At 40.8% G+C, this 55,452-nt stretch carries 45 protein-coding genes and 1 tRNA gene; 25 read left to right on the top strand and 21 right to left on the bottom strand.

What is annotated here, in order from left to right:
* Nucleotides 1–459 precede the first annotated feature (459 nt).
* Nucleotides 460–831, top strand: coding sequence for a hypothetical protein (locus tag ABLA33_RS03515; protein WP_347719259.1), 372 nt, complete (start codon nt 460–462; stop codon nt 829–831).
* Between the two features lie 141 nt (nt 832–972).
* On the opposite strand, the gene ABLA33_RS03510 is transcribed toward ABLA33_RS03515, so the two are convergent.
* Both ABLA33_RS03510 and ABLA33_RS03505 read right to left on the bottom strand, forming a co-directional pair.
* On the bottom strand, nt 973–1,908 hold the full coding sequence (locus ABLA33_RS03510) for a ribose-phosphate pyrophosphokinase (protein WP_311490326.1): 936 nt from the start codon (nt 1,906–1,908) through the stop codon (nt 973–975).
* Between the two features lie 140 nt (nt 1,909–2,048).
* Entirely contained in the window at nt 2,049–2,645 is a 597-nt protein-coding gene (locus tag ABLA33_RS03505; RefSeq protein WP_311490325.1) for a thiamine phosphate synthase, read from the bottom strand.
* Between the two features lie 1,177 nt (nt 2,646–3,822).
* Here ABLA33_RS03505 and lysS point away from each other — a divergent pair.
* Together lysS and ABLA33_RS03495 are read left to right on the top strand one after the other, a co-directional pair.
* Nucleotides 3,823–5,559: a lysine--tRNA ligase gene (gene lysS / locus ABLA33_RS03500; protein WP_347719258.1), complete on the top strand. Its 1,737-nt coding sequence runs from the start codon at nt 3,823–3,825 to the stop codon at nt 5,557–5,559.
* A gap of 131 nt (nt 5,560–5,690) precedes the next feature.
* Nucleotides 5,691–6,683, top strand: a complete 993-nt coding sequence (locus tag ABLA33_RS03495) for an NAD(P)H-dependent glycerol-3-phosphate dehydrogenase (protein WP_311490331.1) — start codon at nt 5,691–5,693, stop codon at nt 6,681–6,683.
* 168 nt (nt 6,684–6,851) lie between these two features.
* Here the strand turns inward: ABLA33_RS03495 and ABLA33_RS03490 are convergent, their stop codons facing one another.
* The gene (locus tag ABLA33_RS03490) at nt 6,852–9,179 is read right to left on the bottom strand and encodes an OmpA family protein (protein WP_347719257.1); all 2,328 of its coding nucleotides are present in this window, start codon (nt 9,177–9,179) and stop codon (nt 6,852–6,854) included.
* A 161-nt stretch (nt 9,180–9,340) separates the two neighbouring features.
* Between ABLA33_RS03490 and nagA the strand changes: the two genes are divergently transcribed.
* The 5 genes from nagA to ABLA33_RS03465 all read left to right on the top strand — a co-directional run bounded on the left by nagA (nt 9,341) and on the right by ABLA33_RS03465 (nt 13,129).
* Nucleotides 9,341–10,495, top strand: coding sequence for an N-acetylglucosamine-6-phosphate deacetylase (gene nagA / locus ABLA33_RS03485; RefSeq protein ID WP_347719256.1), 1,155 nt, complete (start codon nt 9,341–9,343; stop codon nt 10,493–10,495).
* Between the two features lie 63 nt (nt 10,496–10,558).
* A complete protein-coding gene (locus tag ABLA33_RS03480) occupies nt 10,559–11,074 on the top strand; it encodes a DUF5063 domain-containing protein (protein WP_347719255.1) in 516 nt (171 codons plus the stop codon).
* A complete protein-coding gene (locus ABLA33_RS03475) occupies nt 11,071–11,703 on the top strand; it encodes a 3'-5' exonuclease (RefSeq protein WP_347719254.1) in 633 nt (210 codons plus the stop codon). The genes ABLA33_RS03480 and ABLA33_RS03475 overlap by 4 nt, the downstream gene beginning before the upstream one ends.
* An 80-nt stretch (nt 11,704–11,783) precedes the next feature.
* Entirely contained in the window at nt 11,784–12,965 is a 1,182-nt protein-coding gene (locus ABLA33_RS03470) for a class I SAM-dependent rRNA methyltransferase (RefSeq protein ID WP_347719253.1), read from the top strand.
* Between the two features lie 91 nt (nt 12,966–13,056).
* Nucleotides 13,057–13,129 (top strand) — tRNA-Met (locus ABLA33_RS03465).
* Between the two features lie 550 nt (nt 13,130–13,679).
* Here the strand turns inward: ABLA33_RS03465 and ABLA33_RS03460 are convergent.
* Nucleotides 13,680–13,811, bottom strand: a complete 132-nt coding sequence (locus tag ABLA33_RS03460) for a hypothetical protein (protein WP_347719252.1) — start codon at nt 13,809–13,811, stop codon at nt 13,680–13,682.
* A gap of 269 nt (nt 13,812–14,080) precedes the next feature.
* Here ABLA33_RS03460 and cdd point away from each other — a divergent pair, with 269 nt between their 5' ends.
* A complete protein-coding gene (gene cdd / locus ABLA33_RS03455; protein WP_347719251.1) occupies nt 14,081–14,557 on the top strand; it encodes a cytidine deaminase in 477 nt (158 codons plus the stop codon).
* A gap of 29 nt (nt 14,558–14,586) precedes the next feature.
* Here cdd and mtgA read toward each other — a convergent pair whose 3' ends face one another.
* Nucleotides 14,587–15,273, bottom strand: a complete 687-nt coding sequence (mtgA, locus tag ABLA33_RS03450; RefSeq protein WP_311490316.1) for a monofunctional biosynthetic peptidoglycan transglycosylase — start codon at nt 15,271–15,273, stop codon at nt 14,587–14,589.
* Nucleotides 15,274–15,349: 76 nt separating this feature from the next.
* The gene (locus tag ABLA33_RS03445) at nt 15,350–15,751 is read right to left on the bottom strand and encodes a DUF3127 domain-containing protein (RefSeq protein ID WP_311490315.1); all 402 of its coding nucleotides are present in this window, start codon (nt 15,749–15,751) and stop codon (nt 15,350–15,352) included.
* A gap of 158 nt (nt 15,752–15,909) precedes the next feature.
* Here ABLA33_RS03445 and dnaN point away from each other — a divergent pair, with 158 nt between their 5' ends.
* The 11 genes from dnaN (at nt 15,910) to ABLA33_RS03390 (ending at nt 26,535) form a co-directional block, all read left to right on the top strand.
* Nucleotides 15,910–17,031: a DNA polymerase III subunit beta gene (gene dnaN / locus ABLA33_RS03440; RefSeq protein ID WP_311490314.1), complete on the top strand. Its 1,122-nt coding sequence runs from the start codon at nt 15,910–15,912 to the stop codon at nt 17,029–17,031.
* Between the two features lie 76 nt (nt 17,032–17,107).
* A complete protein-coding gene (locus ABLA33_RS03435; RefSeq protein ID WP_347719250.1) occupies nt 17,108–17,878 on the top strand; it encodes a 3'-5' exonuclease in 771 nt (256 codons plus the stop codon).
* Nucleotides 17,875–19,068, top strand: a complete 1,194-nt coding sequence (gene coaBC / locus ABLA33_RS03430; protein WP_347719249.1) for a bifunctional phosphopantothenoylcysteine decarboxylase/phosphopantothenate--cysteine ligase CoaBC — start codon at nt 17,875–17,877, stop codon at nt 19,066–19,068. The genes ABLA33_RS03435 and coaBC overlap by 4 nt, the downstream gene beginning before the upstream one ends.
* Complete coding sequence (locus ABLA33_RS03425; RefSeq protein WP_347719248.1) at nt 19,050–19,946, top strand: DUF4835 family protein; 897 nt, start codon at nt 19,050–19,052, stop codon at nt 19,944–19,946. The genes coaBC and ABLA33_RS03425 overlap by 19 nt, the downstream gene beginning before the upstream one ends.
* 4 nt (nt 19,947–19,950) lie before the next feature.
* Entirely contained in the window at nt 19,951–21,612 is a 1,662-nt protein-coding gene (gene recN / locus ABLA33_RS03420; RefSeq protein ID WP_347719247.1) for a DNA repair protein RecN, read from the top strand.
* Between the two features lie 3 nt (nt 21,613–21,615).
* A complete protein-coding gene (locus tag ABLA33_RS03415; RefSeq protein WP_347719246.1) occupies nt 21,616–23,280 on the top strand; it encodes a tetratricopeptide repeat protein in 1,665 nt (554 codons plus the stop codon).
* Nucleotides 23,281–23,313: 33 nt separating this feature from the next.
* The gene (locus tag ABLA33_RS03410) at nt 23,314–24,171 is read left to right on the top strand and encodes an RNA polymerase sigma factor RpoD/SigA (protein WP_311490308.1); all 858 of its coding nucleotides are present in this window, start codon (nt 23,314–23,316) and stop codon (nt 24,169–24,171) included.
* Between the two features lie 227 nt (nt 24,172–24,398).
* Nucleotides 24,399–24,803 carry a hypothetical protein gene (locus ABLA33_RS03405; protein WP_347719245.1) on the top strand — a complete coding sequence of 135 codons (405 nt, stop codon included), beginning with the start codon at nt 24,399–24,401 and terminating at the stop codon, nt 24,801–24,803.
* Nucleotides 24,804–24,823: 20 nt separating this feature from the next.
* A complete protein-coding gene (locus tag ABLA33_RS03400) occupies nt 24,824–25,741 on the top strand; it encodes a hypothetical protein (protein WP_347719244.1) in 918 nt (305 codons plus the stop codon).
* The gene (locus ABLA33_RS03395) at nt 25,738–26,250 is read left to right on the top strand and encodes a peptidase S41 (RefSeq protein ID WP_347719243.1); all 513 of its coding nucleotides are present in this window, start codon (nt 25,738–25,740) and stop codon (nt 26,248–26,250) included. Before ABLA33_RS03400 ends, ABLA33_RS03395 begins: the two co-directional genes overlap by 4 nt.
* 15 nt (nt 26,251–26,265) lie before the next feature.
* Nucleotides 26,266–26,535: a PqqD family protein gene (locus ABLA33_RS03390; RefSeq protein WP_311490304.1), complete on the top strand. Its 270-nt coding sequence runs from the start codon at nt 26,266–26,268 to the stop codon at nt 26,533–26,535.
* Between the two features lie 151 nt (nt 26,536–26,686).
* Here the strand turns inward: ABLA33_RS03390 and ABLA33_RS03385 are convergent, their stop codons facing one another.
* The 10 genes from ABLA33_RS03385 to ABLA33_RS03340 form a co-directional block, all read right to left on the bottom strand.
* Nucleotides 26,687–27,955 carry a hypothetical protein gene (locus ABLA33_RS03385; RefSeq protein ID WP_347719242.1) on the bottom strand — a complete coding sequence of 423 codons (1,269 nt, stop codon included), beginning with the start codon at nt 27,953–27,955 and terminating at the stop codon, nt 26,687–26,689.
* 34 nt (nt 27,956–27,989) lie between these two features.
* A complete protein-coding gene (locus ABLA33_RS03380; RefSeq protein WP_347719241.1) occupies nt 27,990–30,257 on the bottom strand; it encodes a TonB-dependent receptor in 2,268 nt (755 codons plus the stop codon).
* A 913-nt stretch (nt 30,258–31,170) separates the two neighbouring features.
* Complete coding sequence (locus tag ABLA33_RS03375) at nt 31,171–32,319, bottom strand: DUF6057 family protein (protein WP_347719240.1); 1,149 nt, start codon at nt 32,317–32,319, stop codon at nt 31,171–31,173.
* Nucleotides 32,320–32,337: 18 nt separating this feature from the next.
* On the bottom strand, nt 32,338–34,395 hold the full coding sequence (locus ABLA33_RS03370; protein WP_347719239.1) for an alpha-amylase family glycosyl hydrolase: 2,058 nt from the start codon (nt 34,393–34,395) through the stop codon (nt 32,338–32,340).
* Nucleotides 34,396–34,533: 138 nt separating this feature from the next.
* Nucleotides 34,534–35,646 (bottom strand): phosphatidylinositol-4-phosphate 5-kinase, encoded by a 1,113-nt coding sequence (locus ABLA33_RS03365; RefSeq protein WP_315090131.1) that lies wholly within the window; start codon nt 35,644–35,646, stop codon nt 34,534–34,536.
* Nucleotides 35,647–35,649: 3 nt separating this feature from the next.
* Nucleotides 35,650–36,411, bottom strand: coding sequence for a 3-deoxy-manno-octulosonate cytidylyltransferase (gene kdsB / locus ABLA33_RS03360; RefSeq protein ID WP_311490298.1), 762 nt, complete (start codon nt 36,409–36,411; stop codon nt 35,650–35,652).
* A 3-nt stretch (nt 36,412–36,414) separates the two neighbouring features.
* A complete protein-coding gene (locus ABLA33_RS03355) occupies nt 36,415–38,802 on the bottom strand; it encodes a transglycosylase domain-containing protein (protein WP_347719238.1) in 2,388 nt (795 codons plus the stop codon).
* A 102-nt stretch (nt 38,803–38,904) separates the two neighbouring features.
* Nucleotides 38,905–39,741 (bottom strand): MBL fold metallo-hydrolase, encoded by an 837-nt coding sequence (locus ABLA33_RS03350; protein ID WP_347719237.1) that lies wholly within the window; start codon nt 39,739–39,741, stop codon nt 38,905–38,907.
* A gap of 17 nt (nt 39,742–39,758) precedes the next feature.
* Nucleotides 39,759–40,775 carry a UDP-N-acetylmuramate dehydrogenase gene (gene murB, locus ABLA33_RS03345; RefSeq protein WP_347719236.1) on the bottom strand — a complete coding sequence of 339 codons (1,017 nt, stop codon included), beginning with the start codon at nt 40,773–40,775 and terminating at the stop codon, nt 39,759–39,761.
* Nucleotides 40,776–40,777: 2 nt separating this feature from the next.
* Complete coding sequence (locus ABLA33_RS03340) at nt 40,778–41,605, bottom strand: DUF4348 domain-containing protein (protein ID WP_311490294.1); 828 nt, start codon at nt 41,603–41,605, stop codon at nt 40,778–40,780.
* Between the two features lie 104 nt (nt 41,606–41,709).
* Here ABLA33_RS03340 and pheS point away from each other — a divergent pair, with 104 nt between their 5' ends.
* From pheS to ABLA33_RS03325, 3 genes are all read left to right on the top strand, one after another.
* A complete protein-coding gene (gene pheS / locus ABLA33_RS03335) occupies nt 41,710–42,750 on the top strand; it encodes a phenylalanine--tRNA ligase subunit alpha (protein WP_347719235.1) in 1,041 nt (346 codons plus the stop codon).
* Nucleotides 42,751–43,265: 515 nt separating this feature from the next.
* Nucleotides 43,266–44,438 carry a hypothetical protein gene (locus ABLA33_RS03330; RefSeq protein WP_311490292.1) on the top strand — a complete coding sequence of 391 codons (1,173 nt, stop codon included), beginning with the start codon at nt 43,266–43,268 and terminating at the stop codon, nt 44,436–44,438.
* 85 nt (nt 44,439–44,523) lie between these two features.
* On the top strand, nt 44,524–46,281 hold the full coding sequence (locus ABLA33_RS03325; RefSeq protein WP_347719234.1) for a M64 family metallopeptidase: 1,758 nt from the start codon (nt 44,524–44,526) through the stop codon (nt 46,279–46,281).
* Between the two features lie 125 nt (nt 46,282–46,406).
* Here the strand turns inward: ABLA33_RS03325 and ABLA33_RS03320 are convergent, their stop codons facing one another.
* From ABLA33_RS03320 to ABLA33_RS03310, 3 genes are all read right to left on the bottom strand, one after another.
* Nucleotides 46,407–47,135 (bottom strand): nucleotidyltransferase family protein, encoded by a 729-nt coding sequence (locus tag ABLA33_RS03320; RefSeq protein ID WP_347719233.1) that lies wholly within the window; start codon nt 47,133–47,135, stop codon nt 46,407–46,409.
* Between the two features lie 43 nt (nt 47,136–47,178).
* A complete protein-coding gene (locus tag ABLA33_RS03315; RefSeq protein ID WP_347719232.1) occupies nt 47,179–48,645 on the bottom strand; it encodes a DUF4270 domain-containing protein in 1,467 nt (488 codons plus the stop codon).
* A 209-nt stretch (nt 48,646–48,854) separates the two neighbouring features.
* Nucleotides 48,855–49,658: a glycogen/starch synthase gene (locus ABLA33_RS03310; protein WP_311490288.1), complete on the bottom strand. Its 804-nt coding sequence runs from the start codon at nt 49,656–49,658 to the stop codon at nt 48,855–48,857.
* A gap of 253 nt (nt 49,659–49,911) precedes the next feature.
* Between ABLA33_RS03310 and panC the strand changes: the two genes are divergently transcribed.
* Together panC and panD are read left to right on the top strand one after the other, a co-directional pair.
* A complete protein-coding gene (panC, locus tag ABLA33_RS03305; RefSeq protein WP_347719231.1) occupies nt 49,912–50,763 on the top strand; it encodes a pantoate--beta-alanine ligase in 852 nt (283 codons plus the stop codon).
* 5 nt (nt 50,764–50,768) lie between these two features.
* Complete coding sequence (gene panD / locus ABLA33_RS03300; protein WP_311490286.1) at nt 50,769–51,119, top strand: aspartate 1-decarboxylase; 351 nt, start codon at nt 50,769–50,771, stop codon at nt 51,117–51,119.
* An 85-nt stretch (nt 51,120–51,204) separates the two neighbouring features.
* On the opposite strand, the gene ABLA33_RS03295 is transcribed toward panD, so the two are convergent.
* Together ABLA33_RS03295 and ABLA33_RS03290 are read right to left on the bottom strand one after the other, a co-directional pair.
* The gene (locus tag ABLA33_RS03295) at nt 51,205–52,464 is read right to left on the bottom strand and encodes a DNA recombination protein RmuC (protein ID WP_347719230.1); all 1,260 of its coding nucleotides are present in this window, start codon (nt 52,462–52,464) and stop codon (nt 51,205–51,207) included.
* A gap of 285 nt (nt 52,465–52,749) precedes the next feature.
* Nucleotides 52,750–55,374, bottom strand: a complete 2,625-nt coding sequence (locus tag ABLA33_RS03290; RefSeq protein WP_347719229.1) for a M60 family metallopeptidase — start codon at nt 55,372–55,374, stop codon at nt 52,750–52,752.
* Nucleotides 55,375–55,452: the final 78 nt, after the last annotated feature.

Raw genomic sequence — 55,452 nt, 5'->3', positions numbered from 1 at the left:
AACTCGACGGCGCGCCAGAACTGTGCCATCTCGTTGCCCGTGCCCGAGAGCGTGTAAGCTTTTAGGAACACTACCTAAATCTCGGAGTTTTTCCATTTACTCATCCTTTATGAAATATCAAAAAGAAAAAGAAAACAGCCTTTTAAGGAAAAAAGAAACTTCCTCTCATCTATAATCGACATTTTACTTAAAAAAACAAAAATAAAGTTGCACTTAAGTTTATTCGTACTTATATTTGCAATATTATAACATCCGCATATTCTAGAATGCGAAATTAAAGCAAAATCCGAAAAGCTTATAGAGTAGGAAACAATTCAACCTAAAAAACTTATGAAACATTATTTCATTCCCTTTACACTGCTGATACTCGTTCTGATTAGTGGAATAGGGTGCAGCCAAAATGATGAGAGAGACAGTTTTAAAGACTCTACTAAAGAAGTCCTCACAAAACGAATTTCTTTGGCATTAGACCAAATCATCCAAAATGAGAGCGAAGAGTATAATGATGGAGGCTATATTGCATACGATGCAGGATTAGATAGCATCGTTATTTGTGACGAATTTGCGTATAATATGGGCAACATCGTATACGACCATCTACAGAAATCTACAGAAGTCAAGAGCTACGCCATAGGCACTCAGCATAAAATATCCAAGCCTATTTGGATTTACATTGGACAATGCAAAACTAAATGGGGTGCTTATAAACTAGCTAATACTCTCATGTATAAAATACCCAATAATGCTGATTTTGAGATTCATGTAGAACATCAAAAAGATGGATCTTGGAAAGTATGGTATAGGATTCTTCCCACATCAAAGCCGAAATAATAGCATTTTTCCTGATCGGCTAAAAAGAACAAGCCGATAATAATTCATTAAGAACGGACTGCCTCATCTTCTCCTTAATAAAGGAAAAAGAGGCAGTCCGTTTTTAGTGATAAACTTATCAATAAGAAAGTAGCTCAGTTATTAGATAAGATACTGAGAAGAAATACTTTCGTTGTTTTCTACGCGACGAATAGTTTCAGCAAAAACTTCGCTCACGCTGAGCTGCTTCACTTTGGAACAAGTTCCGCGGTATGGAATACTATCCGTAAAGATGATTTCCTGCAATGGAGAATTAGCCACACGCTCATCAGCAGGACCAGACATAATACAGTGGCTTGCCATGGCACGGACAGAATGTGCTCCATTGTCGATCATCAGTTGAGCTGCTTTTGTGATAGTACCTGCTGTATCAACAATATCGTCAATTAGAATGACATCCATATCGCGCACATCACCAATAATCTGCATATCCGCTACCACATTAGCTTTCTTACGCGTTTTGTGGCAAAGAACGAGAGGCACATCAAGGAATTTAGCGTAAGCACTGGCACGCTTCGAACCACCAACATCAGGACTGGCCATGCAAAGGTTCTTCAAGTTCAAACTCTTAATGTAGGGCATGAACACCGTAGACGCATAGAGATGATCAACAGGAACATCGAAGAATCCCTGTTCTTGATCGGCATGGAGGTCCATTGTAAGCAAGCGGTCTATACCCGCTGCGCTGAGCATATCAGCTACAAGTTTTGCACCGATAGACACACGCGGCTTATCCTTGCGATCTTGTCGCGCCCAACCAAAGTAAGGGATCACTGCATTGATACTCTTAGCACTCGCGCGCTTTGCAGCATCAATCATCAGGAGCAGCTCCATCAGGTTGTCAGCACTGGGAAATGTGGACTGCACTAAGAAGACATCGCGGCCACGAATGGATTCCTCGAAGCTTACTACAAATTCGCCATCGGCGAAATACGTGATGACCAAATTGCCAAGCGGGCAGTTAAGGTCCTTACAGATTTTCTCGGCCAAATAGCGAGTCTTGGTGCCAGAGAATACCATGAATGAATCAGAGCTCATATTAGAAAGATATTTAACGAGTTACAAAGGGGCTACGGACAACTGCCTCAAAGGCCAGAACACAAAAGGAGTAGCATCGTTCTTTTTAAGTTGACTACCATAGTTCACGCCTTGTATATTTTTAGTCTTGTCCATAATTATCATTTCAGCAATTTACGAAAATGTAGGATTAACTCCTGATAGTCTTGCTGAGAGTAGATATTAAACCTGTTCCAAATGTCGCCATAAACCACAGCACCACCAAAGCCCAAACTGCGCAAGCGAGGCAGATCGTCCAGCGTGATGCCCCCCGAAACATAGACCTTCTTAAGTTCTTTTTCCGACATCTGATGTGCAGCATCCTCCCAGAGTTCCCATGAAGTTTCGCGGGACTCAGGAACATTAAAATCCGTGGATTGTAGAAAGACATAGTCCATCTTCCTACGGCGCGCTTCGATTTCTTCTACCGTATAGCAGGAACAACTAATCGTTCCTTTGAAGCCATCCGGCAACTCTAGATTACGATCATTTAAGTGTACACCACGCAGTCCATATTCATTCTTCAAATAAAAATGGTCGTGAGTAACAATGCGTCGATGATAAGATTCGGGGATAAGTGATAAAAGGCGTTCAGAAAAAACCGGCTCAGTATCCGGTTTACGAAGATGAAGCAACTCAAGCCCCTCATCGAAGAGTGCCGTTAGTATTTGGCTTTCCTCGACAAAGAAAAATGGCGTTGTCATCAATACGATTTTCATCGATTCGTAGAAGTTGTTGCTTTCTTCAAGTGCAAAGTTAAGACTATTTTTGCAGAATACAAAATAAGCTAAAGCTTGTAAAAGCTCACGAATGAAGGCAAATGAAGTACATGGACACTTTTTTCATTCCCTCTCTCTCTTTCTGAACGGTAAAATAGATTTGTAAAAAAATATCCTCTGGTATTCCTTCCTTCAGCCGTGACAACTGACAATCACAGTCTAGGTTTCAAAACAAGAATTTTCTTTACAACATGCTTCTCCAATCTAGAAGCAAAAATTATTGAGAAAAACTTAAAAAGGTTTGAAAGCAACGAAAAACGAATCTATCAGCTAAAAATGTCACTCCATAAATCGGTAAAAACATAAGGGAAGCTATGATTTTTCATAGAATGAACGACAAAAATGCTTCAAAGAGTCAGTTTTTTCCTTATTCTATCAGTTTATACAATAAAGATGTCAGCCAACAGCCTTATTATTTTTGAAAATTGCAGTATTGTTTTTTCAACTCCTAGTATAGAAAATAAAATTCCTAGTAATCTTTTTCAAAATCCCCCTATTGGCGTAACAGCTCCTCCTTGCGTTATTTCCTCCCGAAGAATTTAAATTTGATTTTCAAGCTATTCTCAGTACAATAGAATACGAAAAATATTGACAAATATAGCGTTTTTATTTTGATAATGACGCAATATACCAAAACATCTTTAAGCTTAGGAAAGGGATGGTGAAGACAGACAGGATTAGCAACCCCAGGCTAAATATCAGCCAAAATCTTTTAGTTTGAGCCGTACACTGACGAACTTCCCGCAACCACAGCCTCTCATTCCTAAATATATCCACGTTTATCCGGCTCCATAAGTGTTTCTCTAATAGGAGTAAAATCATTCGTATAAAGGATTAAGTTGAATATTAACATCAAAAACGCCTTCAATCAAATATCCCATATTGTAGCTAAAACTAGAAACAGCTCCTTCAAGACCACTATTGGGTTACACCTATCAAATCTTAGATTTTAATCTACATGAAGCAAAGTTATTTAAAAGCTTATTTTTTTGTAAAAGTCTCTTTAATAAATAATTCAAAAGGCGTGTCTTTGTACTTGTTTTTGTGCTATTCTTGGAATTATGGCTTTCTCTTTGTAATTTTGCACATACAATAATATAAAGAAACAAAAAATCACATGAACGTATTTGAACTAAGCGAACAGGAATTGGGTCGTCGTGAGGCCCTAAAGGAACTTCGACAAATGGGAATCGACCCCTATCCCGCAGCTGAATTCCCCGTTGATGCTTACAGTACAGACATCCGCAGCGAGTTCGACGAAAACGCTGAAACTCCTCGCCGTGTCTGCATCGCTGGCCGCTTAATGAGCCGCCGCGTGATGGGAAAAGCCAGCTTTGCTGAACTCCTTGATTCTAAAGGACGTATACAAGTATATATCACCCGTGACGACATTTGCCCTGGTGAAGATAAAGACATCTACAACAAATTCTTCAAAAAGTTGCTTGATTTGGGCGACTTTATCGGCGTTCGTGGCTTTGTATTCCGTACGCAGACTGGCGAAATCAGTGTACACGCTGAAGAAATCACACTACTCTCCAAGAGTCTTCGCCCCCTTCCTATCGTGAAGGAGAAAGATGGTGAAGTTTATGATGGTTTTTCCGATCCAGAAATGCGCTATCGTCAACGCTACGTTGATCTCATTGTTAATCCCAATGTGAAAGATACATTCTACAAGCGTTCTATCGTGCTGCGCACTCTCCGCAACGTGTTGGACAGTGCGGGCTACACAGAGGTAGAAACTCCTACACTACAGAATATTCCAGGTGGCGCAAGTGCACGTCCATTTATCACGCATTTCAATGCACTCGATCAGGATATGTATATGCGTATCGCTACCGAATTGTACTTGAAACGTCTCATCGTGGGCGGCTTTGAAGGCGTTTACGAAATAGGAAAGAACTTCCGCAATGAGGGCATGGATAAGAACCATAACCCTGAGTTCACTTGCATGGAGCTCTATGTGCAGTATAAAGATTACAACTGGATGATGTCGTTCACGGAGAAGATGCTCGAAACTATTTGCATTGCCGTGAATGGCAAGAGCGAATGCGTTATCGACGGTAAGACTATCAGCTTCAAAGCTCCGTATCGCCGCCTGCCTATCCTTGAAGCTATCAAGGAAAAGACGGGTTACGACTTGGAGGGCAAGACAGAGGATGAAATCCGCGAGATCTGCCACAAGTTGAACATGGAGATTGATGAGACAATGGGCAAGGGCAAACTGATTGACGAACTCTTTGGCGAATTCTGTGAAGGTACCTACATCCAACCCACTTTCATCACGGACTATCCAGTAGAAATGTCACCGCTCACTAAAATACATCGCTCTAAGCCAGGTCTTACAGAACGCTTCGAGCTGATGGTTAATGGTAAGGAATTGGCCAATGCTTATTCGGAGCTAAATGATCCTATAGACCAAGAAGAACGTTTCCGCGACCAAATGTCTCTGGCAGATAAGGGTGACGATGAAGCTATGGTTATAGACGCCGACTTCCTCCGCGCACTCCAATATGGTATGCCTCCCACTTCTGGTATCGGTATTGGTATTGACCGTCTTGTCATGCTTATGACAGGGAATCCGTTCATTCAGGAAGTTATCCTCTTCCCACAGATGAAGCCAGAAGCCAAAGCTCCTCGCGACAACGCTGAAGCTTACACGCGTATTGGTATTCCCGAGGATTTGGTTCCAGCTCTCCAAAAAATTGGCTACAATCTCGTTAGCGACCTCAAAGAGGTGAACCCGCAGAAAATCCTGCAACAGCTCAGCGAATTGCAGAAGAAATACCGAAACATTGTCGAGATACAAAAGCCCTCACTAGAAGAAATCACTAAATGGGTTTCTGCCGACAAATAAACGGTCACTAAGAAAATCTCTCCGTCTTTCTCATAAAGCAAAGAGACTTTATCTACGCTCTAAAAACATGAGAGAGAAGCAATAGCTCTATGAAGAAGACGGAGAATTTCTCCCATATCTTCAAAAATAAAATGGAAACAGGAAAGATAGCAATAATGGGTAGTGGCAGTTGGGCCACCGCTATTGCCAAAATGGTACTGGAGAAAGTCCCCAGCATCACGTGGTATATGCGCAGAACGGACGCCATCGAAAGCTTTAAACGTCTCGAGCACAATCCCTCCTATCTCACCGGTGTCCACTTCGATACTCATCGCATCCACTTTACGGCCGATATCAACGAAGCTGTACGCGATAATGACACCTTAATTTTTGTCACCCCTTCTCCTTACCTAAAGAGCCATCTCCGCAAGCTCAAAGAGAAACTCTATGATAAATATATCGTTACGGCTATCAAAGGTATTGTTCCAGATGAGGACTACGTGGTCAGCGAATATTTTCGACAGGCTTACAATATTCCAGATGATCATTTAGCCGTTATTGGAGGTCCTTCTCATGCAGAAGAAGTAGCACTCGACCGCCTCACCTATCTCACAATAGGTAGCGTGAGCCAAGAATATGCTCAAGCCTTTGCCTCTATGCTCGCTTCTTCGTATGTCAAAACTAAGACTTCAGATGACATCATAGGCATAGAATATGCCAGTGTATTGAAAAATGTCTATGCCATAGCAGCGGGTATCTGCAATGGATTGAAATATGGAGACAACTTTCAGTCGGTTCTTATGGCAAATGCTGTACAAGAAACCGACCGTTTTCTGCGTGCTGTTTATCCTATTCCACGCAATGTTTACGACAGTGTATATATTGGTGACCTCCTTGTGACGGGATATTCCAACTTTTCGCGTAACCGCGTCTTCGGCACGATGATTGGTAAAGGCTACAGTGTAAAGTCGGCACAAATCGAAATGGAGATGATCGCTGAAGGCTACTACGGCACAGCGTGCATGAAGCAACTCAACAAGCACTTCCATGTGAATATGCCTATCCTTGATGCTGTCTACAATATCCTCTATGAACGAATCTCTCCTGCCATCGAAATAAAACTTCTTACAGATTCATTTCGATAAATGGCCATTCATTACGTTTTTAACCATCGGCTCTAAAATGCAATAGGAGAATAAAAAAAGGCTCACAACATAAAGAAATATGTTGTGAGCTTTTTTACAAGATAGCAGAAAGATTAAAAAGACACATCTCTAAAGCTAGTTAACTTTCTTAAAATCTCACACTCATTCCTAATAAATATCTACAGCATTAGGCTCATTTGCCTCCGACTTCTTAGGCTTAGTAGCCGGAGCTACGTAATTACCATTTTTATCAAAGAGACCATATGTTGTACGAAGAACACGGAACTCTGTTCTACGATTCAAAGCATTGGCAATCTCTTGCTGAGCTGGACGTAACGAACTGATACGCTCTGCAGTGAGAGTATCACCAACAGCAAGGAATGGGTATTCGGTATGCAACTTTGTTGTAACAACTTTAGGACGGCGTTTTCCATATCCCATAGGAGTCAAACGATCACGCGCAATACCTTGCTTCACAAGATAAGCCACTACAGCCTCAGCGCGTTGCTGAGAAAGGTGGTCATTATAAGCATCTGTCCCTCGATAATCACAATGTGCTGCCAATTCTATGGTAACATTAGGATTCTCTTTCAATAATGTAACCAACCGATTGAGTGCAACGCTGCTGCTATCCGTAATAGCAGCTTTATCAAACTGATAATAAATACCGCGGACTAAGACTGGGATACTAATATTAGGAAGGGGAAACTGCAAAACATATTGCGTAACATCTTTTCGAAGATTTTTATTTTGACGAGCTATTGCTCTCTCCACATCTGCTAGGGAAAGCGTATCAAGGCGCAACTGTTGCCGAACATTCAAATATCCATTGCACACAGCCATCAAGAGATAATTAACCCCAGGCTGCACAGGGGCTTCAAAAGAACCATTAGGTAACACACTAATCTTTTGGTTCGTCCCGTCTGTACCTACAATATACACTTGGGCAGAAGGTAGCTCATAGCCATCTTGTTCGTAAACCCAACCTTTCACGGTCAGTAAGCGTTCAGGATAACTAAATTCAAATATCTTATCCCAGCCACGACCTCCCGTACTACGAGAGGAGGAAAAATAACCGCGGTTATGAAGACCATCAAACGTAATACCAAAGTCATCCCCTTGACTATTCATAGGAGTAGGAAGATGATCTACAATAAGTTGTTGATAAAGAGTATCTACCAGCCCAGTCTGTTCTGCATCAAATAACACATCCTCCCCTCTAAAGCGTTTGGTAAACTGAGGAATACAATAAAGATCTAACCCGCCCCAATTAGGCGTACGTCCATCTGAAGAAAAATAGAAATCGCCATTAGGGCGAAATGTAGGAAATTCTTCATTACCATCAGTATTGATTTCTGAACCAAGATTCTCAACACCTCCAGCTCCATGTTCACCTATACGTATGCGCCACAAATCATATCCCCCAAAACCTCCCGGCATATTACTGGAAAAATAAAGCCATTTACCATCAGGAGAAACTGCCGGATGAGCATAGTCGGAAAGTGTATCTGCAGAAATCTTTACTTGTGTAGGTTTCGACCAAGTTGCATCAGAACGAGTAGATTGCCAAATCTCCGCCATACGAGGATATTTTGCATCAGTTCTACATACCGTGAAATACATCGTTGAGCCATCCGGAGAAAAACAACAAGCTCCTTCATCATCAGTAGTATTGATTCCTCCTTCTGCAGGTTCTACACGCTTCCAATTTCCCTTCTCGTCTTTGCGCGAATAGAAAATATCTCCCGCCTTCATTCCCGTAATGCCACTAATATCATTACCCTGTGTCTGACGGCGCGTTGTAGAGAAATAGATTTGATCATATTCTGTAGGAAGAAGAGCCGGAGAATAATCTGCGCGCGGAGAATTGAAAAGAACTGCTTGGCGAACTGTATAAGCAGAGACGTCTTTCTTATTTTCTATGGCTGCTTCACAATTAAGTAATCCCCTGTGAGCTATTTCAATATACTTTGAATCTACTTTCCTAGTCTTCAGGGTTGAAGTAGCCACAGACAAAGTATCAGAATTTGTCGTCTCCTTCGTTTTTCTATTGCCACGTTTAGACTTACGAACACTTACCACTTTCTTAGAGGGTTGACTAAATATTGCTTTTGGGGGAGATAAACTTTCTGTTATAAAATTCTGATAAGACTTACTTGCTTCTCCATACTCCCCCATAGCTCTTTGCATATCTCCAAGGCGAAGCCAAGTGAGCGTATCAGTATAATAATAGCGAGCAGCATTTGCATAATTTCCAACAGCTTTTGCCACATTCCCATAACAACGATAAGCATCTCCCATTTTGTAACTAAGTCGGCCTCGTTGTTCTCGCTCTTTCGCAGGAGTTTGCCTATACGCTCTCTGATATAAAGCTGCAGCCTCTGCATATTCTCCAATAGCAAGCGCATTGTCACCGCGACGGATAAGTCGATCAACAGGTGAGCAGGCACTCACACCTATAAATATAAGAAGGAGTAAAGATATATTCTTTAGCATAATTATTTTCAATCTGATAAACACGCAATGCGCAAGAAGTTTCAGCCACACATAAAGAGGCTTTCTACATCTATTCTATAACCGCAAAAACCCTCTCTTTATTGTATATAGTCAGAAGAAATGCTTACTTTTGCATAAGAATACTAAACCTATTGCTACAAATGAAACAGATATTTAATGGACGGATCCTCACTCCAGAAGGCTGGCTAGAAGGTGGCTCTGTGATTGTTGAGGGCAACAAAATTCTTGAAGTTTCAAATAGCGACCTCCCCATTGCTGGAGCTGAGCGCATAGATGCTAAGGGAGGCGACATCGTCCCTGGTGGAATAGAACAGCACTGCCATGGCGGTGGTGGCCGTGACTTCATGGAAGGTACCGAAGAAGCTTTTCGGGTTGCGATAGATGCGCACATGCAGCATGGCACCACGGCTATCTACCCCACTCTTTCGTCTTCAACGATGCCCATGATTTATGCGGCAGTAAGCACAACGGAGAAGATGATGAAAGAGGAAAATACGCCTGTCATGGGACTTCATCTTGAAGGACACTACCTTAATATAGATATGGCTGGTGGCCAAAACCCTGCAAATATTAAGGATCCAGATCCTGAAGAATATATTCCTCTCCTCGATAGCACTAATTGCATTAAGCGCTGGAGTGCTGCCCCTGAACTTCCGGGTGCTTTAGAATTTGGTAAATGCTGTCGTAAGCATGGAGTGCTCAATGCTATTGCGCACACAAAGGCCGACTTCGACCAAGTGAAGGCAGGTTTACAAGTAGGTTTCACACATGCCAATCACTTCTATAACGCCATGCGTGGTTTCTACAAAGTACGTGAATTTAAGCATGCTGGAACTGTTGAGGCCATCTATGATATGGATGAGATTACGGTAGAAATGATTGCGGATGGTATTCATGTCCCCCCCGTCATCCTCAATATGATTTACAAATTCAAAGGCGTAGAAAGAACTAGCATGATTACCGACTCTTTAGCAGTTGCTGCCAGCGACACTACTAAGTGCTTCGACCCAGGAACTATTATTGAGGACGGTGTTTGCAAGTTAGCCGATCGCTCTGCCATAGCAGGATCTGTAGCTACAATGGATCGCCTCGTTCGCACTGCTGTTCAGCAAGCTCACATACCAATGGAAGATGCCATTCGCATGGTGAGCGAAACGCCTGCAAAAATCATGGGCATCTACGATCGCAAAGGCTCACTCCAAAAGGGGAAAGATGCAGACATTGTCATCTATGACAAGGAGCAACAACTCCACTTCGTTATGGCAATGGGGCGTATCGCACGAAATGATTTATAATACTAAGAAAAACGGGAGACACAAGTGCTCCCGTTTACTTATCACTCTATTTCTCACATATTCATGAATTCTTTCCTTTACAGCCAACCAGTGCTCGACTTGATTACCATTGCGACAGAATATTGCAAGCAAGTGGAGCAGACAGAAGGAGAAGAACGCAACCACTTTATTGATGTGATGCGCGGTATTCTACCTATGATTTACCTCAAAATGTCTCTATTGGGAGATATTCCAGAAATTCCTGGTTTCAATGAAGGAAAACTAACCGAAGCGGACTACGATTATATCCGCCACAATGTCGCAGCTATTTTAGCTGAACGAGACGATTATTTGGATGTATTTGTAGAGGATTTCAAATACTCAGACCAACCAGTACTTTGTACTATCAGTGAGAATTTAGCAGATATTTATCAGGTTCTTAGAGAATTAGTCGAAACTTTCCGTGAAGGTTTCGAAGAACCTATGCAAGTAGCTCTCTTCGAAGCTGTTGAAAAATTCAAACTTTACTGGGGGCAGACACTTCTCAATGCTCTTCGAGCTTTGCATGATGCTCAATTCGGAGGAAACTATCAAGAATGAAACAACTCTTCATTAAGACCGATAAAAAATTCATTGCAGGATTGCCGCGCTTCAAGTATGAAGGGCGCATCGTTGTCATTCAAAGTGAAGCAGAAGCAGAACGAGCTGTGGCTGCACTTGAGAACTCCAAGATTTTAGGAATAGATACTGAAACTCGCCCATCTTTCCGTAAAGGCGTGTTTCACCAAGTTGCACTTTTGCAAATTGCAACCGAAGACATTTGCTTTCTTTTTCGCCTCAACTCCTTTGGCTTTATTTCTTCATTGCGCAAATTATTAGCCAACAAAGAAATCTTAAAAGTTGGTCTTTCGTTAAAAGACGACATCCACATGCTGGCTCAACGACATGCCTTTGTTCCTGGCCAGTTTCTTGATTTGCAGGACTATGTAAAAGAAATGGGTATTCAAGACATGAGCCTTCAGAAAATCTTTGCAAATGTTTTTCATCAACGGATTTCAAAGAGCGCTCAACTTAGTAATTGGGAAGCTGATATTCTTAGCCCCGCGCAAAAAACATATGCAGCTACAGATGCATATTCCTGTATCATGCTCTACAACGAACTTAAACATTTACGCGAAACAGGCTTTACACTGCTAAAACCTCAGCCTGCCGCAGAAATACTCCAATAAGCCTTTAATAACAGAAACGAAAGATAGGCAAAACAATTATTTTCGTTTCATCCTTCCTTTTGTAAACTATTCAAAAATATATGTATCCAACCATCCAATTACGTCACGGAAAAGCCGAAAGTCTTAAACGTTTCCATCCTTGGATATTCTCTGGTGCCATCCAAAGAATGCCCGACAATCTCACTGAAGGCCAGTTAGTAAGAGTCATTGACCACAAAGGAGATTTTTTAGCTATCGGACATTATCAAATTGGATCTATCGCTATACGCGTATTGTCCTTTGTTGAACGTAAAATCGATAATGAATTCTGGAAAGAACGTCTTTCCGAAGCGTTCAATATGCGGTGTTCAATTGGATTGGTAGAGCGTGAAGATAACAACACTCTTCGTCTTGTTCATGGAGAAGGTGACCAACTACCAGGTCTCATCATCGACTTATATGGTAAAACAGCTGTGATGCAAGCCCATTCCGTTGGTATGCACCTCTATCGTAAAGAAATAGCAGCTGCGCTCATTGACGTTTGCAAAGGAATTATCGAAAATGTCTACTATAAGTCCGAAACCACACTTCCCTTCAAGGCAGATCTACACGAGAAGGACGGTTTTATCATTGGGGGCAACGAGGATAACATAGCCATAGAATACGGACTCAAGTTCCATATCGATTGGCTTCGAGGGCAAAAAACAGGCTTCTTCATTGATCAGCGAGAGAATCGAAAGCTCTTGGAGCAGTACTCCATAGGAAAGAACGTGCTTAATATGTTTTGCTACACAGGTGGATTCAGTGTTTACGCACTCCGAGGTGGAGCCACACGCGTCACTAGTGTAGATAGTAGTGCTAAAGCTATAGATCTGACGCGAGCAAATGCAGAACTCAATTTCCCAGGTGACAGCCGACATGATGCTTATGCAGAAGACGCGTTCAAATTCCTTGAAAGGGCAGGCGACGATTACGAACTTATTGTCCTTGATCCTCCAGCATTCGCGAAACACAAGGGTGCGCTTCGCAATGCACTCAAAGGCTACACGCGCCTTAATGCTATTGCCATTTCTAAAATCCGTAAAGGCGGAATCATCTTTACTTTCAGCTGTTCGCAGGCCGTTAATAAAGACCAATTCCGCTTAGCAGTCTTTACAGCAGCAGCACAAGCTGGCCGCCATGTCCGCATCTTACATCAGCTGCATCAACCAGCCGACCATCCCATCAATATCTATCACCCTGAAGGGGAGTATCTAAAGGGACTTGTTTTAGAGGTAGAATAAGGGAAATTACATTTTTTTTGAAAAATCCTTGGTTGGTCGAAAACTTTATACTAACTTTGCACTCGCAAACGGGAGATAACATCCTGAATATCGCGGAGTGGAGCAGTTGGTAGCTCGCCAGGCTCATAACCTGGAGGTCGTTCGTTCGAGTCGAGCCTCCGCAACTTCAAAAGCATTCAACAGTTTTAAGTTGAATGCTTTTTCTTTTTATAGTTCTCCAAGCTTTTCTCAAAAACAAAAAGGAAAGAGGAAAATTACTCTCTATTTTTATAAATATTGAACTGTTCTATTGCCACAATCGTATCGAAACACAGGTTAGGAAACAGACGCCAAAGGTCTCTGCATCCTTATTTTCTCTGAAAAATCAATAAGGATAGCAGCCAACAACCTTATTGTGATTAAAAATCCCCTTATTGTATTTCCAATCTCTATAATAGAAAAATAAATATCTCCTTTAAAGAGCTGAAGAAAAGAGTATTTCAGTAACATCTCATTGCTGCACTATCTCCACCCCCATACACTAATCTTGGATTTCAATGCATTCTCAGCTCCATAGAGTAAGAATTATTTCTACAAAAAAACAAGTCAAAAGATAGTATTTTACGCTGTGTCATCATCTTGCGTTCATCCTAGGCCTCATTGTATAATTCCAGAAAAAAAAATAAAAAGCCGTGGTTGTAATAACCACGGCTATATTATGCTTTACAAAGTTCTTTACTGTGCGCCTTTACCAGCCATTAAGCGCTGGAGCTGCAGGTTGAGATTCTGGCACATTGATCCATTTCTCATCTCTTTGTAACGATTGATACGATACTGCAGCATTTCAATTAATTTTTTCTCTTTCATAATTTTCGTCTTTTTAGTGGTCTCCCGTATCGTTAGGAAGTCCTGTTTTTATGTCTATTTCTTTTCTCAGTGCAAAAATACTAAGATATTGCGAAGTATCAGATAGCAAAAGCATATAAACAGTTCTTTATTGGCTTTTTTAGCATTTAACTTTATGCTCTGGGAAGTCAAGTTTACAATTTTCCGATATAGTTATGCTCCATTTTAGAGTTTTTTCGTATGTTTGCACGGAAGGATGGAATTTGCACCTACTCAACTATCACATAAATATGGAATCTAAACATATCGAAATTCAATATAAAAGTGCTAAGGAAGAAGAACTTAGCGCAGAAGACTTTCAGCTAATAGAACAAGCTAAAAAAGCCACTCATACTAGTTATTCTCCTTTTTCTCATTTTAGCGTAGGTGCTGCAATTTTGCTTGATAATGGGGAAATCATTAAAGGAAGTAATCAGGAAAATGCAGCTTACACTACAGGAACTTGTGCTGAACGTTGCGCAATGTTTTATGCCAATGCTCAATTTCCCGAAGTTGGTATAAAAACTTTGGCAATTGCTGCAAGAGGAACAAATAGATCCTTTACACCCTCCCCTATCTCTCCATGTGGAGCATGCCGCCAAGTTTTAGCAGAAGTAGAACATAGATTTCATCCTTTTCGCGTTCTACTCTACGGAAAGGATAAAATCTATATTTTTGAATCTTTTGCAGATCTGCTTCCGTTTCAATTCAACGAAAGCTCACTATAAAAACCTTGGAATAATTCAAACTTGAGCACTTAATCCATGTGCATAACATCAATATTCCGCATCTGACGCTGAATCCAACGTTGCCGACTTCGCATAAAAGGTCCAGGATGTTTACTACTAAAACGTCTCGGATTTGGGAGAGTTGCTGCTATCAAAGCACAATCTGAGCGCGTCAGCTGATTGGCTTCACAATCAAAATTCTGAGCAGCCACTGCAGCTACTCCATATATCCCATCTCCCATTTCAATAGAATTGAGATATACTTCCATAATCCGTTCTTTTGACCAAAACAACTCAATTAATACAGTAAAGTAAGCTTCAAATCCTTTACGAATCCATGTTGAGCTAGGCCATAGGAAGACATTTTTTGCAGTCTGCTGACTGATAGTACTACCTCCTCTCCGGCGCTTACCTTCCATTTTTTCTTTTGCTGCGTCGACTATAGCATTCATATCAAATCCATGATGATGACGAAAGTTTTGATCTTCAGAAGCCATCACAGCAACCGGCATGTACACGGACATTTCATCTAAAGGTATCCAATGATGATAAAGCTTTGGCGATTCTCCATTCGCTACACTCTGCACACAACGAATCAGCATCAGAGGAGTAACATATACTGGAATCCAGCGATATGCTATTACTGCTATTATTGAAGAAATAAAGAAACTAGCAACAATCCAGCGTAAAACCTTCGCGATAAATTTGATTTTCATAACTCACAAGATAAAATAAGCGGATGAAACTGTACTTACGTCAGTTTCATCCGTATAGGAAATATCTTACTTTAAATTAGAAAGGCAGATCATCTACTTTGTCCTCACTAGCAGGAGCTACATCTGCTGTAGGAGCAGGAATATCTGTAGCAGGGGTTATAGGAGCTGCATCTACAACAGGAGGGACTGCATTTTCTGAGGCAGCAACTACACGCCACGCACGGATATTATTAAACCAACGTCCTTGATATTCATGAGCATCTACATCGAAAGAAACCGTAAGAGTCTGACCTACTTGAATGTTCATCTGCGAAATACGATCTTCACCAAACACATTGAACACCATGTGGCGAGGGAACTGGCTATTGCCGTCTACAAACTCAAGGACATAATCCTGAGAGGCCCAAGCATTTCCGCTACGACTAGAAGTACCACTACGTTTTTCAAGAACTTGAATAATTTTACCTGTAATTTCCATTTATATCTATGTTTTATTTTCTACGACCGCGAAATTACAATTAAAATCAGAGCTATAGGGATTTTAAGATTAAAAAAAAAGCATTTTCTTACTCATATTAGAATTTTATGTAACTTTGTCAGCACAATAAAATTAAGAAATACAAATCATAAACATACATGAAATTCGTACTCAATAGTTCATTGCTTTCACAGCGTCTACAACTTACCGGCCGCGTGATTACAGCAAAAAACAGTCTGCCTATTCTCAACAACTTTCTTTTTGAAATTGAGGAGCAGAAGCTCCGTATCACAGCCTCGGACAATGAATGTACACTAAAAACGACGATCGAACTCATCGAGAGCGAACAAGACATCCGCTTCACGGTGAACGCTAAGACTATCCAAGATGCAATGAAGGAAATTCCAGACCAACCATTGGAATTCTTCGTTGGTAGTAATCTCGATGTTACTATCCAATACCAAGGAGGTCACTATAACTTCATGGCACAACCTGCCGATGAATATCCCGTCACTCCTGAAATGCCTAGCGATGCCTCACGACTGACCGTAGGTGCAGAACTACTTTATGAAGCTCTAGGACGCGCTATCTTTGCAACAGCCAACGATCCTCTTCGTCCTGTAATGAATGGCGTATTCTTCGATATAGCTTCCAACAACGCTACCGTTGTTGCAACAGATGCACAAAAGCTGACGTGCAATAAAATATTGAATACTCAAGCTTCAAAGGAAGGAGCTTTCATTCTCCCTAAGAAACCTGCTGGACTCTTAAAGAATGTTTTACAAAAAGAGATGGGGGATGTTCGTATCCTCTTCAATGAGCGAAATGCTGATGTTTATACAGAAAATTTCGAAATGACATGCCGACTCATTGAGGGAAAATTTCCGAACTATAGTGCAGTCATCCCAAAGGATAATCCAAACATCGTAACTGTTAATCGCGATGCGCTGATGGCAACCCTCCGCCGTGTTTTGATTTTCTCTGGTGCAGCTAGCACACTTGTAAAACTTCAGCTATCACCTAGCAAGTTGACAATATCTTCTCAAGACATTGACTTTGCAATGTCAGCAGAAGAATCTCTACTCTGCGAGTACTCTGGTAATCCCATGAGTATTGGATTCAAAGGTCCGTCTCTCCTTGAGATTATCAATAATATTCAAGGCGAGGATGTGATTGTCCGATTGGCCGACGCAAGTCGTGCAGGGGTCATCATTCCTGCCGAGCAGAAAGAAAACGAAGAGGTTCAGATGATTCTGATGCCTCTCATGCTTCCAGATTGATACATATAACAGATAAAAGAATTATACATTGCGCTCAATTAGACTGTAATGTATAATTCTTTTCACCTAAAACAGAATGAAACTTCAACTTACACGCCCCATTATATTCTTCGACATTGAAGCCACAGGCCTTAAAATATCCAGTGACCGCATTGTCGAACTTTGTTTTATAAAAGTTTACCCAAATGGTAACGAGGAATCACAGGTCATTCGCTTTAATCCTGGGATTCACATATCAGCTGAGGCATCGGCCGTAAATGGTATCTATGATGCCGATGTTGCAGACTGCCCTTATTTCAAAGATAAAGCAGGAGAACTAGCAGCTATCTTTCAAGGGGCTGACTTAGCAGGATTTAATTCCAATAAGTTTGATGTTCCTCTCCTCGTAGAAGAATTTGCACGCGCTGGCGCCGACTTTGACATTTCAAAATGTCGCTTAGTAGACGTCCAAACTATCTACCACAAGATGGAACAGCGAAATCTTTCAGCTGCCTATAAATTCTATTGTAACCAAGATCTCACGAATGCCCACACGGCTTTGGCCGACACTAAAGCTACTTACGAAGTTCTTCAGGCTCAGCTCGACAAGTACGGAGAAGAGCTTCACAATAATATAGAGTGGCTTGCAGAATTTTCACGTCAGAACAGAAATGTAGACTTGGCTGGTCGCTTTGTCTACGATGAACAAGGTACTCCGGTGTTTAACTTTGGAAAATATAAAGGACAGCCTGTTGCCGACGTTTTGCAACGAGATTCCGGCTATTTTGGCTGGATGATGCAAGGCGATTTCACGCAAGACACTAAACAAACTCTTATGCGCTTACGTCTGAATACAGCTACACGATGAAAGGTAAGCACATCCTTCTCGGAATATCTGGCAGCATAGCTGCCTATAAAGCATGTACACTTATACGTCTGCTCATCAAAGCAGGAGCAGAAGTGCAAGTTGTCATCACACCTGCTGGCAAGGAGTTCATCACGCCTATCACCTTATCTGCTCTAACGTCTAAACCAGTGATCAGCGACTTCTTCTCACAGCGTGATGGCACTTGGCACAGCCATGTAGACCTCGGATTGTGGGCGGATGCAATGATTATTGCACCTGCAACAGCTGCTACACTTGGGAAAATGGCTCACGGCATTGCCGATAATATGCTCATCACAACATACTTGTCGATGAAGGCTCCAGTTTTTATAGCTCCAGCAATGGACCTGGATATGTTTGCCCATGCTTCTACACAAGAGAACCTCGAAATTCTGAAGCAACGTGGCAACTATATCATAGAACCCACACAAGGAGAATTAGCCAGTCATCTTGTAGGAAAAGGAAGAATGGAAGAGCCTGAAAAAATATACGAAACTCTCAAAGCTTTCTTCAACGGACAACAATGCTTGACAGATAAAACAATTGTCATTACAGCAGGCCCCACCTACGAAAAGATTGATCCTGTACGTTTCATCGGCAATTACTCCAGCGGAAAAATGGGTTTTGCATTAGCAGAGGAATGTGCAGCACGAGGAGCAAAAGTTGAACTCATTGCTGGCCCTGTGAATCTTACTACGCATCACCCGAATATCTTTCGCACCAATGTTGAAAGCGCACAGGAAATGTACGAAGCGGCCACAGAGAAATTCCAAAAAGCAACTGCAGCAATTCTTTGTGCGGCAGTTGCAGATTTTACCATGGCACAAACAGCCAGCGAGAAGATAAAACGCAAGGGAGAGAATCTAACTCTCGAGCTAAAACCTACTCAAGATATTGCAGCAGCTCTTGGAGCAGCAAAAACTCCTTATCAAAAACTTGTGGGCTTTGCGCTTGAAACAACGGATGAACACAATAACGCTCGCCTGAAATTAAAGAAAAAGAATTTAGATTTTATTGTACTGAATTCTCTCAATGATAAAGGTGCGGGGTTCCAATACGACACAAATCAAATCACGATACTAAATAATGACAAAGAGTATCCTTATCCACTGAAAAGTAAAACTGAAGTGGCGCGGGACATTGTCGATTTCTTATGCGGATTATTCGAATAATTCTTTTCTTCCTTGTGCTCTGTACACAAATGAAAGCTCAAGAACTTGAAGCTAAGGTTAGCGTTAATCATCAGAAGATAAACCAATCCTCAACAGCGGTATTTGATGATTTACAGCAACAACTGACGGAGTTTATCAATACTCGGCAGTGGACGAATATGCAATTTCGGAAAAACGAAAGAATTAGATGTACATTCAATATTATTGTCAATAAATACAATGAATCAGACAATTCATTCGAATGTACCCTTAGTGTGCAAAGTATCCGGCCTGTTTATAATTCAGCGTATACTACTACAGCCTTTAGCATTCAAGATCCTTCATTCAATTTCCGCTTCCAGCAGTACGATAAATTAGAATTTCGCCCTGACGTTATTGATAATGAACTGACGGCTCTTATTGCATACTATGCCTATTTAATTATAGGAATAGATAACGACACCATGTCACCTCTTGGAGGGACCGACGCATTGACAGTAGCGCAAAGCATTGTGAATAATGCTCAGAGTTTTCCTTCTAAAGGTTGGAAAGCTTTTGATGATTCCAAGAATCGATATGCCATTATCAATGACATGCTAGATAGCGGAATGGAACCCTTCCGCCGCATGCAATACAAATACTACAGAGAAGGACTTGATATTATGGCTGAAAATGCTGACCGCGGACGAGCAGCTATTACAGAAGCTATAGGACTTTTACAAAAGTCGCACGAAAACAAATCGTTATCTTCTCTCCCACAAGTTTTTACAGATATAAAAGCTGACGAATTGGTTAATATCTATAAAGGAAAAGGCACCACAGCAGAGAAAGAAAAGATTGTTGAGATACTATCCAATATCAATGCGTCAAAGAATTCGTCTTGGCGACAAATGAAATAAAACAATGCTACAGCACTTACACATAAGCAATTATGCGCTCATTGAAAAGTTAGATATCAACTTTTCAAATGGTTTCTCTGTCATCACAGGCGAAACGGGTGCCGGAAAAAGTATAATTCTTGGAGCCTTAGGTCTCATCATGGGGCAGCGGGCTGATGCTAAGGTTATCAAAACAGGAGAAAGAAAATGCTATGTTGAAGCTATATTTCAAGTAGAGGGGCTTCAACTTGAGAAGTTATTAGAAGACCACGACATTGATTTTGATGAAAAGGAATGTATTGTACGCCGCGAAGTCACCGTACAAGGAAAAAGTCGTGCTTTCATCAACGACAGTCCCGTTCCTCTCTCTCTTCTAAAAGAAGTGAGTAGTCATCTAATAGATATACACTCACAACACCAAAACTTACTTTTGGGGCATGAACATTTTCTCATAGAAACTCTCGATACTATTGCTGCCAATCCTCAAGTCTTATTAAACTACACGACACAATACACTGCGTGGCAACGTGCTACCACAGAATTAACTAGACTCCAAGAACAAGCAGAAAAAGACAAGAATGATACAGATTTTTTCAATTTTCAATTACAACAACTTGAAGAAGCGCAACTCATAGAAGGCGAACAAGAGCAGCTAGAAGAAGAGTCCAATACTCTTTCGCATGCAGAAGAAATCAAGCAGAGTCTTTTCCAGGCGTCAGGACTTTTTTCTGTTGATGAGCACAATCCCGTCACGGAGCTGAAAAGCAGTAGTCAGATTCTATCCTCTATACAAAAAGTTTTCCCCATTGCTGGAACCTTATCCGAAAGAATAGACAGTGTAAGAATAGAACTTGAAGATATTGCAGATGAACTAGAGCAGCAACTAGAATCTGTTGAGTTTGATCCCGCACGACAAGCGTTTGTCGATGACAGACTCAATACCATCTATTCGCTTGAAAAGAAACACAATGTTGAAACTGTTGCAGAGTTGCTAACAAAGCAGGAAGAACTTAAGAACTTCATCAACAAAATTGAAAATATTGATGAAGAAGTAGCTAAGAAAACTGTAGAAGTCAACAAAGCAGAACAAGCAATGTATGCCGCAGCTAAGGAGTTGACTGTCAGTCGCCAAAAAGCAGCAGAAAAAATTGAAAAAGAACTCATCATCCAACTGCAAGAATTAGGAATGCCTGGTGTTCGTCTCAATTTCTCTTTTGAACACCGCAATCAGCCAGATAGTAATGGTGCCGATAAAGTAACGTTCCTCTTCAGTGCAAATAAAAATACGGCTATGCAGGATGTGGCTCAAATTGCATCTGGTGGAGAGATCGCTCGCTTGATGCTTTCCTTAAAAGCCATTATCTCACAAAGCCGAAACTTACCGACAATTGTGTTTGACGAAATCGACACAGGTGTTTCAGGTACTATGGCAGAAAAGATGGCTGAAGTTATGAATCGTATGGCGAAAAATTGCCAGGTTCTCTGCATTACTCACCTCCCACAAATTGCAGCTATTGGTGTCTACCATTATCGTGTATTCAAAAAAGAAAATGAACATGGAACATCTAGCCATATAGATTTGTTGTCCACCGAAGAGCGCATACAAGAAATTGCTAATATGCTTTCAGGCGCACAAATGACCGAGGCAGCCATCAACAATGCGAAATCCTTACTAAAACTTCAATAAAACATGCGAAAACTATTATTATCCTTCATTTTAACTTTATCTACACTTTTTCCCTTTATAGGTATTGCAGGTCCGTCTGACGCAGTCTTCAACATATTTACGTATAAAGCCGATGGTACTATATTGGCAAATGGCTATGGCTTCTTTATTAACGGCCAAGGGGAAGGAGTTGTCTCCTTCAATCTTTTAAAAGGAGCTTACCGAGCAGAAATTATTGATGCCAAAGGAAAGAAATTCAATGTAGTCCGTATCCTAGGAGCAAATAGCGTCCTTGACTTAGCAAAATTTCGTACTGATTCACACAAAACTCCTTTTTTAGAACAGAGTACGGCAACACCCGAAAATGGAACACTTCTCAACTTAGCAACCTACAAGAGCACCGGAGTTGCCGCCATTATAACGAATGTATCTGATTTCAACCAATACAAATACTTTGACCTTAATGCTCAAAATGTTGACAAGAACTTTGGTTGTCCCCTTATCGACAATAATCGGCGTGTAGCTGCCATCGTACAAAAGAACTTCACAAACGGAGCCACCACAGCTTGTGCTCTTGATATAAAAGCCATCAATACGCTCAATATCACAGAGACAGGTTCACTCAATCCCGATTTGAAGGAAATCAAAATTCAGAAGGCACTTCCTAATGATGAGAAAGCAGCATTGGCTTATATTTATCTTATGAGCTCTGCTGATAGTACGGCCTACATAACAACACTCAATGATTTCATTGAGACCTACCCAGACAATGCCGAAGGTTTCGTTAATCGCGGCACGTTCTATGCCACAAAGAAGCTCTATTCTCTCGCAGAGAAAGACTTTAAGACAGCTCTATCAAAAAGTTCTGAAAAGTCAACCATTAAAGCTGATGGCATACACTTTACTCTTAGTAAACTCATGTACAACGTTGCACTACAGACTTCCAATAATTCAGATTGGACCCTTCCGCGCGCGTTAGAAGAAGCAGAACTCGCCTATCAAGCTAATCCAAGTCCGCTTTATCTCATGCAACAAGGCCACTGTCTGTATGCCAATAAGCAGTACGATAAAGCCTACGATGCTTATAATAAAGTAAATACCACGAACTTTGCCTCTCCAGAGTCATTCTATGCAGCTGCCAACGCACTCTCCTTTATGAAAGGCGATAGCACAAAAATACTTGCTCTTCTAGATAGTTGCGTAAACCGCCTCAATAAACCTTATAGTAAGAACGACGCAAACTATCTCTTTGTTCGTGCCCAGTATCTGACACGCCTTGGTAAGTTTCGCCAAGCTGTTGCAGACTACAATGATTATGAAAGTGCAATAGGACCTGCATCTCTTACTGCAAAATTTTATTATATTCGCGAACAAGCCGAACGTTCATGCCGTATGTACAAACAAGCCATTGATGATATCCGCTATGCGCAGACTTTGTCTCAAAAACCTGAATACTTCGATTATCGTCTCGAAGAAGTTTCCTTATGGCTTATTGCAGGTGAGTTCCAAACGGCAATTGATGCAGGAGAAGCCCTGATAAAGGAGCTTCCAGATAATGCTGATGCGTACCGCTTACTAGGAATTGCCTATGGAGAACTCAAAAACAAGGCAAAGGCTATTAGCTATCTGAACAAAGCAAAGCAACTCGGCGACACTTCAGTTGAATCTTTCATGAAAAAATACCAATAAAATCACATCATTCAACCTTCTAATCTTGAACCTATGAGACAGTTGAAGATTCTGCAGATGATTACCAACCGCGAAGGAGAATCCTTAGAGCGGTACCTGCAAGACATTAGTAAGGAACCTACCATCAGTGCTGACGAAGAGGTTGAACTCGCACGCCGTATCAAGACAGGCGACAATGAAGCTCTCAACAAACTCGCTAGTGCAAATCTCCGCTTTGTAGTTTCTGTTGCCAAACAGTATCAAGGTCAAGGATTGAGCTTAATAGATCTTATTAATGAGGGAAATCTTGGACTCATCACTGCTGCGAAACGTTTTGATGAAACCCGCGGCTTTAAGTTTATCTCCTATGCAGTATGGTGGATCAGACAATCTATATTACAAGCATTGGCAGAACAAAGTCGCATTGTACGCCTCCCTCAAAATCAAGTGGGTTATGCCAGTCGCGTGATGAGATTCTACAATGAGTTTGTACAAAAGAATGAACGTAAACCCTCAATTGAAGAGATTGCAGATGGAACTGGTCTAGAACTAGATAAAATCTCCACGGCTCTACACTCATCGGGAAAACATATTTCCTTCGATGCGCCACTCGTAGAAGATGAGGATAGCTGTCTGCTTGATTTACTCTACAATCCAGAAAATGCAGCCACAGACAGTCACCTCGCCAACGAATCTCTGAAAGAAGAAGTAGATCGAGCTCTTCATCAACTACCGGAAAGAGAACGCCAAATTGTACAAATGTTCTTTGGTATCGGCTACCCCGAACTCAGCCTAGAGGAAATCGGCGAAAAGATGAATCTGAGTCGCGAGAGAGTCCGGCAAATCAAAGAAAAAGGTATAAGCCTTTTGCGCAATGCCCACGAAAGTACGATTCTGAAAACATATCTCTAATTTTTTGAGACGCTCAAATCTGCAAGCACTTTTAGGTTACTTGCAGATTTTTTTATTTATACAATGACCTGTCACATTTACGCTCCACCTTTTGATAAGGTCTACTATCTGTAGATATGTAATTTCTCATAAAGAGAATGATTTTCGGTTCGTTATCCATTATATAAGGAAGTAAAACTTGCGATTCATAGTAAAACACTATCTTTGCAGAGAAATAACAAATGAGAATGAAAAGGATATTCCTAAGTTTTATCGCCATGCTCATGGCTGTAGCCATGCAAGCTAAAGATGATGGCAAAATTTATGTTTTTGGAGTAAGCACAAGTTTCAATGACTCCATTGTTTATCTCTCTTCTGTGCAAGATTTACAAGGGGCTTCCCTTCAGAAGAAGACAGGTTTTCTTGAGTATCGCAGTTTCTATTCTGCAGAGTTTCAACATTTTTTAGAATCTAAGTACCAAGGTAATCAAACTTGCGCTATTTTCTTTGCAACAGATCGCAAGAAATTAGAGAAAAAATATTTGAAACTCCGCAAAAGACTGAGCAAGGGAAAACCTGATACTCTCAAAGAAATATCTGCCTCAGACTTCCAATTCAGTGTGCCTGCAGTTCAGAAAACTGAAGAACAATAATTTTATCAGACTTTCAAGAAATGAATAAGCAAGACCTTTCTTTCTGCATTGCTGGGGCCTACTTGCGCGTTCTCTTTTTAGAGGACGTTGACGGCCGCCACTATCTAGAAACATACGCTCCATTTTACGTTAAAGAAACCAAGGAAAAGCTAATGTTTACAATGACTGTTGGCGATGGACTCGTTAATGATGAGCCTGAAGGTTCAGAGGTAGGACAATTCGACTGCGGAGGTAACAACCATGGTGTATACTTATTACCCAATGGAGGCTATAAGATGATTATTTCCAACCTGAATGGCGAAAAAGCATGTGCTCTCCGGACCAATACCAACTTTTCCGATTGTCAGATATCCCTCTTTGGCGAACTTCCCAACAGAGCTTTTGGTCTTAACAATGCAATGATGGTGGCCTTTGCCTTTGCTGGAGCGCACCATAATATATTGCTTATGCACTCCTCTGTGGCTCTACACGATGGCCGTGGCTACTTATTCTTAGGAAAGAGCGGTACAGGAAAGAGTACTCATAACGATTTATGGAATAAATATATTCCAGGAACAGAAATCCTAAACGACGATAACCCCGCAATACGTATTGTGAACGGAAAGCCATTTGTCTGTGGAACTCCGTGGAGTGGAAAACGTAATTTCTATCGTCAATTAAGTGTTCCCATAGGAGCTTATGTACGTTTAGAGCAGGCTCCAGAAAATATCATTGAGAAAGAACACAAACTACAGGGATTTGCCACAATTCTCTCCTCATGTTCCACCATGATTTGGGACAAACCCTCCTACAACGCTATCTGCGACACAGCCAGTGCGGTAGCCAGTGTGATTCCAGTATTTCATTTAAAAAATCGCCCAGACGAAGAAGCTGCAAAGATGAGCTTCGAAGCATGTACGGGCAAGAAATATGTTTTCAAAAACGCTGAAAAAGCATGAAAACAATCTCTCTACCTAACGACATATTTATCCCTCAAATCAAAGATTTAATAGACGAAGGACACACAGCTACGTTTCATGTCCGCGGCTTTAGCATGCGTATCTTTGTAGAAGATCGGCGCGACAAGGTATTGCTGGGTCCGTGTAACGAGAAGCCCAAAGTGGGCGATGTAATCCTTGCCAAAGCATGCCTCTGCGGAGCAACGCCAGACGAGATTATCAGTGCACCACACTATGTTCTCCATCGTATCATTCAGATTGAGAACAACAAAATCATCCTCCGCGGGGATGGCAATATCATAGGAAGAGAAGTATGCGAGCAGAAGGACATTATTGGAATAGCCTTAGGATTTTATCGCAAAGGCAGACAGAATCCCGACTTAGTAACAGGACTAAAATGGCGCATCTATTCACGCGTATGGATATTTCTCACACCTGTTCGTCGGTGGATTTTAGCTGCATATCGGCACATTTGGCTTCGCCTTTTCCCCATTAAAATTGAACAATAAACAAAGAAAACAACCATGCGAATAAAGAAAGGATTAGAACTCCGCGATGTATGCGGAGAAAAAGTTATCATCCCACAAGGAATTGAAAACCTCGACTTCAGTAAGATGATAAACCTCAATGAATCAGCAGCCTTCCTATGGGAAAAAGTGTGCAACGATGATTTTTCTGAAGAACAGCTTACAGCAGCTCTTTGCGAAGAATACGACGTCGATACTCAAACAGCTCAACAAGATGTTCACGCTCTCGTTGAGGAATGGAAAAAACTAGGAATAGTCGAAGCTTAATACCTTCTCAGGAACTATTAAGCGCAACCAGATTTTTGTAACTCTTTCTGGTTGCGCTTCTTCTTTCCAAAAAATTCAATATCGACAATAAAGAGCAAACTAGGGGCGACCTATTAAAGGCCGCCCCTATCATTGGATAAATCTTTAGATACTAGCGAATCTTGCTAACAGGATTTCCAACCTTAGCAAAGCTATGGAAGAAACTAGGATTACCTTTTACAGTAATAACTGGACCCTCAACTTGCTTTGTTGTAGGATTGTAGATATAAAATCCATTTGCTTTTTTATTGGCACTACCAAAAACAATCACATTCTTATGGCGTGCGATAGCAACCCCCTGAGGATTAGAAACTTCCATTCCAGGAATCACACTCATTGTTTTCTGCTTTAAGTCAATCTCTATAGGAACATTCGTCATGCTCACATAAGGATTCTCTGTTCCTTTGGGATCAAGAGCGAAGGAGTTGAGATAAGCATAAGCTTTTCCGTCGCCTGCATAAAGGATTGTACTAAGAAAATCTGCATGTTTGGTAGACAAGCCTGCAACTTCTGTCTTATTAAAGTGAATACAATAGTTAGGATCAATATCTGTTGAACCATTCTTGATGCGCACGATTCCTCCAGGGAATTGTGGAATAAAGCCAAACGCACCAATACAATTTATATAGATATTCTTCTGTTCATCCATAAAGATAGAGCCAGCATCAATCGGTCGTGTTGCAAAACTCAATCCCAGAGTTGTATTAACAATGTGTTTTTCTATTTTATCTGTCTTCGTATCTATCAACGCCAACTCAATATTGTTGCGTGCAGGCATATATTGTGCATTCATTTGGTTGAGACCGACAAATAGTTTGCCGTCGCGGATAATCATAGCAGCAGGCGAAACATTCGTTTCTGGCTGTTTGAGCGAATTAAGATCAATATCTGTCAGTTTCGTCATCGTTTTTGGATTAAAAGCCATAACGATTCCAAGTCCTTGCAAACTGACGTATGCTTTTTCGCTATTAAGTTCCACGATATTGGCAGCAGCAGCCCCCGCGGGGATTGGCAGAGCTCCCTGTTTTATCCATTTTCCTTCAGCATCTAAGCGATAGCGTACAATCTCTGCCTTTGTATTTCCCATATAGTCAGGAAAAGCATAGATATTTCCAGATTCTGTTGCAATCGGAGTAGAGCCAAAGCCTACGGGGATACTATTTGAATTGTCGTAACTTCCTGGTATCAAGTCGGTAAGTGCCTGCATATAGACACTGCCACTATTCCCTTCAGGATTTGTAATACCTGTGGCAAAGACTACCCCTGAAAAAGTTTTTCCGCGAGGATTAGGAGTTGGGGTAGGAGAAGGATCATCCTTACTACAGCCACAAACAAGAGCTGCCACCATGGCAACTGCAAGCATTGATTTTAGATTTCTCATTAGTTATATTTTAGAATTAAAAATTATTGATTGCCTACTTAAATAAATATCTCACCTTAAAACTCACATAACGGCCTGGTAGAGGGCGATTCAGTTCAGAAACAACACGACGGTCTGCCAAATTCTTCACTTTCAGTGTGAATGTCCAGCGATTATTCTTCAAGCTATGTTCCAAGGCTACATCCATCGTAAAAGAAGTGGGAATCTTGCGCTCTTGATAGCGACTCACTTCAAAATCATAGAAATACTGATGAATATAGGACGCATCGAAAATAAAGCGAGAATTTTGCCCCTTTCCTCCAAAGAGATTTTCTTTGTGAAATTCTGCTCCAAAATTGAATAGCAAGTAGGGCACATTTGGAATACGCTTGTTGTAAGTGGGATTCGCTACAGCCGTACCAGGGATATTCTGTCTAACATCGCGCAAGTCTTGATAAGTTCCGTTGGCATAAAGATAAAGCCATTGCAAAACATCTCCTTTCGCATCCAGTTCTACTCCTTTCGTACTCACACTACCAAAATTGCGATATCGCGCCATAGTTGGTATCATATCAGGAGTAAAGCGTATCATATCATTCAAATGATTATAGAAGGTATTCAGTTCCAATTCAATGAGACGCCCATCTTTTCTCACACGACGATAGAGCAAGCCAAGATTCATACCTGTTGTGCGCTCGGGTTTTAGAGCTGGCGAGGCTAGAATAGAAGAACCATTACCGATAAGTTCTTCGCTTGTTGGGATACGAACCTCAGAATTGAAGGAAGCTTTGAGCAGCAAGTTGGGTGTGAACTTGTAGCGCATAGCATCACTGAATCCTACATATTTTTTTGAGATATAGACAGGTTCTGGTGAAGTTACAGAGAACACGCTGATGCTGCGAGAATGGGACGAGAAATAAAAGTTTTTCAGCGTAAAGGCATTTTGAAATCGTCCGTCAAAAAGCGATAAATCATAGGAAAAGCCAACTGTAACGGTTGTCATTTTACTGGGAAAATTGGATTTAAAGCCTAGAGCCTTATCCATTAACGAATCGCTAGGATTCAACCGTGTGCGGTCGGCATAGATATTAAGATTGATAGAATGATGCTCATCGATCGTATAGCCCATATTAAATTTTGAGATAAATTCTTTTGATTTATTCTTTCCATCCGAAGGATAATTATTCTGTTCTCCACCAAAAGAAGACACAGGCGGCAATTCTCGCCCATCCCAATCGTAGCGATTTTTAGCCTTATCTTGCAAACCATACCAGCTCCAAACATATCCAGCACCAAAGTCGAAATCAAGACCATCAAGGAAGAAGTTCTTGCGTTTCAGTGAGAATGCTGTCACAAAACCGCAGGAGTGATTGAAGGCCTCTCTCACATCAAGGTCAATGCCTTGCACCTCTTGCCGCGTTTTCGTAAAAACAACCTCCAACTTCATTTCATCAAACCACCATTTTGTAGCTTTTATTGATCCTCCTCCTATGATCTTCTTGAAACTATCGTGATCTCTTTTCACGATACGATTGTCAAGATTTGCCAGCATCATCTTGTAGTTGTTCTTTGAAAAAGAGAATACACCTCCTAAGCCAAATTGCAAACCACTCTTACGGTTAGTCCACTTAAAAATGGGTGATGCTTGATGAGTATTGAACGAACCAGACTCGTAAGAAAAGTCCATATAAACAGGAGGATACTCTTTTAGAACCACATTAACGGCTCCTCCAAGTGCAGAACCTCCAAACTTATATGGTACTATACCTTTATATACTTCGATACGCTCAATCATATCTGTAGGAATATCGTTGAGCGCCACGAAATTGCCCAATTGTGACATAGGAGTTTCATCAATATACATTCCCATGCGTTTCCCCTCAAGTCCACGTACGGAAATGCGCGAAGCACTGCCCAAGCCCCCCGTATTCCTTACCGTAATGCCCACGGTGCGTGCCAAAACATCGTTGATATTTGAAGCTGTCCCCTGCAACTGCCGTTGCCCGATAACGGAAATAGGCATAGCAGATTCTTTCAGCGCGCGAATTTCACTTCGTGCCACTACCGTAGCTTCGCCAAGAGTTTTTTCAGTGCTTTGCAATGAGATATTGTAAGACATACTATCCTTCACGATCAATTCTTGCTGCACGGACTTATAGCCCACACATCTCACGAGAAGCAACACACGTTTGTTCTCTGCCACAGCTAAGTGATAAGCACCTGTGGCATCCGTGGTCGTCTGCTTTTTTGCCTTAGCAATCGATAGTATAACCCCAGAAAGAGGTTCACCAGTTTTGGCATCGGAAACCTTCCCGTAAATCACAGATTCTTGTGCCAGAACAGAAAGTATTCCCCCAAAGAAAAGGCACACAAAAAGCAGAAATCCCCTACTCTTTACCTCCTTTATCCAGGAAAACAACTTAAAAAAAGGATTATTCGTGGTCATTATTTTTGTCATATAAGCCGAAATTTAGTTTTTTATTTAGAATAACGATATTCTTCGTTAGAGCTCTTCCACGTAAGGATAGGGATGCCAAACAAAAATAGCGATGACAAACCAGATTGCAACGATTCGTTTTCGCATGCAAAAGTAGAACGAAAGCAAAAAACTTCCATACCCTAAAAATAGTAAAACAAGAAGAAATTTCCTTCACATTTTAACGCTCTCGTATCGCACTTAAGACTTTAAAAACTTAAGCTTTCATGTAGTAGTACGAGGGACATCAAACAAAAATATTTGTAAAGAAAATTCACATTTTAAGCACCCGAGAATGGCTTAAAATCCAACTAAAAGGCCGCAGAATGAAAATAACGCAGTTTTGGCGCATCACTAAAATAGGCTTCTTTTCAATTTCTCAAGGAGAAATTTTATTTTCTATACTACAAATTTTATTTTCTCCTTGAGAAATTGAAAATACAATAAGGGGAATTTTGAACGCAATAATGATTTCAGCTGACATCTTTATTGCATTTTCAGACAGAATAAGGAAAAGAAAGCACTTTTTGAGAGAAAGAACCTGCAAGAAAGTAGGATTCTTCCCTCTTCTCGTGAGAATTCTACGCTTTTCTATACCATTTTCCGAAAAAGAATGCAACTTTCCATGCTAGATTAGAAAAGTTAATTGTCAATAAAAAGGTCTGTAATAGAAAGAAAATTATTCAGCATTTCTCATTTCCTATAAATTGGAAAGAAAATATGTTGAGAGATAAAAAAACAGCAATAATTTGTTTTTCTATCATTTCAAATTACTGTAATAATAGTACCACCAATAGGTATCACCATATAGGACAGCTAAGACATTGGCGCGTTCATACTCGGAGGGATAATTGTTGCGCTTATCTATGAAATCTTGATAATTAGCCTCCATCAATTCATTTTTATACTGAATCTGTCTGTTGGAACGAATACGCTGATAGAGTATTAGAGCTTCAGCGTAAGCACGAGGTATAGACAACGTATCGCTAAAAGCATGATATTTGCAAAACTCACTCACAAAACGATCTATTTGCTTATTGAGCAAGAGTCCACAGAGATAATAATCGCGCCCAGGAGTGAACAGAGCATAAGGACGATACTTTGCTCCCCGCTCCAAATACTGAGAGGCAGATTCTCCTCGATGTGGCCAGACTCCAATTTGCCGAAAAATGGCAGATGCTTGAAAGGGTGTACGCTTTGCATCATGATGATGAAGAAGCAACACACTATCTCCAACATTTTGTAACGGATAGCGAAAGAGTTCATCTGCAATGCTCTTTCCAGAACGGCTTTGAGCATAAGCTCGCATGGCTGTGATAACCGAAGTGCCTGGAGGATTTACGGAACAATCAAGCACGCTTCGATATTTTCCTTCAGAGATGAACCGCGCCATCTTGAGTTCTTGATGAAAATAAGTATCAGCATTTCCTGCCAATCCCATATAGGCAACAAGTGCTAAGAGCCACATACAATGCCATGTAAGGCGAGGCACCAAACGATAGCTCGCCCGTTTGCGATCCTTCTCCTGTCTGCGATAATCAATGCGATGCTGAAGAATCCAAAAGGCGAGACAAAACAATGTGACCAACAAAGAGATCCAATTACAATACGGCACAAAAGATGTAAGCAAGACGGCTACAATGGCAGATGGCAAAAAAGTGAGCGTATAATGGCGATCACGAAAATAGATAGTTTTACTTACCAATCGTTGCAAGAGCAGAAGCGAAAGAATGAGAAGCCATGGACCAGCAGAAGTATCGTAGAAATTATCCTTCCCGAATAGCTTGTCAAAAGTGAAGACAATAACATCTCGCTCATAGGAAAGGACATAGACCAAAGCAAAGAGCATAAAGAGTGCGCACAGAATTGCACGCACTCTCTTACGTCTGATATAATCTGCTATATTCATGTTTAGCCTTATTGGAAATTAAAATCTCCAGCTACATAAGTCCGACTTTTTCTCCACAGTTTTGCGCAAGACAAGACCGATACGAGCTGGAACATAGAGTCGCAACCAACCTTTACCATCCTTTTTGAGTAAAGGATCTGACATTGTCTCTATGCGCACACTGTCGTCAATAATACCATGCCCACCAAGAGAACAGGAGTCAGTATTCAGAACAATATCGTAAGAACCTTCTGGAACTTGGAAACCATAGTCGACGAAACTACGCTGAGGATCTAAGTTATAGACGAAGAGAAGATCACCACGACTATAAGCCAATATCTTATCATCATCATTGTGCCAAACTTCAACTACGGGCAATTTCTGGAAGTTGCGTTCCGATTTAAGAAGCTCGAGCATCAAACGGTCAAATTCTCCCAAATACTGATAGCACAGTTCTTTGTTGTCCACCAAGTTCCACTGACGGTGTGCGTACTTATAGCTCCATCCATTTCCTTCACGGGGGAAATCTATCCATTCGGGATGGCCAAATTCGTTGCCCATAAAATTGAGGTAACCACCGTTGATAGTTGATGCCGTTAAGAGACGTATTATTTTATGTAGAGCAATACCGCGATCCACACCTGCAGTTTCATCGCCAATGCGGAAATGCCAATACATTTCAGAATCTATCAAGCGGAAGATAATCGTTTTGTCGCCCACAAGTGCTTGGTCATGGCTTTCACAATAGCTGATATTATGCTCATCTGCTCTACGGTTTGTAAGCTCCCAAAAGATAGAACTTGGCTTCCAGTCTTCATCGCGAAACTCTTTTATCAACTTAATCCAAAAGTCGGGTATATTCATGGCCATACGATAATCAAAGCCATACCCGCCATCCTTAAATGGTGCAGCAAGACCAGGCATACCGCTCACTTCCTCAGCGATAGTAAAAGCTGAAGGCTTCACTTCATGAATCAAGAGATTAGCCAAGGTGAGATAAGTGATAGCATTGCCGTCTTGATGCCCATTAAAATAGTCGCCATAACCATTAAAAGACTCTCCAAGTCCATGACTATAATAGAGCATAGAAGTAACTCCATCAAAGCGGAAGCCATCGAAATTAAATTCTGTCAGCCAATATTTGCAATTAGAGAGAAGAAAGTGGATAACTTCATTCTTTCCATAATCGAAACAAAGACTATCCCATGCCGGATGTTCGCGACGCTCGCCAGCATAAAAGAACTGATGAGGGTCGCCACAAAGATTCCCAAGGCCTTCTACTTCATTCTTCACTGCATGACTTTGCACTAAATCCATAATAACGGCGATGCCATGCTTGTGGGCCTCATCAATGAGCTGCTTGAGTTCTTCTGGCGTACCAAACCTACTAGAAGCTGCAAAGAAACTGCTAACATGGTAACCAAAACTACCATAGTAGGGATGCTCCTGAATAGCCATTATCTGGATACAGTTATAGCCATCCTTAATAATACGTGGAAGGATGTTCTCACGAAACTCATTGTAAGTGCCCACTTTCTCAGCATCCTGTGCCATACCGATATGGCATTCATAAATAAGGAGGGGATTGCGCTTTGGGCGGAAGGTTTTCTTCTTAAAGACATATTTTTCAGCAGGATCCCAAACCTGTGCGGAAAAAATCTTTGTGGTATCATCTTGTACTACTCGCTGACACCAAGCAGGGATACGCTCACCTGAGCCTCCATCCCAATAGACCTTCATTTTATAAAGATCACCATGCTTCATAGCAGACAAAGGAAGATTTATCTCCCAGTTGCCAAACGTACCTACAGGTTTTAGCTCAAATTTCTCTGATTCTTTCCAACCATTGAAGTCGCCAATGAGAAAAATTTTAGTAGCATTGGGCGCCCACTCACGGAAAATCCATTTTCGAGCCGTACGATGTAAGCCGAAATACAGATGCCCATCAGCAAAATCAGACAGACTGAGTTTCCCGTCTTGAGTGAGTTGGTTGAGTTTCCATAACACGTGATCGTGGCGACCCTGAATGGCATCATTGTAAGGCTCCAACCACGAATCATTCTTCACGAGCTTCAAGAGTTTCTTTTTTTGTTTCATGATAATCAAATTAGCCCTCTAGCACAAATGCTTGTAATGGAAAGATTGCGTTAAAAGGTTTTTAGTTAAAGTTTCTTATAGGAAAATATAAAAGAATGAGGAGAGATTATGACTCTCCTCCTCATCTGAATTTTAGTGTCATTGTTTGCGGCCGTGGCTATAAACTCCTTTTGAAGTTACATTACCATTACGATCATACTCTACATATTTTCCGTCCTTCTCATCATCCATGAAAGAACCATCGAAACGAGAGCCGTCAGCATAAACAACAGTGAACTTTCCATTCTTTTTATTATTACGGAATGTGCCTTTATACTTTTCGCCTGACTGCATACGCAAAACTCCTTCGCCATCCATCATATTGTCCTTCCAATAGCCTTGATACTCGTAGCTATTTTTAGATTTATAGGTGCCATACCCATTTCGCTTATTATTTTTCCACTGCCCCGTGTAGGACGCTTGTCCTTTCCAAGTATATGTACCCTGTCCACTCTGCTCACCGTTAAGAAATTGTCCTACATAACGGTCACCATTGGCATAAGTAAAGACACCCTCTCCCGTACGCTCTCCTTGAAGATACTGCCCTTCGTAGACATCTCCATTCTTAAACTTATAGATGCCTTTCCCGTCTTGCATATCATTTTTCCAATCACCTATATAGTAATCTCCATTGGCGTAGAAGAATGTACCACGACCATTGCGCAAGTTATCAGACCAATTCCCCTCATATTTGGAGCCATCTTTCCAATCAAAAATGCCAGATCCTTCCTTTTTGTCATCAGCCCACATCCCTTTGTAAAAAGCACCACTCTTATAGGTATAAGTACCTTGTCCCACACGTTTATCCTCTTTCCATGAACCATTATAGACATCTCCATTATAATAGTACATTATGCCTTGACCATCTTTGGTATTCTTAAACCAAAGTCCATCGTAACGATTATTATTCAAGGCATAATATACTCCACGGCCATGCTGTAAATCTTGAAACCATTGACCTTCGTACTTCTCCCCCGTGGCATAAACCATCGTACCAGAACCTTGTCTTTTGCCTTTCAGATAACTTCCTTCGTATACGTCTCCATTTTTGAAAACAGTCTTACCATGCCCATTAGGTTTACCACTAAAGAGGTCACCTGTATAAACAGATCCATCACGAAAGACAAAAGAGCCAACTTGTATCTTTTGAGCTCCAACAGTGAGAGTAGAAAAGGACAGTAGAGATATTAAGATGCTATTGCGAATGTTCATAATTTACTGATTATTTGAAAGAAATATTTCGGCACGCTGCAAATCTTCAGGAGTATCAATGCCGATGGTCTCTATATTGGTCTCCTTCACCTTTATGGTAAGCCCTGCTTCCAACCAGCGAAGTTGTTCGAGCGATTCACTTTGTTCAAGAATTCCCTGAGGGAGTGATGTTATCTTGGCTAAAATGTCTACACGATAAGCATAAAGTCCGATATGTTTGTAAAAAGTGTGATGCTGTAACCACTTTTCTTGTGGAATGTTTCTCAGATATGGAATAACACTTCTACTAAAATAAAGAGCATTACCGTCATTGTTCATCACGACTTTAGGAGAATTGGGATTCAACAACTCAGAAAGAGGAGCATCAGAAGCAAAAGGTTTCACCAAAGTAGCTATTTCAGTAAAAGAAGTATTAAAACAATCTTTTATAGCCTCTAATTGAGACGCAGCAATGAAGGGTTCATCACCTTGAACGTTTACAACAACATCATATTTATTACCTTTAGCTTCCAGCTTCTGCAAAGCTTCGAAACAACGATCTGTTCCGCTCTTGTGATCAGTGCGTGTCATTACGGCCTTACCACCAAAACTCAAAACAACATCATAAATACGTTCATCATCCGTAGCAACATAAGCATCAGAGAAGACTTGACTGACACGTTCATAAACGCGCTGAATAATATACTTTCCTCCTAAACAAGCTAACGGTTTGGCTGGAAAGCGTGTTGAGGCATATCGTGCGGGAATTAAAGCTAAGAATTTCATATTTTAATCAAATAAATGTTCCCCCGTGACTTGAGACTTCCCATGAGAAGCTGGTGCAGATTTTTCTTTATTTGGATCTTCCGCATTATTAGAAAAAGAATCATCAGAACTTGATAAAGAAGAAGCTTTTGGTTTCCCACTAACTGACTTAGTTAGTTGTTCATAGGGAAATTTCTCATTCGGTGAATAGCCCAAAGCTGTATTACGATAAATCTTTGTAAGATAATAAGCAAAAATAGGAAGAGCAGTTTCTGCACCTTGCCCCATCGCTGTAGAATTAAAATGAATATCGCGATCTTCGCCACCTACCCAACAAGCAGTCACTAATCGAGGAACAATTCCAACGAACCAGCCATCGGCATTATTATTCGTTGTACCAGTTTTACCTGCCAATGTGCCTTCAAGCTTAAATTTATAATGCAGACGTCCTGCTGTTCCACTATTCACAACTCCTTCAAGCATCTTTAGCATATTATAGCTGCTCTGCTCCGAGATGACCTCATTCATGCGCGGAGTAAACTCAGCCAAGACATTACCCTGGCTATCCTCAATGCGAGATACAAGTAATGGTGCACAACGAATACCCTTATTTACAAACATCGTGTAAGCACTTGCTAATTCGCCCACGGTAATTTCACATGGACCAAGACATAACACCATTGAAGGGTAAAGCTTATAAGTGGATATACCTACTTCACGTAAGAAATCAATCAATCGATGTCCTGAAGGATCTATTTGAGCCATTAAGTTTGCCGTTACCCAGTTGTTAGATTGGGCAAGTCCCCAACTTAGAGGAACATGTTGACCGTAACGACTGCGACTGCCATTTCTTGGAGTCCAACCGCCATAAGAACGTTGAACATTAGCCACTGTATAATTCGGACTAAGACCATCCTCCATTGCCATGGCATAAACGAAAGGTTTCATAGTAGAGCCAACTTGTCTACGCCCTACCATAGCCATATCATATTGGAAATGTGTAAAATCAAGTCCTCCTACATAGGCCTTCACATAACCAGATTGTGGTTCAATAGAAATCAAACCTGCACGCAAGAATGATTTATAGTATTTGATTGAATCCAATGGAGTCATAACAGTATCTATCTCCCCATGATAGGAAAAGACTGTCATATCAGTTTTCGTATGAAAAGCCTTGCGAATTTCTTCTTCAGAAGCTCCTGCTGCTTTCATCGCACGATAACGATCACTCTGTTGCTCAGAACGAGCTAAAATAGAACGTAATTGAGTCTGAGAAATTGAAGACGTATACGGGAAATTCGCACTTTCCTTTTTCTCTTTATTAAATTGCTTCTGCAAATAATTGGCAACATGCCCATAGACTGCTTCTTCTGCATCTTGCTGCATACGACTATCAATTGTCGTAATGATACGAAGTCCGTCAGTATAAATATTATAATTAGAACCATCACGTTTGGTATTCTTCTTACACCAACCATAAAGTGGATCTTTTTCCCAAGAAAGACTATCTTGATAGTATTGCTGTTCCTGCCAAGCCATATAATCCTTCCTATTGGGTTTCTCTGCCATCATGATACGTCGGAGATACTCACGCAAATAAGCTGCCTGACCATCTTTATGATCTATACGACGAAAATGAAGCCCCAAATCTGTCAGTTTTAGACTTTCCGACTCTGCAGCTGAGAGATATCCTCCTTTTACCATCAAATCAAGCACGACATTACGACGTTCTTGAACTCGCTCTGGCTCTCGTACGGGATTAAAGTAAGCAGGATTCTTACACATTCCCACAAGCATTGCACATTCAGACACAGACAAATCTTTGGGACTTTTATTAAAATAGACTTTTGCTGCAGTCTTTATACCGACAGCATTATGTAAGAAATCAAAATAATTAAGATACAACGTCATTATTTCCTCTTTGGTATAATGACGCTCAAGCTCTACAGCAATAACCCACTCTATAGGCTTTTGAAACAAACGCTGTAAAGTATTTGAAGCAGTAGAAGAATATAATTGCTTAGCAAGCTGCTGCGTAATTGTAGAGCCTCCTCCTGCACTGCGTTGCCCCATAAAGCCACGCTTTACAATGGCGCGTAACACAGCGCGACCATCTATGCCACAATGGTCATAGAAACGTGAATCCTCTGTTGCAACTAAGGCTTCAAACATATGAGGCGAAATACTGTCTTTAGGGACAAAGATACGGTTTTCCTTTTGAGACCACGTCCCTAACATTTTTCCATCAGCAGAAAAAACTTGAGAGGCATATTTGTCAATAGGATCATTCAGTTCATCCAAGGGAGGCATATAACCAATCCATCCTTGCTTTATGGAAATTACACCTAGAACGCATATAGCGACAAGTGCGCCATAGACGTACCACATAATGCGTATTAACTTCTTCTTCATTCCGCAGTTTTCAACAAGGCTAAAGCCTATATTACCGCAGCAAAGTTAAATAAAAAGAAGCATTTTGACTACTTTCTCTCGCTCAAATCATATAAAATATCCTTACTCAGGAATTTCCACCACTAATTCATCGTAAGCAAAAGAGACCGAGGGAGGCAAAAAAGCTTGACTCTCAGAATGACAGCCCGCATTATGACTCATATGAATCAAATATGTTCGACGCGGTGTAAGCCTTCTCACCAGAGCTAAAGCTTCTTGTATGTTTTCATGAGTGGGATGATTTCCATCTCGCTGCAAAGCATCAATAACCAAAGTATCTAAATCTTTAAGAAACGATAGATTTTCTTCAGGCAAGGTTTTTAAATCCGTGAGATAGGCCATCTGAGCAATGCGAAATCCTAAAATAGGAATTTTCCCATGCATCACTTGGAGAGGAAGAATAGATAGCTCTTTAATTTTGAAAGACTTCAATGGACGGACAGTAATTGTTTGAAAACGAGGCACGAAAGTATTCTTTGATTCATGAAAACAATAAGGATATTTCTCTCGTATATAATCACATGTCTTTGCATCGGCATAAATTGGCATTGGACGAGCTATGCAGAAAGGTCTCAAGTCATCCAATCCCCCTACATGGTCGTAATGAAAATGCGTCACCAAAACACCATCTATCAACTGCGGAATACTGTTTCCATATTTTGCTCTTGATAAAAAATTACGAAAAGAGCTATCCACTGGAAGTGATGAAATCCAACGCAGCATTTGATAACGAAAGTCTGGGCCACAATCAATTAAGAGTCTAGTCCCTCGTTCTGTTTCCAATAAGGCTGAAGTGCGTAGGCGATGATCATGCGAATCGTCAGAAGAACAAACGCGACAATCACATCCAAGGGATGGATTGCCGCTACTTGTCCCTGTCCCTAAAAAGGTCAGTTTCATATCTATATGAATCTATCTCAAATAAAATTTACTTCAGGCTTTAGTTCTATTTGAAAATGCTGTTGAACATCATGTATAATTGCATCACTCAAATTCACAATATCTTGTCCATTCGCACCGCCTAGATTAATAAGCACCAAGGCTTGCTTGGGATAAACTCCCGCCCGACCAAGTGTTTTCCCTTTCCATCCCACTTGCTGAATAAGCCAACCAGCTGGAACCTTAACACCTGCAGGCATCTTATAATGAGGCATTTCAGGATAGATGTTCAACAACTCATGAAACTTTACTTCGCTGACAATGGGATTCATAAAAAATGAGCCAGCGCTTCCTATCTCCTTTGGATCTGGGAGTTTACTACGACGCACTTCTACTACAATATCACGAACTTGATGCGCTGTGACATCTGCCTCGGTCAGTCCTCTTGATTCAACTTCTCTGCGCAATGCGGCATAAGTCAAATTTAAATGAAAAGTTTTCTGAAGACGATAATACACATGAGTCACAATATATTGTCCACGCAACGCATTTTTAAAAATACTGCTACGATATGCGTATTCGCATTCCTCCTTCTGAAACACACGAGGTTCGCCAGTAGCTATACATACTGTTGCAACTTTTTCTATGTATTGTTCAGCCTCCGTGCCATAAGCTCCTATATTTTGTACAGCACTTGCACCCACTTCACCGGGAATGAAAGAAAGATTTTCCAATCCATAAAAACCATGACTTAATGTCCAATCCACAAAATCATCCCAATCTTCGCCAGCTCCGACCTTGAGAAGGACAGAATCCGAAGTATTCTCAACAATCTCTTTACCTAATACACGAGAGTGGAGAATCGTGCCTTCAAAATTTTTCGTAAATAAGAGATTACTTCCCTCACCTATATGGAGCAATGGTTTAGGAAGATTTGTATCACAAAGCAATTCATACAATTCTTCTATAGAGTTGTATTCAACGAACATTCGGCAATGTGCATCAATACCAAATGTATTGTGCTTCAATAACGAGTAATTTTGTTGCTTAAACATTCTCAATTATTTTCCAAACGCGTCACCATCCATTGTCCGCGTACTTTTTTGAAGGTAATAATACTGGACATTGCGCCATCCGATGCTGCTACCATCAGTAGACGTTGCATCGAATTTGTATACTTTTGCCCATAATTTACATTAGTAATCACCCCCTTTGGAAGTTCTGGTGCAAAATCTTGCCACTGAACAGGCTCTCCTACACCAGAGATAGGCTTATATGTATCAGGATCTTGCAAAATCAGAGAAAAAGGACTCTGTATGTGCTTTATCTGATAAGAGCGATCGCTTGAAAATCTCTTATAAAAATTAAGGAAATCACTATTTTCATTTTCCTTAAGTTGTTCATCTATTAAAGAGGTCATCATCCAGCGACCATTTTTTTTGTCAAAAACATATTGTTTCACTCGATTTTTATTCAAATAAATCCATTCTACCACAACATGAGCGAGATCAGGATCCTTCTGATTTTTTATTGATTTCTTTGAATCAAAAATCATCGTGTAAACCTCATTTTTAGAATAAAGCGGGTCAAACTTCCACTTTGCTTTTTCTATCTGTGTTTCTTTTCCATCTACAACATATTTGAGAGGAAAAGAAATTCTCTCCGATTGAAAACGGCGGTTTGACATAAAGTTGAAAGCAAAATCGTCGAAAACACCATCGGCCGCTGCAGGCGGTTCTGCTTCAGACAGTTTAGTTGAATCTGTCAATGTATCTTTTACTACAGTTGTGTCCTCCGTTTTTACTGTTTTTTGCTCTGAAGGTTTATTACCTCCACAAGAAAAAAGAAGGAGAAGAACTGAGAAAAGTCCTAAAAAGCATTTCATATACGAATTGAGTTACTTTATATAATGGCCGCGAAGATAATGATTTTATTTGGCACTTCTGATAGAATAAGTTAATTTTGCGCCTTAGAAAAAAAACAAAAGTAATGTTAGCAGAAAAAATACAAGAGATCCTTGCACACGTTGAGGATTTAAAAGCGAAAAATGCTGAACAACTTGAACTTTTACGCATTAAATATTTAAGCAAAAAAGGTGTCATCAACGACTTGATGACTGAATTCCGCAATGTTCCCAATGAGCAGAAGCGCGAATTAGGCATGCGTATCAATGAAGTAAAAGCAGCCTTTCAAGATAAAATCAATTCTCTTCGACAAAGCTTAGCTACTCAAGAAGACGACCATAGCGATCTTGATTTAACGCGTACGCCCTACCCCATTGAAATAGGAACACGCCATCCAATCAGCCTCGTTCGTGATCGCTTGATTGATATTTTCAATCGGATGGGCTTCACAATGGCAGAAGGTCCTGAAGTTGAAGACGATTGGCATGTATTCTCTTCTATGAATTTTGCTGCTGACCATCCAGCACGAGACATGCAAGATACTTTTGTTGTAGAACAGCACCCCGACATTGTACTCCGTTCTCATACAAGCTCAGTCCAAGCTCGTGTTATGGAAGCAACGGAGCCTCCTATTCGCGTGATCTGTCCAGGACGTGTTTATCGCAATGAAGCAATAAGCAGTCGCGCCCATTGCTTCTTCCATCAGTTGGAGGGGCTTTATATTGACGAAAAAGTTTCGTTTGCAGATCTCATGCAAGTTATGTTGACATTCTCGCGTGAATTGTTCGGCCCTGAAACAAAAATACGTATGCGCCCAAGCTATTTCCCATTCACTGAACCCAGTGCGGAAATGGATATTAGTTGCCACATCTGTGGAGGTACTGGTCATAATGGTGACCATGATTGCGTTCTCTGTAAAGGTACTGGTTGGGTAGAGATTCTTGGTTGTGGAATGGTTGATCCGAATGTTCTTGAACTTAACGGCATTGACAGTAAGAAATACACCGGTTATGCTTTCGGCCTAGGCCTTGAACGCATTGCCAACTTGCTATATCGTGTTCGTGATCTTCGCTTATTCTCTGAAAATGACAAACGATTCTTAGAAGAATTTATGGCTGCTCATTAAACTCTTCTTTCGGATAAAAAGATACAGAAAGCTCCAAGTTGAACTTGGAGCTTTTTCTATATCTTAAAATCAAGCACAAACAATACTTTTTCCCGAGGTCCATACTCTAACAGCCCATTTGATACATCTTCCAATCAAAATTTACAAAACTTCTAAAGTTCCACTATAAAAATGCCACTCTCCCAAAAACATATCCTACTAAAATTAAATACTCACACAATCAAAGAAAACATCTGAAGCGTATTTTTTTGATAAAAGAGGAAGAAAAATACTATAAGGATGTTTGAAAACACTATAAGGATGTCAGCTGGCAGAATAAGGCTATCAGTTGACTCCCTTATAGTATCTGCAAACAGATACTATAAGGGAGGAATGTCCCCTATTAGTAGCGTAACATAAGAAAAGAAATATAAAAATTGTTTGGGATATATAAAGAAAGTACTTAGATTTGCAGCCATCATTATAAAATCCAAATAATGATTAAAGATTCTTAGTATTCACCAAACAAAAAACCTATGAAAACGAATCTAATGAAATGGATGTTGCTCATGAGTGTAATTCTCATGGGGATTGTATCGTGCAGTGATGAAACAGAGAAGCCAACTTTGGCAACTCCTGAAATTGTACAACATGAGCAAACGGACGACAACCCTATCAAGTTGAGTTTCTCATGGACAGAAGTAAAAAATGCAACTGCTTATGTCTATGAACTTTCAACAAACATAGATGGAGTGAATACCACAATTGCCAAGGGCGAAACTGCCACTACAAGCGTAGAAATCACTGAGAGCAAAGAACTTCTCCTCTCCTACGACACGAAGTACACTTTCAGTCTTATAGCAAAATCTCCACAACTAGAATCTAAATCAGTCAGTGCAGAAGTAACAACGTCGCCCTCACCTTTCAAAATGGAAGTAACAGAATTAAGCTATCGTGGCGCAACTTTTAATGTTACTCCTACTGATCCTAACATGCCTTATCAAACAGCTCAGACAGAATGGGATAAATACGCGAAATACGAATCAGACTCTATCTTTATCGCTAATTATGAGTTTTCCTACTATAAGGCAGTACCTCCTCCTTTCGTTCCTTGGTATGTTAAGATGGAAAGTGCGTGTCAAAAAGGAAATCACTCTTGGAAAACTAGAATTCTGAGTCCAGGGAAAACATACATATTCTATTCTTACGGATGTAAATTCCAATACAAAGAAAACCCCAAGAATCCAGTTGTACTTTCCACTCCATTTGTAAAAGTAAAATTTACTACTCCTGAATGGAAGGCAACCAGCAAGATGACTTTCAATGTGACGTCTGTTAGTCAAACTCTCAAAGATGGTAAGGTAGTATCCGTTGTTAAAGTTGTACCTTCCTCTAACACAGAGAAATATTTTGTAACCTTTGTAGAGGATGAGTACGTAGAGAAGAACTATGGTGGCAAAGACTTTGAACTCCTAATGGGACGTATGGGTGATGCTGAAAAAATGGGTGTAGTAAGAAACTACAACTGGGGAGCTTCCAAGCTGCTCCGTTCTGGAGAACAGACGATCTCTAATGCAGAAACAGGAATCAGTGTTGATCAAAATATCACAGCTGGTAAAAAGTATCATGTAATAGTCATCGGTATGAGTGATGATGGACTTCAAACAACAGAGATTAAGCGTTTAGATTTGACCGCTCCTTCCAAATAAAAAAACATAAACAACGCCGTTCCAATGCAAGAAAGTATATTCTAGAACTTTCAAGGCTTTGGAACGGCTTTAACTTTTATATCATATGAAAGCCAAGATTAGTTGGGTGCTTGCAATATCTAGCATCTTTTTGCTAGTAGCTTGTTCATCGGAAAATAATGGTAGCGAATCATCTCCCTTTACGGTGACAACACCAGAATCTTCCTTAAAATTGGGAGTTGAGAAAAATAGTAAAAAAGAAGTCAGTTTCTCCTGCCCTGAATCTTGGAAGGCAAGTGTAAACGTGGACTGGGCAACTGTATCGCCCATGACAGGTACTGCAGGTAAGCAGGAAGTAAAAATTATTGCAAAAACATATAATAACACAGGAAAAGTTCGCGAAGGCATATTACTCTTAACCTCCACAGCAGGAAGCAGTCATCTTAAATTTTCTCAAGAAATGGCCGATGTTATTAATTTTGATCAGCAGATTTACAATGTTGATATCAAAGGTGGAGATTTAAGCGTGAAATTTTCTTCAAACATACGCGGATATAAACTTTTATTCGTTTCGCAATCTGCAAAACCAACTTGGATTAAGGCAAAGAAAGATGCTAACGTAGGAAGCAAAACAAGCGAAACAAATGAAGGATTGGAAGAGAGTGAATATCAATTCACCGTTGCTCCTAACGACACACATGAGAAGAGAAGTGCATCTTTCTACATTCGCATTGTAAATCCTAACGATCACAATAAAGTTTACATCACCTCTGGACTATTCAGCATCGTACAAGAAGGTTTACCCGTTGAAACTTCCACGGATTATTCTCGCAATAATTCCGTAAAACAATTACAGAAACATACCAAAGGGGCTGGTATCCCTCTTGTTCTCATGGGAGATGGTTTCGTGGACCAAGAAATTAACTCAGGTCGTTACGATGAGATTATGAATCAATCAATGGAGAACCTCTTCACTGAAGAACCCGTAAAATCACTCCGCGAATACTTCGATGTATGGCAAGTAACTCTTGTCTCTCAAAACAATGCATTCGGTGAAAAATACAAAACAGCACTCGACTGTGAAATTAAAGGAAATGGAAGTTCGCTTATAACTGGTAATTTCGACAAGGTTCTGGCAGCCGTAAAGAACATTGAAGAGTTCAAAGCAGAAAGTCGCCTACACGAAGTAGTTACCGCCGTTATTCTTAATAGCCCACAGTATGCAGGAATAACAAACTTTGGTATTTCTTTCGATGGAAAGATGAGCAATTTTGCTATTGCGTATGTGCCACTCGTCAATAATGATGCTAAAAGCGAGGCCTATAGAGCTGTTCTATGTCATGAGACTTTGGGACACGGGTTGGCTAAATTACTTGACGAATATGCCTATGAATCAAACAATACAAGCATTCCTCTTGATCAAGTGAACAAATACAGCGAATTACAGAAAAAATATGGATGGGCACATAACATTTCTTTTTCTGCTACAGGAACTCCTTGGAATCATATCTTAGCTAATAAGAACTACCAATCACGAGATTTCTTCGGAGAGAAGCTTGGTATCTACGAAGGTGCTTTAGGCTATCTTCATGGAGGATGGCGCCCTACAGATGATAGCATGATGTTTCACAATCGACATGGGTTCAATGCACCATCACGAGAGGCTATATACAAACGTATAATGTCTACAGCTTTTGGCGAATCATGGACCTACAACTTTGATGAATTTGTAAGATTTGATCAAGCACACTTACCAAGACCAACATCTGTGCAAGCATCAACAAGGAACCACTTCGAAAAGGAAGCATTCTCCATTATTGGTGAGCAAGCTCAACTCCTTGCTCCGCCCGTTATTGGGCGCTAAGAGAGACTAAAGAACTTCTTCTATAAAATCATTGCTGTCTGGCAGACGAAGAAACAGAATTTCACCGTTCTACCAGACAGCAATTCATTTATAAAAGATACAAAACCGCTTCCTGCATCAGAGTATCAGAGCGTGAGAATAAAATCTTCAGCCTCCTTTAGCGTATTTTGTTTACCTACATCAAGCAAGCGGAGATTTGAAGAAAAAACTCCTCGAAACGACAGTTTGTCGCAGGTCTGCAAATAGAAATCCATAATAGGAAAAATCCTTGGAAACTCTTCTAAAAAAGAGAGCAAACGAGGAGATACTAAATGGATGCCACTAAAAGCATATCGGCGTAAAGGAATTATATCCAGATTCGGAAAAGGCGTACGTACTTCTCCTGTCTGAATATTGGTCCAAGCGCGCAAATAATTATTCTCATCAAAAAGAAGATAACGAGTTGTCATACGTTCACTAACCATCAAGGCTGCATCAGCATCTTTATTTGACTCATAAAACTCACGCAAAGGAGCGTTACTAAGAATATCCACATTATGAATCAATATGGGATTATCATTAGGTGTGAAAAGTTTCATAGCTTGACGCAGCCCGCCCCCCGTATCGAGAAGTTCTCCGCGTTCATCACTCACATGAATAGGTATTCCAAAATCATGCTTATTCAAATAGCTAATGATTTGTTCAGCAAAGTGATGTACATTTACAATAACCTCTGTGGCTCCTGCCTCACGCAGACGAGTCAGTGTATGCCATAAAAGAGGTTTTCCAGCAACAGGTACTAAAGCTTTTGGCATTGTATCTGTCAGAGGTTTCAAGCGAGTTCCACGTCCCGCAGCAAAAAGTAGTGCTTTCATTTATTGCGATGAAAAAGCCTTCTCAAAAGAGAAGGCTGTAGTCTTATTTTTCGAATTTTGTATAAACAACAGAAATTGACAGATTATTACCTGTTGGGCCTCCTTGTAATTTAACGCTCGACAGGCCTAATTCGTTTCGAACTCGAAGAAGTTGGCGAGTAGTTTCTCCCGTCAGGTTATTTTTCACTGTCGTATATTCTGAACTCACAGGTAGAAGTGCTACTTTATTCCAATTAGGATTAACTGATTCCCAAGCAGCATATTTTGCGCGCCGACTTGCTTCAGATTCACCAACGACAACACCAGCTCCTTTATCTCTGGCGCGTTTCATTGTCGAAAGCAACTGGCCTATATTATTAAAAACGTATGCGTTATAGTCTGAGTTATAATCAGCCGTATAACTTGTTAGATTATCTGGTAATGTCTTTGTTTCAAAGAATGAATACATCTCTGATTTCGGTAACAGAATAAGTGTTGAAGGTTTCGTCAGAGTATAATTTCCAGAAATGGTATTATTCAAACAACGGAAAGTTATTTTTGCTTGATTGATAGAATCAGTATAGTGGTTTCCTCCTACAATATCATCAACTGGCAATGCTACCTCAGTATAGATACCGACGGGAGATTTCACATAAGAATACTGGTTCGTGGCACTAAGCATTCCGGTGGGCAATTGATTATCAACGTGCGTATTTTGAATAACCTCTTCCGTAGCAGCCATAGATTCTTGTCCACTACAGATACTATCTCTCCCTGTAGCTGTCTTCTGAAGGTAGCGGAAATACAGATTCAAATAGCTTGTTTCTACTTTCAGCATAGAGCCAACTCCGTCACTCGTCTTAAAATAAAAGCCTGGACAGACATGATGAATAAAGCTATAAGAATTTTTAAAGTATGCAGGATTTTCGTAATACTTATTGACAATGTATTGTGCGTACTCTTTTGGCAGTCTCACTACAACACTCCCTTTAAAAGAGTCTGCACTTGTGCGCAAGTCACGTCCTGTCAAATCACGAACACTATAAGTTATCGTCTTCTGGTAAGGACTCGTGGCACTCACGTACTGTGCAGGATTTATCGTAGTATAATAGTGTGCTCCTTCCTTCATTATTTTGTTCGTATCCAATTCCTGTACATAGAGCTTCATCGTTGTCAGAGAGTCGCCATAATAGGTCTTAAAATAGAGACGAATATCACAAGAATCCACACTTACCATACGATTCTTGGCAGGAAACGAGTAATTCTCTCGCATATGATATTGAGCCAAAAAATTGCAAGAAGTTGTAGCATGACTTTCTGGATCTACGATTGAACCCAAATAACAAGTACTCGTATTGGCCAAAACAGAATCCATCTTAATTGAACGTGATGTCACACTATAGGTAGCCTGAGACGTGGCAATCTTATCAAATCCAGGCAAAACACCTGTTCCCAGTGTTGCTGTATCATCGCTGCAAGACGCAAGAGCTCCGACAAGAGCAAAAGCAAATAAGGGGGCAGTATACTTCATTGATATATATTTAGCTATTTAGACTGCAGATTCTGTGCTCAGCACAATAATAAAATCTGCTCTATATTATCCGCGAAGATAAAGAATTCAAATAAATCAACAAGATTTGTTTAACGAAATATCACGAATTTAGCGAATTTTGTCTGAGAAAGGGAAAGAGCTTCTTGACATAAATTCGCTAAACTCGTACTATCTAATTGTCAATCCAATTAAAGCGTTTCGTAGAAAGCAGTATAGGCATCGCTCGTAGGTTCGCCAGGATACTCAAGGATAGGCTTTCCTATTTTACGAGCAAAGTCTAGTGTTTCTACTGCCACACCTTCTTCCGTCTGAATTAGTCCATCACTGAAGGTCACTGCTAATTGTGCCAAAGCATCTGGACTAGAAAAATCAATGTTTGTGTTATCCAATAATTGATCATCAATGTTACGGAACTTCAAGCATTCGCGAAAATTAGCAGCAGGATTATTCTTTGGAGTTTCACCATACACCGAGAATACTACTTTTGTGTCTTGGAAAGCAGGCTCATTATGATAAGCTGTTTTTATCAATAAAGGGGCAACGGCAGAAATCCATCCATGACAATGAATGACATCTGGAATCCAACGTAATTTTTTAACAGTTTCAAGCACGCCTCGAGCATAGAATATTGCACGTTCGATGTTGTCAGGATATTCCGTTCCTTCCTCATCTGCTAACATACCGCGATTTTGGAAATAGTCATCGTTGTCGATAAAGTAGACTTGCATACGTGCCTGTTGAATAGAGGCAACTTTTATCACAAGCGTATGATCTGTATCATCGATTATGATATTCATTCCCGAAAGGCGGATCACCTCGTGCAACATATTGCGACGCTCGTTGATATTCCCCCACCTCGGCATAAATGTTCGAATCTGACGGCCCGACTCTTGTACTAATTGAGGGAGCTTTCGTCCCATTCTTGCCATTGGAGTCTCTGGGACATACGGGATTATCTCTTGGGTGATAAATAAAACTTTATCTGCTTTCATTTAGTTTTTTAATATGAAAGAACATATCTCTGAAATAAAGGAATATGTCCTAGCCTTCAACTTAATTCCAGTGCAAAGGTACAAAAAAAACCGAAAAAATGAGCACTCCAAATCGCAAATTCTATGTTTCTCACCACTCTGAGTATGTTTAGAATAAGGGAATTTGTTTTTTCTATCAGTTTACCGTAATTTTACGCCTCGAAAATTTAGGGTGTTTTTCAAAGAATGCCACAACCCAAAACACAAACTAAAGATGTATATTGCAAAAACCGTAAAGGAACTTACGGATCTCCTAGAACAGGAGCGCACAGCAGGCAAGACCATTGGTCTTGTTCCCACGATGGGGGCTTTACATACGGGACATGCCTCTCTTGTTTCTCGCTCTGTTAAGGAAAACGACATTACCGTTGTTAGTGTTTTTGTTAATCCCACACAATTCAACGATAAAAACGATTTAGCTAACTATCCCCGCACTCTGGAAGCTGATGCACAACTATTGGAAAGCATCGGAGCGGATTATGTCTTCGCACCCAATGCAGAAGAAATTTACCCAGAACCAGACACTCGCCATTTCGATTATCCCCCTATTACAAGCGTAATGGAAGGTCCTCGCCGTCCAGGCCATTTCAATGGTGTGTGTCAGATAGTAAGTAAGCTATTTGATATGGTAAAACCTCATCGTGCTTATTTTGGAGAAAAAGACTTCCAGCAAATAGCAGTTGTTCGTGCAATGATTGAAGAACTACATATCCCCGTAGAACTTTGCCCCTGCCCTATTGTTCGTGAAGGAAGTGGATTAGCCCTAAGCAGTCGTAATACTTTATTAACAGAAAAAGAACGAAAGTTGGCAGTAAACATATCTAGAGTTCTCTTTATCAGCGTTGACTATGCACAAAACCATAGTGTAAGAGAAACGCACAACTTTGTTGTTAATACTCTTAATGCGTTAGACGGACTGGAAGTGGAATACTTCGAGATTGTCAATGCGCATACGCTGCAAAATGTACGAACATGGACCGATGCCACTGAAATTCAAGGGTGCATCACTGTGTATTGCGGTAAGAAACCTATCCGACTCATTGATAACATCAAATATAAAGGTTAAGTTTTATGGTTCTAGATCTTCTAAAAGCAAAGATACATTGTGCCACAGTTACAGAGGCCAATCTGCACTATATGGGTAGTATAACCATCGATGAAGATTTGATGGATGCAGCAGGTATCCTGCCAAATGAGCATGTGCACGTCGTCAACAACAATAATGGAGAGCGTATTGAAACATACGTTATCCCTGGTCCACGCAAAAGTGGCTGTATCTGCCTGAATGGAGCTGCCGCCCGCAAGTTTCAAGTAGGCGATATTGTTATTATTATGTGCTATGCGGGCTTTACACCAGAAGAGGCTAAAGCTCACAAACCCTCCGTTATTTTCCCAGATGAAAAGAACCAGCTTTTGAAATAAACAGAGATTTCATCATAAGACAAAAGCACTACCTACAATCAGTAAGTAGTGCTTGTATTTTATCAACATGTAAAAAAGAAAGCTGTTAAACCATCTCCTCCTCTTGTTCCAATTGCTCCATATCTGCACGCTCTGAAGGTATGGGGCGATTCGGATTCTCTTTCGCACCCAGAGCTTTCAGTTCGTTGCCTTTTCGAACAACACTCTGTCGGCCTGAGAAAACTTTTTTCTCTGCATCTTCGTATGCTTTCAGCGAATTGCGCAAAGCATCTCCAAGTTTCTGATAACGCTTCAAGAAATCGCCTAACCTGTCCAACAACTCTTCAGCTATAAGGAAAACTCGCTGTTGATTCTCCGCTTGCTGATATTGCCGCCAAACAATCTGAATGATACGCAATATCGCCATCAGATTCAATTCTCCAGCAATCAACACTTTATGGTCGAAGGCATCATACCATAGTTTGGAGTCAGCAGTCAAAGCCAGTTGTAGCGCACTCTCATTTGGAACAAACATCACCACAAAGTCTATCGACTTGCGGGGAGCCTGAACATAACTACTATAATCTTTCTTCGATAAACGCTGATACTGATCACGTATGCTCCTCACATGAGCCGCCAATGCAGCTGTACATTCTTCTTCACTCTGTGCATTCACATAATCGTCATAAGCTTTGAGCGAAACTTTTGCGTCTATAATAACATCTTGCTCATGGGGATAATGCAAAATCGCATCGGGCTGCATCGATGCACCTGTATCGATATTTTTTAGATCTTGTCCCAAATCATCACGCAAGCGAGTTTGTAAATCATAATCAATCCCTTCGCGCAGTCCCTGACATGAGAGCAAATTACCGAGAATCACCTCCCCCCAATTTCCTTGTGCCTTATTATCTCCACGCAAAGCTTGAGCTAAATTCGCAGCTTTCTCCCCCACTCGCTCGTTGCTCTCAAGCATCTGTCGGAGTTGTTCTTGAAATGTAGCCGAATTAGCAGCTGATGTTTCACGGTTTTGAGTAAGCTCTCGCCGCATCTCTCCAATGGCTTCTTTCAATGGTTGCGTAATCTGACCAATTGAATCTGTATTTTCCGACTTCAATTTTTCCGCATTCCGCTCTAACAGTTGTTGCGCCAAATTGGTCATTTGTTCTTTCGTGGCATTCATCTGTTCTGTTAGCTTCTCTGCTCGCAACTGAGCTTCCTTATCTGCTTGTTCACGAAGCAGATGAAGCTCAGTTGTTTTCTGCCTCAGTTCTAAATTTAGCTGCATCAGTCTTTTCTGATGTAGCACATAAGCAATGGCCATTCCAAGTACCACACCTATTACTATATATAATATCACTTCCATATTGCGAAGTTAAAAAAAATTCAGTACATATTACCTTTCGTTTCTCTCCAGTTTTCGGGTACGACAAAGCCGAAATCCCACTCTCTCCAAAAGCGTATAAAAATATCCTTATAGCGTTTCAAAATGCAATAAGGATATCAGCTGACATCCTTATTGTATTCGCAGATACAATAAGGAAAACCTCAACTCTAAACTATCTGCAAAGACACTGAAAACAGCTACGACTAAAAATAAAAATCCCCGACTCTGAAAGCCGGGGATAAAATATAAACATATTCCACCTATTTAGTTAGGAAATGTAGGGCGCGCAAAGCGCTTACCCTTATAAGTTGAAATTGTCCGAATCATTTCTGCATTGCATTCCTGCAAACCGAGAGCATCCATATCCTGAACAAATTCATCATACATAGACGGTGTGAGGATATACCATTTATCACCATAGTCGCCCACACGCATACTTACCTGACGTAGGAAACCCCACTTTTCAAAGAACGGAGTGAGATTATAGCCTGTCAAACGGCTCACCTTGCGGATGTAGTTGAAAATAAATGGCACGCTATTGCTATACCAACCGCGAGATGGAGCTACAAAATTATGAGTTGTCCAAATCGATGTGGGATAAGCTGTCTTATAGGCATTCCATTTCACATTACTTCCATTCTGAGCAGATGCCAACAATTCATATTTGTCGAGACCATTCTGCTTTTCAATCTTAGAACCTTCTGCATTGTCAGACTGACGCAGACTTTCATACCAACCCGGAGCAATATCAGGGAAACCATTCTCAGAGAAATAATTGTAGAGGTCAACAAGCGGAGCAAGCGCATGGTTTACGCCTAAATCCTGCAATGCCCAACCGCGCGTAGCGTCTACGCTGCAAGCCGTTATAACAGAGTCTGCCCCCGTTGTTCTTGTGAAATCTTGTAATTCTGCGTTCCAGTTTACTTCGTCTTGGTGTAAGAACGCCTGACGACGATGCTCACTGACTTTTCTTTCACTGGCATAAGCGTTATCGTTCAGTACAACATTATTGGCAAAGTTTATCCAATTACGGAACTGACCTTCACGATCATAGGGATACCCCATGTGCATCACATTATAATAGGAGTTCATATTGTTGCTAACCTCCGACATACCAGCCCAGTTGAAGTAAGGCAACATCTGGTGCTGATGTCCCCATTCATGAGAGAGACCCCAGATTGCATCTTCATCATTGTAGACAAGCGTTCTACAATTAAGCACGCGGCGCTCTTGAGTGTGGTGGAAACTTACACCGAAACCGCCTTGGAACATATAATAGGTATAGTTCGAATAAGCCATAGTGCGGAGATTAGGCAGAGAATTGTATTTCTCAAAGCCCAACAAACGTTGCTCCCAAGTAATGAGTGTATCAAGTACATTCATATACTGACGATAGCCTATACTAGTACCATCTGTTGACTTACAATAATTGTGCAACCCCTTAGAAGTCCAGACAGAGTGAACATGTTTGCCAACAACATCCATACAAATATTCTTTGCATTTCCTGTCAGTGCGTGCATTTCTTCGTTCGTCTTCTCTGGACTCAAATAGCCGTTGACCTGGCCATTGATAAAGTGAGCCTTTATTGGGGCATAATCAGAAGAGTTGCCCTCTGCCGTGTAGCAGATATAAGCCAAACCATCATAGCCAAAAGTGTAGTTAATGACATTGATACCATTGTTGAGAGCAAAAGTAGAAGTAATAGGGTTACCACCATCAAAATTACCCCCATCTTTTCCTTCGTACCATGCAACAACCTTCAACGTAACATTCATACCACTTGGTATACCGCGCACAACCACTGCTGTGGTTGAGCCAGAAGGGATATTGATACCTGTTACGCCAGAAAGTTGGTCGTAATACTTACCTGGAGCATTCCAAAGCTTGCTGTAATAGCGTGGAGAATTATAACAAGGATATTCTGCTACGCGATATTTTGTTGAATAAGTACCATCGTAAATCTGATGAGCCAGAGCACGAATCAGAGGTACACTAATCGTATCAATTTGAGCTTCTGTTACACCAGGTTTCAAAGCTGTATAGAGGTCATCGGTAAAGATATCAAAAGCTGACATTGAAGTACGCTGACGGAACTCCATTTCAGCACAACTTGCAAAACCGCCTGCGCCAGACAATACGCGGAACTGAATCTGCGCAACGTTCTTGAGCGGAGTTCCAAAGGATATTTGCTTAACTGAGTTGTCACCAGACCAGTTAAACGTCTTGTATAGAATGAAAGCACTTTCATCTTGAAGACGAATCAACACTTGCACCTTCTCAAAAGAACCGTTCGTTTGGCTATCCTGACGAGGAACATAATTGATATAATCAATCTGATTGTTGCCCGAGAAGGAATAAGTCAAAACAGCTGGATTTGATTCGGTAACATTAAAGCCACCTGCTCCCCAAGCAGTATGCCAAATAGAAGCATAATCCTTATCGAGAGTCAGATTTGCGGAATGACCCGACATAGAATTATTGGCCGTAACATTTGTTGGGCGAATAACAGGATCTTGCGGAAGTTCGTTTGCACTAGCATCAGCCTGCTGTGTCAGCTTCAGCACTTGGCTAAGATCTGTCGTCGTACTTTTGAAAGTTATATTAGCTATACGGCTCTCACCATAATAGTTCTGATCCACATGCACAAAGATACCATTCTGGCTCTTTGTCACAGTGGCCCAAGCTACATCACTTGTTGCGGTATAGTCTACGTTGGCTGTGATATCGAAGCATAAAGTGCGTTCCTTATAATTGAGAGTCTGATTGTGAGGAGCCACAATCATTGGCAAAGCCCCTGTAGGCAGAGTGCTCTGAGCCGTGGAGGGAATTGCTGCTAAAAGACTTATCGCAGCAAAACATGTCAACATTATTTTTCGTATATTCTTCATTGCTACTGTCTTTTATTTATTGTTATTGCTGTCCGGTAAACTTCCAAACGGCACAAGAAAGCTTCCCGAAGCCCTTTA

Source organism: uncultured Alloprevotella sp. (assembly GCF_963536905.1).
Lineage (GTDB): Bacteria > Bacteroidota > Bacteroidia > Bacteroidales > Bacteroidaceae > Alloprevotella.
The sequence above is the reverse complement of the archived record's forward strand: the minus strand, read 5'-3'. Positions and strand labels throughout refer to the sequence as shown.

What these genes read in the sequence shown, in the direction of transcription:
- ABLA33_RS03490 (WP_347719257.1), bottom strand. Translation starts at nt 9,179, where the DNA reads ATGCTAAAGAATATATCTTTACTCCTTCTTATATTTATAGGTGTGAGT.
- ABLA33_RS03445 (WP_311490315.1), bottom strand. Translation starts at nt 15,751, where the DNA reads ATGGAAATTACAGGTAAAATTATTCAAGTTCTTGAAAAACGTAGTGGT.
- ABLA33_RS03320 (WP_347719233.1), bottom strand. Translation starts at nt 47,135, where the DNA reads ATGAAAGCACTACTTTTTGCTGCGGGACGTGGAACTCGCTTGAAACCT.
- ABLA33_RS03290 (WP_347719229.1), bottom strand. Translation starts at nt 55,374, where the DNA reads ATGAAGAATATACGAAAAATAATGTTGACATGTTTTGCTGCGATAAGT.
- ABLA33_RS03400 (WP_347719244.1), top strand. Translation starts at nt 24,824, where the DNA reads ATGAATAAGCAAGACCTTTCTTTCTGCATTGCTGGGGCCTACTTGCGC.
- ABLA33_RS03315 (WP_347719232.1), bottom strand. Translation starts at nt 48,645, where the DNA reads ATGAAGTATACTGCCCCCTTATTTGCTTTTGCTCTTGTCGGAGCTCTT.
- ABLA33_RS03375 (WP_347719240.1), bottom strand. Translation starts at nt 32,319, where the DNA reads ATGAATATAGCAGATTATATCAGACGTAAGAGAGTGCGTGCAATTCTG.
- ABLA33_RS03395 (WP_347719243.1), top strand. Translation starts at nt 25,738, where the DNA reads ATGAAAACAATCTCTCTACCTAACGACATATTTATCCCTCAAATCAAA.
- coaBC (WP_347719249.1), top strand. Translation starts at nt 17,875, where the DNA reads ATGAAAGGTAAGCACATCCTTCTCGGAATATCTGGCAGCATAGCTGCC.
- ABLA33_RS03410 (WP_311490308.1), top strand. Translation starts at nt 23,314, where the DNA reads ATGAGACAGTTGAAGATTCTGCAGATGATTACCAACCGCGAAGGAGAA.
- ABLA33_RS03505 (WP_311490325.1), bottom strand. Translation starts at nt 2,645, where the DNA reads ATGAAAATCGTATTGATGACAACGCCATTTTTCTTTGTCGAGGAAAGC.
- ABLA33_RS03405 (WP_347719245.1), top strand. Translation starts at nt 24,399, where the DNA reads ATGAAAAGGATATTCCTAAGTTTTATCGCCATGCTCATGGCTGTAGCC.
- ABLA33_RS03475 (WP_347719254.1), top strand. Translation starts at nt 11,071, where the DNA reads ATGAAACAACTCTTCATTAAGACCGATAAAAAATTCATTGCAGGATTG.
- ABLA33_RS03325 (WP_347719234.1), top strand. Translation starts at nt 44,524, where the DNA reads ATGAAAGCCAAGATTAGTTGGGTGCTTGCAATATCTAGCATCTTTTTG.
- ABLA33_RS03480 (WP_347719255.1), top strand. Translation starts at nt 10,559, where the DNA reads ATGAATTCTTTCCTTTACAGCCAACCAGTGCTCGACTTGATTACCATT.
- ABLA33_RS03495 (WP_311490331.1), top strand. Translation starts at nt 5,691, where the DNA reads ATGGAAACAGGAAAGATAGCAATAATGGGTAGTGGCAGTTGGGCCACC.
- ABLA33_RS03460 (WP_347719252.1), bottom strand. Translation starts at nt 13,811, where the DNA reads ATGAAAGAGAAAAAATTAATTGAAATGCTGCAGTATCGTATCAATCGT.
- panC (WP_347719231.1), top strand. Translation starts at nt 49,912, where the DNA reads ATGTATATTGCAAAAACCGTAAAGGAACTTACGGATCTCCTAGAACAG.
- ABLA33_RS03415 (WP_347719246.1), top strand. Translation starts at nt 21,616, where the DNA reads ATGCGAAAACTATTATTATCCTTCATTTTAACTTTATCTACACTTTTT.
- recN (WP_347719247.1), top strand. Translation starts at nt 19,951, where the DNA reads ATGCTACAGCACTTACACATAAGCAATTATGCGCTCATTGAAAAGTTA.
- kdsB (WP_311490298.1), bottom strand. Translation starts at nt 36,411, where the DNA reads ATGAAATTCTTAGCTTTAATTCCCGCACGATATGCCTCAACACGCTTT.
- ABLA33_RS03390 (WP_311490304.1), top strand. Translation starts at nt 26,266, where the DNA reads ATGCGAATAAAGAAAGGATTAGAACTCCGCGATGTATGCGGAGAAAAA.
- ABLA33_RS03365 (WP_315090131.1), bottom strand. Translation starts at nt 35,646, where the DNA reads ATGAACATTCGCAATAGCATCTTAATATCTCTACTGTCCTTTTCTACT.
- lysS (WP_347719258.1), top strand. Translation starts at nt 3,823, where the DNA reads ATGAACGTATTTGAACTAAGCGAACAGGAATTGGGTCGTCGTGAGGCC.
- ABLA33_RS03295 (WP_347719230.1), bottom strand. Translation starts at nt 52,464, where the DNA reads ATGGAAGTGATATTATATATAGTAATAGGTGTGGTACTTGGAATGGCC.
- ABLA33_RS03435 (WP_347719250.1), top strand. Translation starts at nt 17,108, where the DNA reads ATGAAACTTCAACTTACACGCCCCATTATATTCTTCGACATTGAAGCC.
- panD (WP_311490286.1), top strand. Translation starts at nt 50,769, where the DNA reads ATGGTTCTAGATCTTCTAAAAGCAAAGATACATTGTGCCACAGTTACA.
- ABLA33_RS03330 (WP_311490292.1), top strand. Translation starts at nt 43,266, where the DNA reads ATGAAAACGAATCTAATGAAATGGATGTTGCTCATGAGTGTAATTCTC.
- murB (WP_347719236.1), bottom strand. Translation starts at nt 40,775, where the DNA reads ATGTTTAAGCAACAAAATTACTCGTTATTGAAGCACAATACATTTGGT.
- ABLA33_RS03350 (WP_347719237.1), bottom strand. Translation starts at nt 39,741, where the DNA reads ATGAAACTGACCTTTTTAGGGACAGGGACAAGTAGCGGCAATCCATCC.
- ABLA33_RS03370 (WP_347719239.1), bottom strand. Translation starts at nt 34,395, where the DNA reads ATGAAACAAAAAAAGAAACTCTTGAAGCTCGTGAAGAATGATTCGTGG.
- ABLA33_RS03385 (WP_347719242.1), bottom strand. Translation starts at nt 27,955, where the DNA reads ATGAGAAATCTAAAATCAATGCTTGCAGTTGCCATGGTGGCAGCTCTT.
- pheS (WP_347719235.1), top strand. Translation starts at nt 41,710, where the DNA reads ATGTTAGCAGAAAAAATACAAGAGATCCTTGCACACGTTGAGGATTTA.
- ABLA33_RS03510 (WP_311490326.1), bottom strand. Translation starts at nt 1,908, where the DNA reads ATGAGCTCTGATTCATTCATGGTATTCTCTGGCACCAAGACTCGCTAT.
- ABLA33_RS03470 (WP_347719253.1), top strand. Translation starts at nt 11,784, where the DNA reads ATGTATCCAACCATCCAATTACGTCACGGAAAAGCCGAAAGTCTTAAA.
- ABLA33_RS03425 (WP_347719248.1), top strand. Translation starts at nt 19,050, where the DNA reads ATGCGGATTATTCGAATAATTCTTTTCTTCCTTGTGCTCTGTACACAA.
- cdd (WP_347719251.1), top strand. Translation starts at nt 14,081, where the DNA reads ATGGAATCTAAACATATCGAAATTCAATATAAAAGTGCTAAGGAAGAA.
- nagA (WP_347719256.1), top strand. Translation starts at nt 9,341, where the DNA reads ATGAAACAGATATTTAATGGACGGATCCTCACTCCAGAAGGCTGGCTA.
- mtgA (WP_311490316.1), bottom strand. Translation starts at nt 15,273, where the DNA reads ATGAAAATCAAATTTATCGCGAAGGTTTTACGCTGGATTGTTGCTAGT.
- ABLA33_RS03355 (WP_347719238.1), bottom strand. Translation starts at nt 38,802, where the DNA reads ATGAAGAAGAAGTTAATACGCATTATGTGGTACGTCTATGGCGCACTT.
- ABLA33_RS03310 (WP_311490288.1), bottom strand. Translation starts at nt 49,658, where the DNA reads ATGAAAGCAGATAAAGTTTTATTTATCACCCAAGAGATAATCCCGTAT.
- ABLA33_RS03340 (WP_311490294.1), bottom strand. Translation starts at nt 41,605, where the DNA reads ATGAAATGCTTTTTAGGACTTTTCTCAGTTCTTCTCCTTCTTTTTTCT.
- dnaN (WP_311490314.1), top strand. Translation starts at nt 15,910, where the DNA reads ATGAAATTCGTACTCAATAGTTCATTGCTTTCACAGCGTCTACAACTT.